We start from the raw sequence: 55,353 nt of genomic DNA on the forward strand, positions 1-55,353 counted from the left end.
ACATTCCGAACCCGGAAGCTAAGCCTTTCAGCGCCGATGGTACTGCAGGGGGGACCCTGTGGGAGAGTAGGACACCGCCGAACAATCTTTATGGAAGAGGCCCGGCCTCGGATCTTAGGATCCGACGCCGGGCCTCTTTTGCGTCTGCGGTAGAGTCTGGCCCGAAACGTCAGGACATACATACAGGAGGGGCCCCGGTGGAGGTCCAGGAGACAAGGGTGCAAACGGATCGGATCTTCACGATCCCCAACATCCTGAGTATGGCCCGCCTGGTGGGCGTACCCGTGTTCCTGTGGCTGATTCTGTGGCCCGAGTTCGGCGGACCGAAGGCTGACGGCTGGGCGCTGCTCGTACTCGCCCTGAGCGGCATCAGTGACTATCTGGACGGCAAGCTGGCCCGGCGGTGGAATCAGGTCAGCAGTCTCGGCCGGGTTCTCGATCCCGCGGCGGACCGGCTGTTTGTACTGTCCACGCTGGTAGGACTCACATGGCGCGACATCCTCCCACTGTGGGTAACGGTCCTGCTGCTGGCCCGTGAGGCCGTGATGGCGGTGATGCTGCTGATTCTGCGGAGGCACGGGTACGGACCTCCCCAGGTGAACTTCATCGGGAAAGCGGCTACCTTCAACCTCATGTACGCCTTTCCGCTGCTCCTCCTGAGCGACGGAAGCGGATGGCTTGCGACACTGGCGTCTATTTTCGGCTGGGCGTTCGCAGGTTGGGGTACAACCCTGTACTGGTGGGCAGGGATCCTCTATGTGGTGCAGGTCCGCCGACTTGTGCGGGCGGACACCACGGCTGACTGAGTCACGAGGAGGACGTTCCGACATGAAGGCGGTTGTCATGGCCGGCGGTGAAGGCACTCGCCTTCGCCCAATGACCTCGAGCATGCCCAAACCTCTGCTGCCAGTGGTGAATCGCCCGATCATGCAGCATGTTCTGACACTGCTCAAGCGGCATGGACTCACTGAGACGGTGGTGACTGTCCAGTTCCTCGCCTCCCTGGTGAAGAATTATTTCGGGGACGGCGAAGAATTTGGAATGGAGCTCACCTACGCCAACGAGGAGAAGCCGCTGGGGACGGCCGGAAGCGTCAAGAACGCCGAAGAGGCGTTGAAGGACGACTCCTTCCTCGTGATCTCCGGTGATGCCCTGACGGACTTCGATCTCACCGAGCTGATCGAATTCCACAAGGAGAAGGGAGCCATGGTCACGGTCTGCCTGACCCGGGTCCCCAATCCCCTCGAATTCGGTATCACCATCGTCGACGACGAAGGCAAGGTGGAACGCTTCCTGGAGAAGCCCACCTGGGGCCAGGTGTTCTCCGACACGGTGAACACCGGCATTTACGTGATGGAGCCCGAGGTCTTCGACTACGTCCAGGCCGACGTGTCCGTCGACTGGTCGGGCGACGTCTTCCCGCAGCTCATGAAGGAGGGCAAGCCCGTCTACGGCTTCATCGCCGAGGGCTACTGGGAGGACGTCGGCACCCACGAGAGCTACGTGAAGGCCCAGGCCGACGTACTCGAGGGCAAAGTCGACGTCGACATCGACGGCTTCGAGATCTCCCCCGGCGTGTGGGTCGCGGAAGGCGCCGAGGTGCACCACGACGCCATCCTGCGCGGCCCGCTCTTCATCGGCGACTACGCCAAGGTCGAGGCGGGCGCCGAGATTCGCGAGCACAGCGTCATCGGCTCCAATGTGGTCGTGAAAACAGGCGCTTTCCTGCACAAGGCCGTCATCCACGACAATGTCTACATCGGCCAGCAGACCAATCTGCGCGGCTGCGTCATCGGCAAGAACACCGATGTCATGCGGGCCGCGCGAATCGACGACGGCGCGGTCATCGGCGACGAGTGCCTGATCGGCGAGGAATCGAACATCGCCGGCAACGTACGCGTCTATCCGTTCAAGACGATCGAGGCCGGCGCCTTCGTCAACACCTCGGTCATCTGGGAGTCGCGCGGGCAGGCGCATCTGTTCGGCGCCCGAGGCGTATCCGGCATTCTGAACGTCGAGATCACCCCCGAGCTGGCCGTACGGCTGGCGGGCGCGTACGCGACCACGTTGAAGAAGGGCGCGACGGTCACCACCGCTCGTGACCACTCACGTGGTGCGCGTGCGCTCAAGCGGGCGGTGATCTCCGCGCTCCAGACCAGCGCGATCGACGTGCGCGACCTGGAGAACGTGCCGATGCCCGTGGCACGGCAGCAGACCGCGCGCGGCAGCGCGGGCGGCATCATGATCCGGACCTCACCGGGGCGGCCGGACTCGCTGGACATCATGTTCTTCGACGAGCGGGGCGCGGACCTGTCCGCGGCCGGACAGCGGAAGCTGGACCGGGTCTTCGCCCGTCAGGAGTACCGCAGGGCGTTCCCCGGCGAGATCGGCGACCTGCGGTTCCCCGCCACGGTCTTCGACTCCTACACCGGCGCGCTGCTGCGGGCCGTGGACATCTCCGGGATCGCCGACGCCGGTCTGAAGGTCGTGGTTGACGCGGCCAACGGCAGTGCCGGGCTCGTACTGCCCAGCCTCCTCGGACGGCTCGGCGTGGACGCGCTCACCGTCAACCCCGGTCTGGACGAGGCTCGTCCGACCGAGACCACCGAGAGCCGGCGGGCCGGACTCGTACGCCTCGGTGAGATCGTCGCTTCGGCGCGGGCCGCCTTCGGCGTGCGCTTCGACCCCGTGGGCGAGCGGCTGTCACTGGTGGACGAGCGGGGCCGGATCATCGAGGACGACCGGGCGCTGCTGGTCATGCTCGACCTCGTCGCGGCCGAGCGCCGCAGCGGCCGGGTGGCACTGCCCGTGACCACGACCCGGATCGGCGAGCAGGTCGCCGCGTACCACGGCACCCAGGTCGAGTGGACGACGACGTCGCCCGACGACCTGACCAGGGTCGGCAGGGCCGAGGGCACCATCTTCGGCGGCGACGGGCGCGGCGGCTTCATCATTCCGGAGTTCAGCAGCGTCTTCGACGGATCGGCCGCCTTCGTGCGGCTGATCGGACTGGTGGCGCGTACGCAGCTCACGCTCAGCCAGATCGACGCCCGTATCCCGCGCGCTCACGTCATCAAGCGGGACGTGCCGACACCGTGGGCCGTCAAGGGTTCCGTGATGCGGCGCGTGGTGGAGTCGGCGGGCGACCGCTCGGTGGACACCACCGACGGCGTGCGCGTGGTCGAGGCGGACGGACGCTGGGTGATGGTGCTGCCCGACCCGGCGGAGGCCGTCACGCATCTGTGGGCGGAAGGGCCCGACGACACCTCCGCGGAGGCACTGCTCGACGAGTGGGCGGAGGTCGTGGAGAGCGCCGGGCGCTGATCCTTCGGCCGAACGGCGCGCCGTGAGGGGGCCATTCGAGTGTGGCGGCCCCGACGTGCGACGATGTGCGGCATGCCGCAGCAGCAACCCGATCGGAGCAGCCCCGTCCCCGGGGCTGCCCGGCGGCGTCCTGACGCCTCGATGTCGTTGCTCACCAACGTCATGGAGCACAGTCTCGACGACGGGTACGCGGAGGCCGCCGCGCGCCGCGGCGAGGTCGGCACCTCCAGGCTGCCGAAGCGGTTGAGCGGAAAGCTGGGCCTGGCCGCGGGTCTCGTACTCGCCGCCATCGTCGTCACGGTGGGCGCGGCCCAGACGCGGGTGGCCGCGCCCACCGAGGCCAAGGAGCGGCAGAAGCTCATCGACCAGGTGAAGACCGAGACCGACAGCGCCGACAAGCTCCAGAGCAGTGTGGACGGCCTGCGCGACACCGTGGCCGCCGAGCAGCGGGCCGCGTTGGAGGACCACGGCGGCGACAGCAGCGCCTTGGTCGAGCTGCTGTCGGGCGCGACCCCGGTGGACGGTCCCGGCGTCAAGCTGGTCGTGGACGACGCCAAGGAGGCGTCAGAAGGCGGCACAGGCGGCCCGCGGGAGAGCAGCGGCTTCTCCGACACCGGCAGGGTCCGCGACCGCGACATGCAGCGCGTGGTGAACGGGCTGTGGTCCTCGGGAGCCGAGGCGATCACCGTCAACGGCCAACGGCTCACCGCCCTGTCCGCCATCCGGGCCGCCGGTGACGCCATACTGGTCGACAACAAGCCGCTGGCGCCGCCGTACACGGTGCTGGCGATCGGGGACGGGGAGCGGTTGAGCGCGGCATTCCAGGACAGTGCGGACGGTCAGTACCTGCACGTCCTGGAGCAGAACTACGGCATCCGCGCGAGCATCTCCGTCCAGGGCACGCTGCACCTGGCCGCCGCGCCCAGCCTGATCGTGCGGTATGCCAAGCCGGTCCCCGGCCAGCAGAAGGCGGACTCCGCCACAACAGGGAAGGGTTCGAAGTGATCGCCGTACTGGGCCTCGTCGTGGGAGTCGTGGTCGGGCTCGTGGTCCGTCCCGTGGTGCCGACCGGGGTCGAGCCGTATCTGCCGATCGCCGTCGTCGCCGCTCTCGACGCGGTCTTCGGCGGCCTGCGGGCGATGCTGGACGGGATCTTCGACGACAAGGTCTTCGTGGTCTCCTTCCTGTCCAACGTGGTGGTGGCGGCGCTGATCGTCTTCCTCGGCGACAAGCTCGGGGTGGGCGCGCAGCTCTCCACCGGCGTCGTGGTCGTCCTCGGCATCCGGATCTTCTCCAACGCGGCGGCCATCCGCCGCCACGTCTTCCGGGCGTGACGACGGTATGAGCGACGAGCACCACGAGTCCGCGGACGACGGGCGGGACCGCCAGCAGCACGGCCCGGCCCACGCCGCGCACGATCACGAACCCGCCCACGCCGCGCACGCCCATGAGCCGGAGCACGCCGCGCCGCCGGTCACCGGGCGGCAGCGGCTGGTCGCCGGGCTGTGGCCGCCGAGGCTGTCACGCGCCCAGCTCACCGTGGCCGTCCTGCTGTTCGTCCTCGGCCTCGGGCTGGCGATCCAGGTCAGCTCCACGAGCGACAGCGGCGGCGCGCTGCGCGGCGCGCGCAAGGAGGACCTGGTCCGCATCCTGACCGAGCTGGACAACCGCACCCAGCGGCTCGAGGACGAGAAGCGGGGTCTGGAGAGCCAGCGGTCGGAGCTGGAGACCAGTTCCAACCAGGCCGCGGAGGCGCTCAAGCAGACCCAGGCCAAGGCGCAGCAGCTCGGCATCCTGGCGGGCACGGTGGCCGCCCAGGGGCCGGGTATCACGCTGACGATCTCCGACCCCAAGGGCGGTGTCCAGGCAGACTCGCTCCTGGACACCCTTCAGGAACTCCGGGCGGCCGGTGCGGAGGCGATCCAGATCAACGATGTACGGGTCGTCGCCGACACGTACTTCACGGAGGGTACGGACGGTGTGCTCATCGACGGCCACAAGGTGTCCCAGCCGTACGAGTTCAAGGTGATCGGAAATCCGCAGGATCTGGAGCCCGCCCTCAACATCCCGGGCGGGGTCGTGCAGACGCTGGAGAAGGAGCAGGCCACGGCCGATGTCGTCAGGTCGCAGAAGATCGTTGTGTCCGCCTTGCGGCCGTCGAAGCAGCCTGACTACGCTCGGTCGTCATCCCAGTGAGGCGGGGGGTCGGGGCATCTGTGGGGTGCTGTGTGGTGGAAACTGTGTGTAGCGAGGGTTCGTCCTGCCCCACGGGCGGGTCTGTTTCTTTCAAGGGGAATCGCCCGTGAAGTTGTTTGGGAAGTTTTTCGGCAAGAGCGCGCGGCAGTCGGGTGACCCGGCGACGGCGCGCCACCGTGCTCCGCGGAACACCGGGGAGGAGAGCCAGTCCGGCGACCGCCCGCTGTTCCGGCACGAGGACCAGCAAGGCGGCGGCGACTTTTCCGGTGGCCCCGGCGTGGCGCCTGTTGACCCTGCCTCGTCCCCCCGCATAGGTTTCGGGGAACCATCAACCTCAACCCCGGGTGGAGGGTTCGGCTTGCCGGTTTGTACGCGGTGCGGGCACACGAACGCGGAGGCGAGCCGCTTCTGCAACAACTGCGGCGCGCCGCTGCGCGGTTCAGGGGCCGGGCAGGAACGCGCGTCCGAGACCACCTCCACGATCTCCATCTCGGGCCTCGAGGCGTACGAGGCGGAGGTCACCGGCCAGCATGTGACGCCGTCGCTCTCCTCCGAGGCGCAGTCGGCCGTGGACGCCCTGCCGATGGGCTCCGCGCTGCTGATCGTGCGACGGGGGCCGAACTCGGGCAGCCGCTTCCTGCTGGACGGTGAGCTGACCACGGCCGGCCGCCACCCGCAGAGCGACATCTTCCTGGACGACGTCACGGTCTCCCGTCGCCATGTGGAGTTCCGCCGCGGCCCGGACGGCGGCTTCACCGTCTCCGACGTCGGCAGCCTCAACGGCACGTACGTCAACCGGGAGCGGATCGACGCGGTGCCGCTGTCCAACGGTGACGAGGTCCAGATCGGCAAGTACAGGTTGGTCTTCTACGCGAGCCAGCGGGGGATCTAGCTCTTTTCCCCCGGACCCGGTCCGGGGGACCCCAGGGAAGGTGTTCATGCCGAGAACGCAGGGCGGTGCCGGAGACGGCACCGCCACCGCCGACAGCGCGCTGTTGAGCATCGGCGCCGTCCTGGGGCAGCTCCAGGACGAGTTCCCCGAGGTCACCATCTCCAAGATCCGTTTCCTGGAGGCCGAGGGTCTGGTCGAGCCGCAGCGCACCCCGTCCGGATACCGCAAGTTCGCGGCCCGTGACGTCGAGCGGCTCGCCTACATCCTGCGCGTGCAGCGCGACCACTACCTGCCGCTGCGGGTGATCAGGGAGCACCTGGACGCGCTCGACCGCGGCGAGCACGTGGCGCTGCCGGGTCCCGCGGAGTCCAGGGAGGCCCAGGAGGCCGCCATCGAGCCCCAGGCGCCCGCGGAGCTGCGGATCGGCCGTACGGAGCTGCTGGCGGCCACCGGGGCCGACGGCGAGGAACTGGACCAGTGGGAGTCCTACGGCCTGGTCGAGGCCGGCCGGGACGGCGGGTACGACGCCGACACGGTGAACATCGGACGACTCATCGTCGACCTCGGCCGTTTCGGGCTCGAACCGCGCCATTTGCGGGCGGTGAAGGCCGCTGCCGACCGGGAGGCGGGTCTGGTAGAGCAGGTCGTGGCGCCGCTGCGGCGGCACCGCAATCCGCAGACGCGCACCCACGCCGAGGTCACCGCGCGCGAGCTGGCCGCGCTCTCCGTTCGGCTGCACGCGGCGATGGTGCAGTCCGCGCTGCGGGTCAAGCTCCTCTGAGCGGTTTTTCGGTTTTTCCCACGCCCTGTAAAGGCGCCGGTACCGGGCGGGTACGGGCTTTTCAGCGGTCTCCCGCGGGGCCCGTGCCGACTTTGTGCCGGGCTTCACGAAGCCGCCGAAGTCCGGCCCAGGGGGTGCCCGACTACCCAAACCCGGCAGGCACGTCCTAGGGTTGCTGTGTGAACGAGCTCGACGTTGTGGGTGTCCGGGTCGAAATGCCCTCCAATCAACCGATCGTGCTCCTGCGTGAAGTGGGAGGCGACCGGTACCTGCCCATCTGGATCGGGCCGGGAGAGGCGACGGCCATCGCTTTCGCGCAGCAGGGCATGACGCCTGCGCGACCGCTCACGCATGACCTCTTCAAGGACGTACTCGAAGCGGTCGGACAGACGCTGACCGAGGTCCGTATCACCGACCTGCGCGAAGGCGTCTTCTACGCCGAGCTGGTGTTCGCCAGCGGCGTGGAGGTCAGCGCCCGTCCGTCCGACGCCATAGCCCTCGCGCTGCGCACCGGTACGCCGATCTACGGCAGTGACGGGGTGCTCGACGACGCCGGGATCGCGATCCCGGACGAGCAGGAGGACGAGGTGGAGAAGTTCCGCGAGTTCCTCGACCAGATCTCGCCCGAGGACTTCGGCACGAGCAACCAGTGAGCCGTTCCCGATACCGGGACACGCCAAACCACTCGTGGGGTGAATATCACTCGGCGTGCCGAGTGTGGCGATCGTTGACGCACCCCTGGCGACTGCCTACCTTCGGAGAGGAAAGTCCCGATGGCACGTGCACGCGGCCCCGGGACGCGAAGGGACGGAGGGCGGCGTGAGAAGCACCGGCGACGGTCTGGCGACCGGCGGCCCGTATCCGACCCAGGGGGCACTGGCGCGCGCCACCGCTGACGCGGGCGGCGGCGGGGCGGCACAGGACGTACCGCCCGAGCAGATCGGCTACCGCGGGCCCACCGCGTGCGCGGCGACCGGCATCACCTACCGCCAGCTCGACTACTGGGCCCGTACCGGCCTGGTCGAGCCCAGCGTCCGCCCTGCCTACGGCTCCGGCACGCAGCGGCTCTACAGCTTCCGGGACGTCGTCGTCCTGAAGATAGTGAAGCGGCTGCTGGACACCGGCGTCTCGCTCCAGAACATCCGGACGGCGGTGCGGCACCTGCGCTCCGTCGGGCCGACGGAGCTGGCCAGGATGACGCTGATGAGCGACGGTGCCACGGTCTACGAGTGCACCTCGCCCGACGAGGTGGTGGATCTGCTCCAGGGGGGCCAGGGGGTCTTCGGCATCGCCGTGGGCGTGGTCTGGCGGGACGTGGAGAGTTCGCTGTCCCAGATGCACGGGGAGCGGGTGGACACCGGCGAGACCCTGGTCGGCGACAATCCGTCCGACGAGCTGGCGAAGCGGCGCAATCGGGCGGTCTGAGCGGCTTACCGACGCCGTGCCGTACACGTGTACGGCGATTGTCGGTGTCGTGCGGCACGATCGGTACTTGTGAGAAGTGCGCCGACGATCCTGCATCTGGACATGGACGCGTTCTTCGCCGCGGTCGAACAGGCGTCGAAGCCGAGCCTGCGGGGCAAGCCGGTGGTGGTCGGCGGCCTCGGCCCCCGCGGCGTCGTATCGACCGCGTCCTATGAGGCGCGCGTCCACGGCGTCCACTCCGCGATGGCGATGGCCCACGCCCGCCGCCTCAGCCCCAACGCCGCCTATCTCGTACCGCGCTTCGGCATCTACCGGCAGATCAGCGAGGCCGTGATGGCGCTGCTGCACGAGGTGTCACCCCTGATAGAGCCGCTGAGCCTGGACGAGGCGTTCGTGGACCTGGAGGCGGGCGGGCACGGCGCGGACCCGCGGGCGGTCGCCCGGCGGCTGCGCGCCGAGATCCGGGCCAGCACCGGGCTCACCGCCTCGGTGGGGCTCGCCGGGTCGAAGCTGCTGGCGAAGATCGCCTCCGAGCAGGCCAAGCCGGACGGCCTGGTCGTCGTCGAGCCCGGCACCGAGCGCGCGCTGCTCGAACCGATGCCGGTACGCACCCTGCCCGGCGTCGGGCCCGCCACCGCCGAGCATCTGCGGCGCGTGGGCATCACCACCGTCGGCGAGATCGTGCACGCGGGGGAGCCGGAGCTGGTCCGGCTGCTCGGCAAGGCGCACGGCACGGGCCTGCACTCGATGGCCGCCGGCCTCGACAACCGCCCCGTGGTCGCCGACCGCGACGTCAAGTCCATCTCCGTCGAGGACACCTTCGACGCCGACCTCACCGACCGCGCCCATGTGCGGTACGAGATCGACCGGCTCGCCGAGCGCTGCGTGCAGCGGCTGCGCGGCGCGGGCCGCTCCGGGCGGACGGTGGTCGTCAAGGTCCGCAGATACGACTTCTCGACCCTGACGCGCTCCGAGACGCTGCGGGCGCCGACCGACGACCCGGGACTCGTACGGGAGACCGCCAGGCGGCTGATGGAGGCTGTCGACACCACCGGCGGTGTGCGGCTGCTCGGGGTGGGCGTCGCTGGGCTCGCCGACTTCACGCAGGAGGATCTGTTCGCGCACGCGGCGGGGGAGGGCGAGGAGGACGAGAACGCGCCCGAGGAGCTGCCCTCGGCGCCGCCGCCCGCGCCGGAGCGGGCCAGGCTCTGGTGGCCGGGCCAGGACGTGGAGCACGAGACGTACGGCTCCGGATGGGTGCAGGGAAGCGGGGTCGGGCGGGTCACCGTGCGCTTCGAGGTGCCCTCGGACACCGTGCCCGGCCGGGTGCGGACCTTCGCCGTGGACGACCCGGCGCTCGCGCACCGCGATCCGCTGCCGCTCGACCCGGGGGAAGCGGCGGGTGCGGGCCGGGGGAAGGAAGAGGGCGTGGGGCAGGGGGAGGAAGAGAGTGCGGGCCAGGGGGAGGAGGACGCTCAGTCCTCGCCCGCGAGCCGCCCGAAGTCCCGGTCGGGGGGCGGCGGCGGCTCCGAGCCGGACGTCGGCACGTCCATCCCGTAGTGGTGGTAGAGCTGCAACTCCTGCTCCGGCGACAGGTGGCGCCCCACACCGAAGTCCGGCGCGTCCCTGATCAGCGACTTCTTGTACGGCACCCGCAATTCGTCGTCCACCACTTCGCTGGGCTCCAGCGGTACGAACGCGTCGCGCGTGAACAGCCCGGTCCTGACGGCCGCCCACTCCGGTATGCCGGTCGCGTCGTCGAGGTACACCTCGTCCACCGTGCCGATCTTCGTACCGTCATGGTCGAAGACGCGGCGGCCGATCAGGCTGCGCGGATCGATGTCGGTCTGCACGGTCCCTCCAACCAATGACGAGCGATGTCTGGGTACAGCCAAAGGCACATCCTGGCCGGTGTCGACTCGGGCGGTGATCACCGCCCCCCGCCCCCGCCGGGTCCCGCCGCCTCGCTGGTAGGCTGGTGATCGGCCGCAGACCCCGTGCGGGAGAGCCTCCGAGACAGTGTCGGAGGCGCCGAAGGAGCAAATCCTCCCCGGAATCTCTCAGGCATCCGTACCGCATGGACGAGGTCACTCTGGAAAGCAGGGCACGCACCGGGAGCGGTTTTCCGGCACGGGCCCTCACCGACGGTGAAAGCCGCTCCCACGGGGGCGGTGAAGCTCTCAGGTTCTGATGACAGAGGGGGAGGCCGTACGGGTGTCCGCGCGTCGCGGCACCCCCCGAAGGTCGTCGCAGACCAGGAGGCCTCCGCAGATGACTTCCCGTCGCATTCCCCTCGCCGAGCTGGAAGCGGGCGTGCCGTTCGCCAGGCGCCACATCGGACCCGACGCAGCGGCGCAGGCGAAGATGCTCGCCCAGGTCGGCTACGGCTCCCTGGACGAACTCACCGAAGCGGCCGTGCCCGACACCATCAGGAGCGCGCAGGCCCTGGCGCTGCCCGAGGCCCGCACCGAGGCCGAGGCGCTGGCCGAGCTGCGGGCGCTGGCGGACCGCAATCAGGTGCTGGCTCCGATGATCGGCCTGGGCTACTACGGCACCTTCACCCCGCCCGTCATCCTGCGCAATGTGATGGAGAACCCGTCCTGGTACACGGCCTACACGCCGTACCAGCCGGAGATCTCGCAGGGCCGCCTGGAGGCGCTGCTCAACTTCCAGACCGTCGTCGCCGACCTCACCGGGCTGCCCACCTCCGGCGCCTCGCTGCTCGACGAGAGCACCGCGGCGGCCGAGGCGATGGCGCTGTCCCGCCGGGTCGGCAAGGTCAAGCAGGGCGTCTTCCTGGTCGACGCCGACACCTTCCCGCAGACCGTCGCGGTGATCCGGACCCGCGCGGAGCCGACCGGCGTCGAGGTCGTCGTCGCCGACCTGTCCGAGGGCATCCCGGCGGAGATCGCCGAGCGTGGCGTCTTCGGCGTCCTGCTCCAGTACCCGGGCGCCTCGGGCGCCGTACGGGACCCGCGCCCGGTCATCGAGCGCGCGCACGAGCTGGGCGCGGTCGTGACCGTCGCCGCCGACCTGCTGGCGCTGACGCTGCTCACCTCGCCCGGCGAGCTGGGCGCGGACATCGCGGTGGGCACCACCCAGCGCTTCGGCGTCCCCATGGGCTTCGGCGGACCGCACGCCGGATACATGGCCGTACGCGACTCCTACGCCCGCAACCTGCCCGGCCGCCTCGTCGGCGTCTCCGTGGACGCCGACGGCAACCGCGCCTACCGGCTGGCCCTCCAGACCCGCGAGCAGCACATCCGCCGCGAGAAGGCCACCAGCAACATCTGTACGGCGCAGGTCCTGCTCGCCGTGATGGCCGCGATGTACGCGGTCTACCACGGCCCCGACGGGCTCGCGCAGATCGCCGGCCGCACCCACCGCTACGCCGCGGTGCTCGCCGCGGGTCTGCGCGCGGGCGGCGTCGAGATCGTGCACGACGGCTACTTCGACACGCTCACCGCGCGGGTGCCGGGACGCGCGGCCGAGGTCGTGGCCGCCGCCCGTCAGGCCGGGGTCAATCTGCGGCTGACCGACGCCGACCTGGTCGGTATCGCCTGCGACGAGACCACCGACCGGGCCCGCGTCGCGGCCGTCCTCGACGCCTTCGGCGTCCAGGGAAGCGCCGCGGACCTCGACGCGCTGGACGCGGCCACCGAGGACGCGCTGCCCGCCGGACTGCTGCGCACCGACGCGTATCTGACCCACCCCGTCTTCCACCAGCACCGCAGCGAGACCGCGATGCTGCGCTACCTGCGGCGGCTGGCCGACCGCGACTACGCGCTGGACCGCGGGATGATCCCGCTGGGCTCCTGCACGATGAAGCTCAACGCGACCACCGAGATGGAGCCGGTCACCTGGCCCGAATTCGGCGCGCTGCACCCCTTCGCGCCGGTCGAGCAGGCCGAGGGCTACCTGGCGCTGATCCACGGCCTGGAGGACCAGCTCGCCGAGGTCACCGGCTACGACAAGGTCAGCCTCCAGCCCAACGCGGGCTCCCAGGGCGAACTGGCCGGGCTGCTCGCGGTCCGCGCCTACCACCGCGCCAACGGCGACACCGGCCGTACCGTCTGCCTGATCCCGTCCTCCGCGCACGGCACCAACGCCGCGAGCGCGGTGATGGCGGGCATGAAGGTCGTCGTGGTCAAGACCGGCGAGAACGGCGACGTGGACGTCACCGACCTGCACGCCAAGATCGAGCAGCACCGTGACCAGCTCGCCGTGCTGATGGTCACCTACCCGTCCACGCACGGCGTGTTCGAGGACAACATCACCGACGTCTGCGCGGCCGTGCACGACGCGGGCGGCCAGGTGTACGTGGACGGCGCGAATCTCAACGCGCTGGTCGGTCTGGCCAGGCCCGGCCGGTTCGGGGCGGACGTCTCGCACCTGAACCTGCACAAGACCTTCTGCATCCCGCACGGCGGCGGCGGCCCCGGCGTCGGCCCGGTCGCGGTCCGCGCGCACCTGGCGCCGTACCTGCCGAACCACCCGCTCCAGCCCACCGCGGGACCTGCCACCGGCGTCGGCCCCGTCTCGGGCGCGCCGTGGGGCTCGGCGGGCATCCTGCCGATCTCCTGGACGTATGTACGGCTGATGGGCGCGGAAGGGCTCAAGCAGGCCACCCAGATGGCGGTACTGGGCGCGAATTACGTCGCCAAGCGGCTGGAGCCGCACTTCCCCGTGCTCTACACCGGCCCCGGCGGGCTGGTCGCGCACGAGTGCATCATCGACCTGCGGCCGTTGGCCAAGGAGACCGGCGTCAGCGTCGACGACATCGCCAAGCGGCTGATCGACTACGGCTTCCACGCGCCGACGATGTCCTTCCCGGTGGCGGGCACGCTGATGATCGAGCCGACCGAGAGCGAGGACCTGGCGGAGCTGGACCGTTTCTGCGACGCCATGGTCGCGATCCGCGGCGAGATCGACCGGGTCGGCGCGGGCGACTGGCCGGCCGACGACAACCCGCTGCGCAACGCCCCGCACACCGCGGCGGCGCTCGGCGGCGACTGGGCGCACCCGTACAGCCGCGAGGAGGCGGTCTTCCCCGCCGGGGTCGTCGCGGCCGACAAGTACTGGCCGCCGGTACGGCGGATCGACGGCGCTTTCGGCGACCGCAATCTGGTCTGCTCCTGCCCGCCGCTGGACGCGTACGAGAGCTGAGCGTGTACGAGAGCTGAGCGCGTTGGGCCGACCGGGTCCGGTGGTACGGGCCCGGCGGTCTCGCGCGAGGCTGCCCGCACATGACGAAGCCGGTTCCGCTGTCAGCAGTGGAACCGGCTCTGTGTGTGGGGCGGTGCGCGGTGCGGCGCGGTCTCGTGTGCGGGCGGCCCCGTACCGGTCAGGCCGCGGCGGTGATCTGCTCGGTGCCCAGGGGGCGGTGCGGCGCGATGATCTGCCCGTCGGGCAGCAGCTCGCCGGTGTCCTCGAAGAGGAGCACGCCGTTGCACAGCAGGCTCCAGCCCTGCTCCGGGTGGTGGGCCAGGGTGTGCGCGGCCTCACGGTCGGGGCACTCTGCGGTGGGGCACTGGGGCTTGTGCTGGCACATGGATGGTGTCTTTCGCTGCGAGAGGTGGCTGGTGCGGATGATTGCGCTGCCTGACTGGTTCATTTCCGTTCCCCCGTTGGTACGGCCGTTCCCAGTGTTGCTCTACTGACGTCGATCCGCAGGGATTTCACGCAGGCAATCCCTTGGAGGACAGGACGCGTCACTCCGCCGGACGGTTGCGAGGGCGGGACGCGACGGTGCCCCCGCGGCCCAGTGGCTCGCGGGGGCACCGTGGAGAGGCGGCGACAGGCCGTCAGGCGGGCGACCCCAGCAGCGGCGGCGGCGCCATCCGTACCGAGAGCAGCGGCATCAGCTCCGCCAGCCGGTGCAGGCGGTGCGGGGCGATGCCGGGCGGCGCGGGGGCCAGCGGCACCAGCACGTCCGCCGGGGTGGGCTGGGCCGTCGAGGCGTCGGCACGCGGGTCGCAGTGCAGCCACAGCGCCAGCATGTACAGGCTGGGCACGGAGAGCAGATGCGGTTGGTAAGTGGCGGGCAGCGTGTCCCCCTGGCGCAGCGCCCGCTCGGTGGAGGCCAGGAACGGCCCCTCGGAGAAGCGCGAGAAGACCCAGCCGTCAGCCGTCGCCACGGTCTCGCCCGCGGCGACGGTGCCTTGCGGCCAGCCCCCGGCGAGGATGTGGAACCGCCAGCCGGTCAATCGTGCGCGAGGCAGGCCGCCGGGGACGTCCGCCGGTTCGAACACATGGACAGGGAGCGGGTGTTCGGCGGTGAGGGGCCCTTGGGCGTTCCGCAGCGCGGGCGTCCGGGCCTCCTGGACCGCGGTGGGAGAGCTGAGCGCGGCCAGGATGCTCCGCAGGGCGGGAGCAGGTGCTGGGGGGACAAGCAGCGGCATGGTGTCGCCTCTCACTGGGAGACAAACAGTGGTGCGGGGGCAGGGGTGCGGACGGCGCATGAGGGCGGAAAGGGGATCGGCTCAGGCGCGTCCGGCGAGGGCGGATGCTTTGCCTTGTTCACGGAGTTTATACGACGTGTGTTCGCTCCGTGTTTCGTCTAGTCGCAGCCAGTATTACGCGCAAGGCGAGAAATCGCCTTCTTCTGTGATGGCCCACGAAGCATTCGTGCAGGGTGCGCGGTGTGCGCCGCATATTTCTGCCCGCTGCGGACGGCTGGATCCCGCCGGTCGTATTCACGAAGTTTTTACGCCGCGCCGTGACCGTGGTATGTGCCACAGGAACCCACTGTGTTAGCCGTTGTGCACAGCCTAGTGGCAGACGCGGGGCCGCCGTGGCGTTATCGATCATTTGGGTGGGCATCCTCCCGTGAGTATCCGTACGAGGAAGGACGCGTCGATGGGCGAGAAGGTCGTTGCCAACGGGTTCGACCTGGCCGACCGGAGGCTGTACCGGCGCAAGCTGCGGCAGTGTCTCGTGGGGCTGGAGCGGCTGTTGGACGAGAAGCGATTCGACCGGCCGCGCAATCTGATGGGTCTGGAGATCGAATTGAATCTCGCGGATTCCGACGGGCTGCCGCGCATGATGAACGAAGAGGTGCTCGAGCGCATCGCGAGCCGGGATTTCCAGACCGAGCTCGCGCAGTTCAATATTGAAGTAAACATCGCGCCGCACCGGCTTTCCGGCCGGGTCATGGACCGCCTCGCCGAGGAACTGCGGATCGGTCTCGGGTATGCCGACCGGATGGCCCGCGAGGTGGGCGCGCACATCGTGATGGTAGGAATTCTGCCCACCCTGGAGGCCCAGGACCTGGTCTCCGCCAACCTCTCCCGCGCCGACCGGTACACGCTGCTCAACGAGCGGATACTGGCGATGCGCGGTGAGGACATCACCCTCGACATCGAGGGCGCCGAACGCCTGCTCTACACGTCCGCGTCCATCGCGCCCGAGGCCGCCTGCACCTCCACCCAGATGCACCTCCAGGTCACCCCCGGCCGCTTCGCCGACGTGTGGAACGCGGCGCAGGTCGTGTCGGGACCGCAGGTGGCCGTCGGCGCCAACTCGCCGTTCCTCTTCGGCCGTGAGCTGTGGCGCGAGACCCGCGCACCGCTGTTCCTCCAGGCCACCGACGTCCGCCCGGAGGAGCTGGTGGCCCAAGGGGTGCGGCCCATCACGTGGTTCGGCGAGCGCTGGATCGACTCCGCTGCCGACCTCTTCGCGGAGAACGTACGGTACTTCCCCTCGCTGCTGCCGATCTGCGACGAGGAGGACCCGCTGCGGGTGCTGGACGACGGGGGAGTGCCGCAGTTGCGCGAACTCACCCTGCACAACGGCACGATCTACCGCTGGAACCGTCCCGTCTACCAGGTGGTCGACGGCGTCCCGCACCTGCGCGTGGAGAACCGGGTGATGCCCGCCGGTCCCACGGTGGCCGACGTCGTCGCCAACACCGCCTTCTACTACGGTCTGGTCCGCGCCCTGGCCGAGGCGTCACGCCCGGTCTGGCACAAGCTGCCTTTCGCCGCCGCCGCGGCCAACTTCGAGGCGTCCTGCCGCGACGGCATCGGCGCGGTCCTCCAGTGGCCGCGCGGCCGCAACGGCGGCCTCGCGGAGATCCCCGCCACCGACCTGATCCTCGACGAACTGCTGCCGCTGGCCGCGGCGGGGCTCGACGCGTGGGGCATCGAGGCCGTCGACCGCGACCACTACCTCGGCATCATCGAACAGCGCTGCCGCCGCCGTACCAACGGCGCCGAATGGCAGTCGGCGGTCTTCCACCGGATGCTGGAACGCGGCCTCGACCGGCGGCCCGCGCTCGCCGCGATGACCCAGCGGTACCGCGAACTCATGCTGGACGGCGAGCCGGTGCACTCCTGGCCGGTGGCGTGAGCCGTGGCGCACGGGGGCCTCGTGCGGCGCGGGCCCGTACAGCGGCCTCAGGGCGCCTTCGCGGCGGCGCTGGTGGCCGCCGCCACGACGGCCTTCAGCAGGACCGCCTGGATCTCCGAGGGGTCGTTGACCTGATACGCGGCCCCGCCGGTGGCCTTCGCGATGCGGTCGCAGGCCGCCTTGTCGGCGTTCGCGCCGACCGCGATGGCGATCAGCGGCACCGGCCGCGCCGGGTCGTCGAGCGTCTTCAGCCTGGACGTCAGGGCGTTGAGCGAGATGCTGCCCGGGTCCTCGTTGGCGCCGTCGGTGAGGATCACCACCGCGTTGAACTTGCCGGTCCCGTACGAGGAGACGGCGCTTTGGTAGACCGCGAGCGCCGTGTCGTACAGGCCGGTCGAGCCGCCCGGCACCGGCTGGAGGTCATGGAACGCGCTGTCGAGCTGCTGGCGGCGCGTGACGCCCTTGGCGACGGTGCCGCCGAGCGGGCCGGTGCGGACGATCTCCTGGTAGTCGCGCGAGCCGCTGAGCCGGGTGGAGAAGCGCCACAGCCCGATCTCGTCCTTCGGGGTGAACTGCGACAGCGCCTGCCGCAGCGACTCCTTGGTGATGTCGAGCCGCGACCTGCCGCCCGAACCGGGGACGACGTCGGCCATCGAGCCGGACACGTCCACGACCGTGGTGATCCGCGCGCTCTGCACGGTGATCTGCCACATCAGCCGGAGCTTTTGGAGCTCGGGCGCGGAGGGTGAGGGCGCGGGCGTGGCCGACAGGGGCTGCGGCGACTGGCCGCCCGCGCGCCGCACGGTCTCCGTGCCCGGATCGCCGCCGGGCGTACGGAAACCCGCGTCCGCGATCGTCCGCACGCCCTCGTCGTTGCCCAGCAGGGTCAGGAAGCGGTTGGCGGCCCGGCCCTGATCGGTGCTCAGATGCAGGTCGTCGACCATCGTGTACGGGTAGTCCAGGGTCGCCGCGCCGTCCGAGGGGTAGAACAGCCGCAGCGGCGGCGCGGAACCGCCGTTGTGCGCGAACGCGGCCTGTTCGGACAGGATCAGCGCCTGGCTCCGCTTGGGGTCGGCCAGCTCCGCAGGCGTCGTGTCGCGCGGCAGCGTCGCGACCGCCTGCTCGTCGCTGGGCTCGGTCCGCTGCGCGAGGGCCTTCGCGGCAGCCGCCGACTCCGTGTCGGAGTCGGTGCCCTCGCTCCCGCCGGCCCGCGCGATCGACGCGTTGATCATCGCCAGCGCCAGCATGCCGGTGGAGTTGAGCGCCGGATCGGCCGTACCGAACCGCAGGTCCGGTCTGCTGCCCGCCACCCCGGCCAACTCCGCCCAGGTGTACGTCTTGGACGGCCAGCCCAGCGTCTTGGCCTGCGACTGGAGCGCGCCGACCACCACCGGGGACTCGGCGACCGACCGCAGCTTCGTCAGCGCCCTGGCGCTGCCGGTGGCGGACGTCTGGGCCACCCACAGACTGTCGTCCGGCACCCACACCGCGAAATCCGGCTTCTTGGTGTTGTCGACCAGTTCCGCGGCGACGTCGGCGGAGTTCCGCGCGGTCACCCGGACGTCCAGACAGCGGCCGTCGGTCGTGTCGTGCTCGCGGCGCGCCCGGTCGGCGACGGCGGTCAGCGCGGGCGCGATGTCGGGCGAGGCGACCGCGCCGATCCGTACCGTGCCGCCGCGGCACGCGCCGCTCAGCGGCAGCAGTCCGCCGCGCAGCACCGCGAAGGTGCCCGCGCCCGCCGTGATCACCAGCGCGGTGGCCGCCGCGGTGGCACGGCGCCGGGTCCTGGCGGGCGGCGCTCCACCCGTCGATTCCCGGCCATCGGATATGCGGTGACGACCCATCGCTCCGTGCCTCTCCTGGGGTGGCTACGAACAGTAGACCCCGGCCTTCGTATCTTTGCCGGAGACCATAGCCATGCGCGGACGGCGCTGAAGCGGGATGACGTAAATGGAGGTCCGCGTGCACGCAGAGTCATACGAGGTGGAGGCAGGGTTGCAGCGGCGGACGCTGCGCAGCGAGACCCTGATCGTCTTGGCGCTGTCGCTGGGAGCGAGCGGCGTTGCCGCGCTGATCGACTTCATCGGTTCCGTGACGAGGCCGGGCGCGCTCAAGGACCAGGCGGCCACCCTCGTCGGCTCCCAGGCGCCGGGCCGGCCGTGGCTGGATCTGGCCTGGCAGGTCTTCTCCATCGCCACCGCGCTCGCCCCGGTGGCGCTGGTCGCCCACCTGCTGGCCAGGGAGCGGGTCGGCATGCCCGTGATCGGCTTCGACCGCACCCGGCCGCGGCTCGACCTGGCCCGGGGCGCGGCCGTCGCGGCCGTCATCGGCGGCACCGGGCTCGCCTTCTACCTCGGGGTCAGGGCGGCCGGCTTCAACCTCACCGTCGTGCCCGAGTCGCTGCCCGACGTGTGGTGGAAGATCCCGGTCCTGATCGCCTCCGCCGTGCAGAACGCGGTACTCGAAGAGGTGATCGTGGTCGGCTATCTGCTGCGCAGGCTCGGCCAGTTGGGCTGGAGCCCGGCCGCCGCGCTGGCCGCGAGCGCGCTGCTGCGCGGCTCGTACCACCTCTACCAGGGCGTCGGCGGCTTCGTCGGCAACATGGTGATGGGCGTCGTCTTCGTGCTGCTGTACCGGCGGTGGGGCCGGGTGGGGCCGCTGGTGGCGGCCCACTCCCTCATCGACACGGTGGCCTTCGTCGGCTACGCGCTGCTGGCCGGGAAGGTGGGGTGGCTGCCCACGGGGTGACGCGCGAGCGGAGCCCTTGCGACAGCGTTTACGGCGTTACGGCGCTTACGGCCTTACGGCGCTTACGGCACCGCGCCGTGACGCACCGCGGCCTTACGGCACCGCGTGCAGCTCGCCGTCCACCACGGTGACCGCGGCACCGGTCAGCAGCACCCGCTCGCCGCGCACCCGGGTACGGACCAGCCCGCCGCGCGGGGACGCCTGGAAGCCGGTGAGCGTCGTGCGGCCGAGCCGCTGCGACCAGAACGGCGCCAGCGCGGTGTGCGCGCTGCCGGTCACCGGGTCCTCGTCGATGCCGACGGCGGGGAAGAAGCCGCGCGAGACGAAGTCGTATCCGCGCGAGTCGTCCTCGGCCGCCGCGGTGGCGATCACCCCGCGCCGCGAGTGCCGGGCGAGCGCCGCGAAGTCGGGCGCCAGTGCCCGTACGGTCTTCTCGTCGGTGACCTCGATCAGCAGGTCACCGCAGTCGGGGCCGGTGTCCAGCACGGTCAGCGGCTTGGCGCCGAGCGCCGCCGCGACACCCGTCGGCGCGGCCACCGGCGTGAGCGGGGCCGCCGGGAAGTCCAAGGTGATCGAGCCGTCCCCGGCCGCCTCCGCCGACAGCACACCCGCGCTGGTACGGAACCAGACCGTGCCCTTGTGCGCGCCGCTGGTGCGCAGCACATGGGCGGTGGCCAGCGTGGCGTGCCCGCACAGCCCCACCTCCGTGACCGGGGTGAACCAGCGCAGCGCCCAGTCCGCTTCCGGCGCGTCGGCCAGCCGGTGCGCGAACGCGGTCTCTGACAGATTCAGCTCCGCCGCGACCTGCTGAAGCCACCGGTCCGGCGGAAACTCCTCCGAGTCGAGCAGCAGCACCCCCGCCGGATTGCCGGTGAACGGGCGGTCGGTGAAGGCGTCGACTATTCGGATGCGCATGGCGAGAGCGTAGCGGCGCGCCCCACGCCCGGCGGGCGGTGTTCGGCGGATTCCGCTTCCGGTGACCGCGCCCGCTGGTGACCCGTGCCGCCCCGGCCCCGTGGCCCCCTGTCGCCCTCCCGTCGCCGCCGTCGACCTGGGGCCTTGCCATCCGAACAGTTCCGATATATCGTTGAGCCATCGCGAACGATCAACGATGAAAGGAGCGTCATCATGCGTTCCCAAGGACACGAACATGGACACCGCGGCCCCGGACATCACGGTTGGGGCGAGCGGGACGAGCGACGGTCGGCCTTCGGGCCGTTCGGACCGCCCTTCGGCGGAGGCCCCTTCGGGCCCGGCGGCCGGGGGCGCGGCGGACCGCGCGGCAGGGCACGGCGGGGCGATGTACGCGCCTCGATCCTGGCGCTGCTGAAGGACCGCCCGATGCACGGCTACGAGATGATCCAGGAGATCGCCGAACGCAGCGGCGGCGCGTGGAAGCCGAGCCCCGGCTCGGTCTACCCGACGCTGCAACTGCTGGAGGACGAGGGCCTGATCAGCAGCGCGAGCGAGGGCGGCAAGAAGCTCTTCACGCTCACCGACAACGGCAGGACAGAAGCCGACGCGGGCCCCGAGGCCCCGTGGGAGGACGCCGGCCGCGGCGTCGACTGGGATGCCATGAACGAGATAAGGAAGGCGGGCGGCGGTCTCATCGAGGCCTTCCGCCAGGTGTGGGCCACCGGCACCCCCGAGCAGCGCGCGAAGGCGCTGACCGTGGTGAACGACGCCCGCAAGAAGCTCTACCTGATCCTGGCCGACGAGGACGTCACCGACCTCACCAAGGAGTGACGTCGGCGGTCACCGGGCGCCCGGTCCCGTACCGGCGCCGCCCGCGAATCATCGAGTCGGCCCGGGGCGTCACGCTCCGGGCCGACTCGATCCGCGTATCAGCAGGCGGGTCGGGATGATCCGCGGCTCCGCCGTGTCGACCGGCGCCGCGTCGATCAGCTCGCGCAGCGCCTCCACGGCCGCCTCGCCGAGCCCGCGCTGGTCCTGCGCCACCGTGGACAGCGCCGGGCGCACCAGCGCGGCGGCGTCGATGTCGTCGAAGCCGACCACCGCCAGATCGCGCGGCACCGAGAGGCCGGCGTCGGCCGCCGCGTGCATCGCGCCGACCGCCATCTGGTCGCCCGCCGCGAAGATCGCCGTCGGCGGCTCGGCCACCGCGAGCAGCCTGCGGGCCGCCTCTTCGCCGCTGTCGAGGAAGAAGTCGCCCTCGGTCACGTACTGCGGCGGCACCGGGAGCCCCAGCCGGGCGCAGGCCCGCTCGTAGCCCGCCAGCCGCTCGGCGGCCGGGGGAAGGTGCAGCGGACCGGTGATGGTGGCGATCCTGCGGTGCCCCAGCGCGTACAGATGCTCCACCGCCGCTTCCGCGCCCGCCGCGTTGTCGGAGCTGACCCGTACCGTACGCGGCCCGGTGAACGCGGTGTCGATGCCCGCGCAGGGCACGGCGGACGCGGCCAGGACGCGCAGGCAGCGGTCGTCGGCGGGGGTGGTCAGCACGATGACGCCTTCGAGATTGTGCCGCCGCACCGCTTGCAGATGCGCGGCGTCCGGGTCCTCGGGGCCCGGCGTCGTCAGCAGCATCAGGTGGTAGTCCGCCTCGGACAGCGCGGTGCGCACCGCGCTCAACAGGCCGAGCAGAAAAGGGTTGTGGAGTCCCTGTGCCTCCTGTCCGCTGTCCCAGATCAGGCCGATGGTGTCCGAGCGGCGCCTGACCAGGGTGCGGGCCGGTTCATTGGGCGCGTAACCCAACTCGATCGCCAGTTGCCGGATTCGCGCGCGGGTGGCCTCGCTCACCTCGGCGCGGTCGTTGAGAGCCCGGGACACGGTGGCGGTCGACACACCACTGCGGCGGGCGAGTTCACGAATGTTCACGGCGTACCTGATTCTGCGCGAGGGGAACAACGTGGAAACTTGGGACAGGTGAAAGGTGACTCCTGCGTACAGTCTTGACGATCAGTCAAGGCGAGGACAGACTTCCGGCCGATCGGAAACGTTTACGGCACTAGGTCCCGACAACCGGCCGGGACCCCGACAGGAACGGGACGCCTGCGATGCCTACGAACGCACGACGACGACCACGCCTCAGAGTCATTCTGACACTCGCCACCGCCGCGGCGTGTGTGGCCGCGGTCGCTTCCGTACCGGCGGAGGCCGGGGACAATCCGACGTACACCAACGCGAAAGCACCGGTCGACGTCCGGGTGAAGGATCTGCTGAAGCGGATGACACTGGCCGAGAAGATCGGTCAGATGGACCAGATCTCCGTGGTCAGAATGCAAGGCGACTGCGAGTGGAGCGGTGGCGAATTCACCGAATCCTGCATGAAGAGCGTGCTTCTCGACAACGCGGCCGGATCCGTACTGTCCGGCGGCGGCGCGGGACCTGCGGTCAACACGCCCGAGAACTGGGCGAAGATGGTCAACACGGTGCAGAAATACGCCGTCGAGAAATCCCGGCTGCACATCCCGATCATCTACGGCGTCGACGCCGTGCACGGCCACAACAACGTGCTGGGCGCCACGATCTTCCCGCAGGAGATCGGCCTCGGTTCCGCCTGGGACCCGACGCTGGCCAAGAACTCCGCCGCCTCCACCGCCAAGGCGGTCGCGGCCACCGGCATCGACTGGAACTTCGCGCCGGTCACCGACATCGCGCGCGACCAGCGCTGGGGCCGCTACTACGAGACCTTCGGCGAGGACCCGCTGCTCGCGGGCACGCTCGCCGCCGCGGCGGTCGACGGCATCGAGGGCGCCAACGGCGCCAAGAACGTGGCCGCCACCGTCAAGCACTTCCCCGGCTACGGCGAGCCCGGCAACGGCCACGACCGCGTGCCCGGGGACGTCTCGATGCGCTACCTCCAGGACACGCTGCTGCCGTCGTACAAGCAGGCCATCGACGCGGGCGCGCAGTCGGTGATGATCAACTCCGGCGCGGTCAACGGCATTCCGGCGACCGCCTCGCACTACCTGCTCACCGATGTGCTGCGCAAGCAGTGGGGCTTCGACGGCGTCGAGGTCAGCGACTGGGCGGACGTCGCCGCGTTGCAGACCGCGTACCACGTCGCCGCCGACTACCCCGAGGCCATCGCCAAGGCCGTCAACGCGGGCCTGGACATGGCGATGGAGCCGTACGACGCGCAGGGCTGGAGCACCGGCCTGAAGACCGCCGTGCAGCGCGGCCTGGTCACCGAGAAGCGCATCGACCAGTCCGTGTCCCGCATCCTGAAGATGAAGTTCGAACTCGGCCTGTTCGAACACCCCTACGTGGACGCCTCGAAGGCCAACGGCCGGGTGCTCGGCGCCGACACCGCGCTGGCGCGGCAGGCGGCCGACGCGTCGCAGGTGCTGCTGCGCAACGACGGCAATGTGCTGCCGATCTCGTCCTCCGCCAAGAAGATCGTGGTCGCCGGTTCCTACGCCGACGACATCAACGACCAGGTCGGCGGCTGGACGGTGGGCTGGCAGGGCGTGCCCGACGGGGTGACGCTGCCCGGCACCACCGTGCTCCAGGGCATCAAGAAGGCGGCGCCCTCCGGTACGGAGGTCGTCCAGGCCAAGACCGCGGACGACGCGGTGGCGCAGGCCAAGAACGCCGATCTGACCGTGGTGGTCGTCGGCGAGAAGGCGGCGGCCGAGGGCGCGGCGGACAGCCCGCGGCCCGCACTGACCGCCGACCAGGTGGCGTTGGTGAAGTCCCTCAAGGCGACCGGCAAGCCGGTGGTCACCGTGGTCCTCGCCGGACGCCCGCTGGTGCTCGGCGAGGCGGACGGCACCCAGGGCCTGCTGATGTCCTGGCTGCCCGGCAGCGAGGGCGGCAACGCCGTCGCCGACGTGCTGTTCGGCAAGGTCAACCCGAGCGGCCGGCTCAACGCGACCTGGCCCAAGGACATCGGCAACGAGCCGATGTACTACCAGCAGTTGCCCGGCACCAACGGCGGCCCCGAGTCCTTCGTCGACGCCGCCTACCCCTTCGGGGCGGGCCTGTCGTACACCACCTACGGCTTCGACTCGGTCAAGGCCGACTCGTCCACCGTGCGGGCCCGGGACACCGTCCACCTGAAGGTGAAGGTCTCCAACTCCGGTGGCCGTGACGGCGATCTGGTGGTGCCGGTGTTCGTGTCGCAGCCGTCGAGCGACGTGCTCGCCCCGTCCCGGAAGCTGGTCGCCTTCACCAAGGTGCACCTGAAGGCCGGGCAGTCCCGTACCGTCGCGCTCGACGTGCCGCCGAGCCGTCTCGCCGTCACCCCCGGTGACGTCAACGGCGCGGGCAAGCAGGAGGTGGCACGCGGCGCCTACGTCTTCACGGCGGGGACGCAGACCGCCACGGTGACGGTCCGCTGATCCACGCACGCCGCCGGGCCGCGTGAGGGACGATCCCCTCGCGCGGCCCGGCGCTTCGCGCACGGTCGGACCGTCACGCGCCCGGCGCGGGGGGCTCGGCCGGTTCGACGAGCCCGGCGATGGCGCGCAGCGAGTCGTTGAGCGCGGTCGTCGCCGAGTCCTTCAGCTTGCCCGCCATGAGGGAGACGGCGGCCCCGGTGAAGGTGCCGTCGATCCGTACCTCGGTGGCGTCGCCGTCGGGCGTGAGCGCGTACCGCATCCCGAGGCTCACCCCCATCGGCCCCTTGCCGCTGCTGCCCAGCACCCGCTCGGGCTCGAACTCGTCGACCGTCCAGGTCACGTCCGCGGGGAAGCCCATCATCCGCAGGCTCTCCTGGTACGTGGCCCCGGCCGTCAGCGGCCGCGGGCCGCCGTCGGGGAAGGCGGTGTGGGTGGCGTTCCACTCGCCGTAGGAGGAGAAGTCGGTCAGCAGGTCCCAGATCTTCCCTGCGGGGGCCGCGATACGCGCCTGTGCGGAGACTTCGGCCATGCGATCACTCCCTGAGTACCGGTCCACTCCCTGAGTACAGGTCGTGCCGCGCACCGTAACCGCGGGCGCCGCAACACTCAATACTGATGGACCGTCAGATACGGGGAGTGCGGCCTGCCGACGCTGCGCGACAGCGTCGGGGGAGCGGCCAGCAGCCGGTTCACGTGCGCCCGCGGCAGACCGTGCGCCGGATTGACCGGCAGCAGCAGCCGGTCAGGACGGAACCTGGCCCTGCGGACCAGGCGGCGCGGGATCACGTCGTCGGTCCAGGCGAAGGGCCGCCCCGCCGCGTACCGCAGGATCGGCGCCCACTTGCGCGCCGAGTACCGCTCCGCCTCGCGCAGCGGCGGATCGCCGGGCCGCGGCCGGTAGCCGCTGAATTCCACCACCGGCAGCGGCGGCAGACCCAGGCGCGGGGCGATGTGCGTGTTCGCCTCGTGCTCCCAGGTGCTCGCCCAGACGAGGTCGTACATGTCCGCCAGTTCGCGCAACCACACGCCGTGCCGGGCGGACAGCAGCACGGTGTGGGTCAGGATGTCGTGCACGGTGAAGTCCGGCGAGGGCAGCACCGGATTGAGCACACCGTCGACATCCAGGAAGAGCAGCGGTCGGACCATGGAACTCCTTCCCCGGTGGCGGGGCAGGTCGGTGTGTGTCGCCAGAGAGGGACGAGGCGACGGCCGGTACGGTTGCGGGTCGGACGGGAGGACATATGCGCGAAGACGACGGTCCGGCTACCCCCGACGGCGGAAGCGACGCGTCACCCGGGGGCGCGTCACCCGATGATGCGGCACCCGACGGGGCGGCAGTCGGTAACGCGCCGCCGGACGAGGCGGCACCCGGCGGACCGGGACGCGGGCGAACGTCGCCCGGCGACCCCACGCCGGGCGACGCGGCACTGCTCGCCAGGCTGCGGGCCGCCCCCGTACTGGCCGGGCCGCTGCCGGAATTCGACCCGGGCGACGCCCCCGACACCCCCGGCCCGCTCTTCGCGACCTGGCTGGAACTGGCGCTTTCCGACGCACTGCCGGAACCGCACGTCATGACGCTCGCCACGGTCGGCGCCGACGGCACGCCCAGCGCCCGCGTCCTGATGCTGCGCGGAGTCGACACCGCCGACTGCGCCGTCGACTTCGCGTCCGACGCGGTCAGCCGCAAGGGCCGCGACCTGGCCGCGCACCCCGTCGCCGCGCTGACCTGGTACTGGCCCGCGCACGGACGGCAGATCCGGATGACGGGACCGGTCGACGCACTTGACGAGGAGACCGCCCGGCGGGACTTCCTCGGCCGCTCCCCGGCCTCCCGCGCCGCCGGCTTCACCGGGCGGATGAGCGGCCCGCTGACCGGAGCGATGGAGTACGAGCGGGCGCGCGCCGCGGCGGACGCCCTGGTGGCCGCGGAACCGGAACGGATTCCCGAGGGCCACACCGTGTACCGGCTGCGTGCCCAGGAGGCGGAGTTCTTCCAGGCCGACCCCGGTCGCTTCCACGTACGGCTGCGCTACACCCGCTCCGGTCAGGCGGGGGAGGGCCGGGACGGGCGCGGCGACGGGGACACGGACGGCGGCTGGACCCGGACCCTGCTGTGGCCATGACTCATCCCTGGGGATGACGCGGGAACCGGCCAACCCCCTCCATGGGCGGAGGCACGGATGGCCCCCGGTGCGGATGCGCCACACCGGGGCCGCCTGATGAAGTGGATGGCGTGTACAGCAACCACGGGCCGCCGCTCGACCTGAGCCACCTGGCGGACGACCTCCGCCTCACGGTCGAACTGCGTTCCGTGGCGGCCAGCGCGCGCCGCCGGGCCACGCGCGACGGCGACCAGCAGATCGACACCGCCCACCTGCTGCACTCCCTTTTGGAGATCGACCCCCTGGCGCGGGCCGCCTGCGACGCCGGGACCGGCCAGGTCGTCCGCGTGCTCGGCTACCTGGTGCAGCGCAGCATCGGCTACGGGCTGCGCTGGCGCGGCACCGTCGAGGACTCCGGCGCGCTGCCCACCGTCCAGGCCGTCGCCGGCACCGGCTGGAGCCCGTCCGCCGCCGCCGCGATCCGCAACGCCGTCGCCCTCGCCCGCCGCCGTGGCCGCACCCAGGCCGACGGCATCGACCTGCTCGACGCGCTCGCCTCCGACCCCGAATGCCGCGCCGTGGACGTGCTGCGCGCCGCCGGACTCGACGTCAGCGGCTACCGGGATGACGGTCCTGTCGCGAGCTGACATCATGACCCGATGCACGTAACTCAGCGGCGAAACGGGGGCCTCGGGCTCGCTCTGGTGTCCGCCTTCGCCTTCGGCGGCTCGGGCGTGGCCGCCAAACCGCTGATCGAATCAGGGCTCGACCCGCTGCACGTGGTCTGGATGCGCGTCGCGGGCGCCGCGCTCATCCTGCTCCCCATCGCCCTGCGCCACCGCGAACTGCCCCGCCGCAGGCCGGGACTGATCCTCGGGTTCGGCCTCCTCGGCATCACCGGCTGCCAGGCCTTGTACTTCGTGGCCATCTCCCGCATCCCGGTCGGCGTCGCCATCCTCGTCGAATTCCTCGGCCCCGCCCTGCTGTTGGGCTGGGTCCGCTTCGTCCAGCGCCGCCCCGTCAGCCGGTCCGCCGCCCTGGGTGTCGTCCTCGCCATCGCCGGCATGGCCGCCGTCGTCGAGATCTGGTCCGGCCTGGCCTTTGACCCGCTCGGCCTGCTCCTCGCCTTCGGCGCCGCCTGTTGCCAAGTCGCCTACTTCGTCCTCGCCGACGACGGCGCGGAGAGCGCGGACGCGCCGGAACCCATCGCCGTCATCGCCTACGGCCTCCTCGTCGGCACCGCCGTCCTCTCGGTCGTCGCCCGCCCCTGGAACATCGACTGGGCGATCGTCTGGCAGCAGTCCGCGCTCGGTGAGCGCGAGGTCCCGGCCGTTCTCCTCGTCGCCTGGATCGTCCTCGTCTCCACCGTCGTCGCCTACCTCGCCGGCGTCCTCGCCGTCCGCCGCCTCACCCCTCAGATCGCCGGGGTCGTCGCCACCCTCGAAGCCATCGTCGGCACGGTCCTCGCCTGGGTCCTCCTCGACGAGCACCTGGGCGCCGCCCAGGTCGTCGGCGGCGCCCTCGTCCTGGCGGGCGCCTTCACGGCCCAAACGGCCAGCCGCGCCAAGCCGGCGGCGACGCCGGACCCCCTCCCAGAACCCGACTTGGCCGACGCCTAGCGCCTCCCTGCCGCGGTTCGCCGCACGGGTGCCCCTGCACAAGGGGCTGCGCCCCTACGGGACCGCTGCGCGGTGGGGTTCGCCGGTAGCCAGCGAGCCGAAGGCGGCGCCGGTGTTGAAAGGGAGAACGCGCACAGCGACCGAGGAACGAGGGAGCGAGCACGATCGACCGTCGACACCGGATCTAAGCCGCCGGAGGCGAGAGGGCGGCAAAAAGGGGAAGGACGGTGCGCCTGCGCAAGAGGGCTCCCACGCACGGTTCGCCGTACCGATGACCTGACGCGAGTGGGCGACCCGCACCCCTGCCCCCCCCCGCAAGAGAGCCACCCGCACCCCCGCCCCCCCGCAAGAGCCCCCGCCCCCAACCCGCCTCCCTCCACCGCCCTGCCCTCACCCTTCCCCCCCGAGCCCACCCCCCCGACCCCACCCCCCTCACGTAAGCTTCCCCCATGCATCTCACCGTTCTCCCGCCTCCTGCCGTCTGACGCGGGCGGCGACATTTCGGAAGACCTGGGGCCGGACCCGGCGCGGTGACTCGCGTTCGAGGTGAACGGCCGGGTCGCCGCTGTCCGCATATGGCGACCGGCGACCTCACCCCACCTCTTCCGCGGGAGAATTCTCGTGTCACTCACGCATGTCCACACCCCGGTCGACGCTGCCCTGTCGACGAACCGGGGCCTGATCTATGTCGTTTTCGCGGCCACCGCCTGGGGCACGGCGGGCGCCGCGGCGGCGCTGTTGTACGACGGGAGCGGGCTCGGCCCGCTGTCGCTGACCTTCTGGCGGGCGGCCGGCGGCTTTCTGCTGCTTGCGGCGGTGCGCGCGGTGCGTCCGGCCGCCGCGGTGCGGGTGGTGCGGGCGGAGCCGCGGCGGCGCAAGGCGGTGCGGATCCTGGTCACCGGCGCGGGCCTGACGCTCTTTCAGACCGCGTACTTCTGCGCGGTGAAGTCCACCGGGCTTGCGGTGGCCACGGTGGTGACGCTCGGGTCGGGCCCGGTGCTGATCGCGGTCGTGGCGCGGCTGGCGATGGGGGAGCGGCTCGGGCGCGGCGGTACGGCGGCCGTGGCGGGCGCGCTCGGCGGTCTCGCGGTGCTGGTGCTGGGCGACGGCGGTACGGGCGTACGGCCGCTCGGTGTGCTGCTCGCGGTGCTGTCCGCCACGGGGTACGCGGCGATCACGCTGCTCACCCGGTGGCTGGGGCGCACGGGCTCCGCGGGCGACCCGCTGGACACCTCGCTGTGGTCGTTCGGCATCTGCGCGGTGGCGCTGCTGCCCGCGGCCTGGGCCGAGGGGCTGTTGCCGCAGGCGGCGGGGCTCGGCCGTACGGTGCTGCTGCTCTGCTACCTGGCGTCGGTGCCGACGGCCGCCGCGTACGGACTGTACTTCGCGGGCGCCGCGGTCCTGCGGGCCGCGACCGTCTCGGTGATCGCCCTGATCGAGCCGGTCTCGGCGGCCGTCATCGCCGTGGCACTGCTCGGTGAACATCTCACGGCCGCGACGGTGACGGGCACTGTGATCCTGCTGGCGGCCGTGACCGGTCTCGGTCTCGAGGAGGCCAGGTCCGCGTCGGCGCAGCGGAGGGCGGCGCCCGTGGGGTGAGCCCTCAGACGCCGGTCCCGGCGTCGGCCGCCGCGGACAGGCGGCGGATCTGATGGGTACGGGCCGCCGCGTCGTGCGGCCCGTCCCGGTCCGCGAGCAGGTCCATGACGCGCCGCCGCATCCGCTCCGGCTTGTTGCCGCCGTACTTGAACTTCGCCCGTACATCGGTGACGTCGAGGCGGACACCGCGGATGCCGGGCAGCATGCGGCCGAACGGCTCCTGGCCCGGTTCCACGGGCGCGGTGCCGCCTCGGGGCTGGAAGTGGCCGACCTGGCGCCGCAGGAGGTCGGCCTTGAGCTGCGGGTCGTCCACGATGTGGGCGGTGCAGTACAGCAGGACGGCGGCGTAGAAGCTGGTCGGTGTGCCGTGTTCCGTGGGGGCGCCCTCGGGCGTGTGCCAGGGGCCGGGGATGAACGTGTAGTCGTCCACGACGCTGAGCGTGACCCGCGGGCTCGCCTCCAGGGCCCGCCAGATCGGGTTCGGGCGGGCGAGGTGCGTGACGGCCTCGCCCAGCCCGGCCGGTCCGGGGCCGTCGGCGCCGGCCCGCGGGTCGTAGGCGAAGTGCAGCGGCTGGACGAACGGCGGCTCTCCGTCGAGGCCGTTGACGGTGAGCTGGCCGAAGTCGTGGACGGCCAGCCACTCCTGCCACTCGCTGTCGGAGGTGGGCGCGTCCCAGGGGTGGATCAGCATGCCGCGGCCCTCACTTTCCCGGTCGGCCGGGCAGGTAGCCGGGCAGCGGTATCGACGGGTCGAGGTCGTCCGCCGGGATCGGGGCGCCGTAGGTCCTGGCGACCGGGACCACGCCGGTCCAGTAGGGGAGCGAGATGTCCTCCGGCTCGTCGTTGGGGCCGCCGGTGCGGAGCTTCGCCGAGACCTCCAGCAGGTCGAGCCGGATGACGGCGGTGGCGGCCAGTTCCTTCGCGTCCGCCCGGCGGGAGTCGGCGGCGCGTCCGGGCACGGCCTGCTCGACGATCGCGTCCAGCGCGAGCGACCGCTCGGCCGGGTCGGTCACCTGGTGGGCGATGCCGTGCACCACCACCGAGCGGTAGTTGATCGAGTGGTGGAAGGCGGACCGGGCCAGCACCAGGCCGTCGACGTGGGTGACGGTGAGGCAGACCGCGAGCCCGTCGTCGGCCCCCGCCCCGCGCAGCGGCCGGGACCCGGTCGAACCGTGCACGTACAGCCGCTCGCCCGACCTGGCGTAGAGCGTCGGCAGCACGACCGGCGCGCCGTCGCGGATGAAGCCGAGGTGACACACATAGCCCTCGTCCAGGATGCCGTGCACCATCTCCCGGTCGTACGCGGCGCGTTCGCGGCTGCGGGTCGGGACGGTGCGGTCGGTGGGCGGATATCCGACGGGAGGTGCGGAGGCCATGGCGAGATCCTTTGCACTAGTGCATAATAAGGTTTGTGCTAGGAGATTACCGGATCACAGGTCGGGGCGCATCGGATATCGCCGCCAGCGTCGAGAGCGCGGTCGGCACGGGCGCGCTGCGTCCCGGTGAGACGCTGCCGCCGCTGCGGGAACTGGCCCAGGAGTTGGACGTCAACCCGAACACCGTGGCCGCCGCCTACCGGCTGCTGCGCGACCGCGGGGTGATCGAGACGGCGGGGCGGCGCGGCAGCCGGGTACGGTCACGGCCCGCCACCGCGCCCCGTGACGAGATCCGGATCGACGTCCCGGCGGGCGTCCGCGACATCGCCTCCGGCAACCCCGACCTCGCGCTGCTGCCGCCGCTCGACGGGGCGCTCGCCGCCGCCGCAGCCCGCCACGCGGAGGCACCCGCGCTCTACGGCGCCGTCCCGGTCGATCCCGAACTGGCGGCGGCGGCCCGCGCCGCGTTCGACGCGGACGGCGTTCCCGGCGGGCCGATCGGCATCACCTCCGGCTCGCTGGACGCCATCGAGCGCGTCCTGGCCGCCCATCTGCGGCCCGGCGACGCCGTGGCCGTCGAGGACCCCGGCTGGGGCAGCACCCTCGACCTCGTACCGGCGATGGGGCTGCGCGCCGTCCCCGTCGGCGTGGACGACGAGGGACCGCTCACCGAGGACGTGGCGCGGGCCGTCCGGGCGGGCGCCCGGGCGCTCGTCGTCACCGACCGGGGACAGAATCCGACCGGCGCGGCCGTCTCGGCCGCCCGCGCCCGCGAGTTGCGCGCCCTGCTCGCCGACCACCGGGAGGTGCTGGTCATCGACGACGACCACGTACACGGTCTGGTCGACCTGCCGCTGCACTGCCTGTCCGGGGTCACCGACCACTGGGCGCTGGTCCGCTCCACCGCCAAGGCGTACGGCCCCGACCTGCGGCTCGCGCTCTACACCGGCGACGCCGTGACCGTCGACCGCGTGCGCGGGCGGCACCGCCTCGGCGCCGGATGGGTCAGCCACCTGCTGCAACGGGCCGTCGTCCACCTCTGGGAGTCCGGCGCCGTCGATCCGGCCCGCACCGCGCGGTCCTACGGGGAGCGGCGCGACGGTCTGGTGCGGGCGCTGGCCGAGCGCGGGATCACGGCGCACGGCCGAAGCGGCATGAACGTATGGGTGCCGGTCAGTGACGAGACCGGCGCGGTGGCCGGGCTGCTCCAGCGCGGCTGGGCGGTGGCGCCGGGCGCCCGCTTCCGGCTGGCCTCACCGCCGGGCATCCGGCTGACCGTCTCCGCGCTCGCCCCCGCCGACGTCGTCCCGCTGGCCGACGCCGTCGCCGCCGTACTGCGCCCGGCGGGGCCGGGCGCGGCGTCAGGCGCGGGCCGCTACGGCTGAGCCCTGACGGCCGAAGCGGGTGCGTTCGCCGCGGGCTCGGCCGCGGACCGGGGCTCCGCGGCGGGCAGCGCGCCCTCCGTCCGTATCAGCGTCTGGAGCCGGACCTCGGCCTCCACGGGCACGGCGGCCGGGCCCGGTTCCGGTGCGGGCGCGGCCTTGGGGCGGCGCTGGGTGAGGGCCGCGCCGATCAGGATGACGGCGGCGCCGACCGGCTCGTTCCAGCTCAGTGCCTCGCCGAGCAGCAGGACACCGGCGGCGGTGGCCACGATCGGGATGAGGTAGGTGACCATCGAGCCGATCGTCGGCCCCTTCTCCGCGACCAGGCCGTACTGGATGAGGAAGGCGACCCCGGTGCCGAGCGCGCCCAGCGCCAGCACCGACAGCACCGACTTGAGCGGGTACGCGTCGGGCATCGAGGTGAAGAACGGCGTGACCAGCAGCAGTTGCGCGGTGCCGAGGCTCAACTGGCTCGCGGACATGGCCAGGTGGGAGCTGCCCGTGCCGGACAGGGTGCGGCGCACGTACGCCCAGCCGACCGCGTAGCTGAAGGCCGCGGTGAGCGCCATGATCGTGCCCTTGGGGTCCTGTCCCGAGAAGCCCTGCCAGGCGCCGAGCACGGTCAGCACGCCGATGAAGCCGAGGCCGACTCCCGCGAAGCGCTGCCGCGAGGGCCGGTCCTCCGACAGCGCGACCACGGACACCAGCATCGAGAACAGCGGTGTCGCCGCGTTGCATATCCCCGCCAGCATCGACGGGATGGTCTGCTCGGAGTAGGCGAAGAGCGAGAACGGCAGCGCGTTGAGCAGCACCGCGGCGACCGCCAGGTGCAGCCAGACGCGCGGTCCGCGCGGCAGCCGCTCCCGCTTGACCGCGACGGCCACGGCCAGCACCGCCGTGCCGAAGACCATCCGGCCGAGCGTGACCTGGAGGGGCGCGAACGCCTCGTTGCCCACCTTCATGAACAGGAAGCTGAAGCCCCAGACCAGGCCGAGCGCGGCGAAGCGGATCCGCCAGTCGACGGTCCTGCGCGGTATGCGGCGCGAGGTCCGGCCGGAGCGGGGCGAAGAGGAGGCGGGTGTCGGGGAGACGGGAGCGGAAGCGGCTGTCCTGGGCTCGGCGGGTGCGGTCATGCGACTACGATGGCGCGTTCGACCTCGTAGAACAAGCGAGAATTTGTACACGGACGACGTAGGATTACTAACATGTTGAGTCTGGAGCGCCTGCGCGTCCTGCACGCCATCGACACCTACGGCTCGGTGTCCGCCGCGGCGGACGTGCTGAGTGTGACGACCTCGGCCGTGTCGCAGCAGATGGCGAAGCTGGAGCGGGAGACCGGCCAGTCCCTGCTCACGAAGAACGGCCGCGGGGTACGGCTGACCGACGCGGGACGGCTGCTGTCCGGGCACGCCGACCGGATACTGTCCCTGGTCGAGCTGGCGCACGCCGACCTGGAGGCGCACCGGGGCGCCGCCGTCGGCGAACTGCGGGCCGGCGCCTTCCCCACCGCCGTCCGGGGCCTGTTCCCCGACGCCCTCAACGCGCTGCGGCGCGAGCACCCGCAGCTCAGGACCGTCGTGCACGAGCTGGAGCCGCAGGAGTCGCTGGCCCGGCTGGCCCGCGGCGACATCGACCTCGCGGTCGTCCTCGACTGGTACAACAAGCCGCTGTCGCTGCCCGGCGGCCTCGCCAAGGCGCCCCTCGTCGACGACATCGCCGACATCGCGCTGCCCGTGGGGCACCGGCTGGAGGGCTGCGACCAGATCGAGCTGGACGAACTGATCGACGAGGACTGGATCGCCTGGCCCGACGGCGGTTTCTGCAACGAATGGCTGCTGTTCACCCTGCGCGGCAAGGGCATCGAACCGCGGATCGCGCACCACGCCGAGGAGCACGCCACCGTGCTCGCCCTCGTCGCCGCCGGTCTCGGCGTCGCTGTCATGCCCCGCCTCGGCCGCGACCCGATGCCCGGGGGCGTCCGCATCGCCCCCGTCCAGCACACCATGCGCCGCCATGTCTACGCCGTCTGGCGCGAGGACGCGGACCGCCGCCCCGCGATTCGCGTGGCGGTCGAGGCCCTGCGCCGCTCGGCGGGACGCGTGGGCGACTGACCCCCGGCGAAGCGGTACGGAGCCCGGCCCGCAGCGGCCTCCGGAATCCGGTCCGACGGCGAGGCTCGCGCCGACCGGCGGATTCAGGGGCGCCCCGGCTCCGGCCTGGCCGCCGCGGCGGCCATCTTCGTGAAGTCCCACGAGACGACCCGCTCCGGTGTCAGCCGCAGCCACGCGTGCCGTCCGTCGTGCGGCATCGCGGGCAGGCCGAAATTCCGCTCGGAGAAAAGGCGTTCCGGTGTGTCGAGTTCGGGGTGCGGCACGCCGGTACGGGGGGCCTCGCCGACGAAGTCGACCGAGCCGGACAGCTCGACGCCGCGCAGCTCGCCGTAGTCCTCGCCGTCGTCCACGACCACGGCGATCCGCGGGTCGCGCCGCAGGTCGGCCCAACGGCGGCTGCGGACCAGGGAGTAGAGCCAGAGCGAGGTGCCGTCCCAGGCGAACCACAGGGCGCCCGCGTGCGGACGGCCGTCCGGCGAGACGGTCGCGACCCGGCAGGTGCGGTGTCCGGCGAGGAAGACGTCGATCTCCGCCGCGCTCATCATGATCCTGCGGCCCCGACGCTGGGTGGCGGTCATGGCACCTCCGTGCGCATCGCCCATGGCTGACGAGGAGCTGATCCCATGTCAGGTCCTCCCGGAATCATCCGGCACCGGACCGCGAGGGTCCAGCCCCTGATCCCTTCCGATCTGACGGACCGTCAATTATGGTGCGCGCCATGACCTCCGCCGACCGCCTCGCCGCACTGCTGCGGCCCGCGACCACCGCGCTGCTCACCGTCGAGTGCCAGCGCGGTGTGGTCGGGAGCGACAGCGCGTTGCCCGAACTGGCCGCCGCGGCACGCGACTCGGGCGTGCTGGACCGCGTCGGCCGCCTGGTCGCGGGCGCGCACGCCGCGGGCGCCGCCGTCCTGCACGCCGTCGCGATCCGCCGCCCGGACGGACGCGGCGCCAACCGCAACGCCCGGCTGTTCCGCGCCGCCGACCGGCTGCCGGTCAAGCAGCTCGACGGCACCGACGCCGTACGGCTCACCGAGGAGATCCCGGTCGCCGACACCGACCTGACGGTCACCCGGCTGCACGGCCTCTCGCCGATCGCGGGCACCGACGTCGACGCGCTGCTGCGCAACCTCGGCTGCCGGACCCTGATCGTCACCGGGGTCTCGCTCAACATCGCGGTCCCCAACGCGGTCTTCGACGCCGTCAACCTCGGCTACGACGTGGTGCTGCCCGCCGACGCCGTCGCCGGAGTCCCCGCCGACTACGCGGCGGCCGTCGTCCGGCACAGCCTGTCGCTGGTCGCCACGGTGACGACGACCGACGACATCCTGGCCGCCTGGAAGCGGTGACGCGAGCGCCACAACACCGCTGCCCCGAAGCGCTGTTGGCCGCCTCGGATTCCGGTCGCCGCCCGGTGCCGGACGCGGCACCCACCCGCCGCGCCCGGCACCGCAGCCGACGACGTAAGCCCGTAGAGCCGTAAGCCCGTGAGCCCGCAGGTCGTACGTCCGGACCGATCAGCTACCGAGCATCACCTGGTCACCCGACACCGTCACGTTCTCCGAAGGCAGCGGCCTCGTCGCCGGGCCGCTGGCGACGCTGCCGTCGGCCACGTGGAACTTGCTGCCGTGGCAAGGGCAGTTGATCGTGCCGTCGGACACGCTGCCGACCTGGCAGCCCGAGTGGGTGCAGGTCGAGGAGAACGCCTTGTACTGCCCGGCGGTCGGCTGGGTGACGACCACCTTCTGGTCGGCGTAGATCTTCCCGCCGCCGACCGGGACGTCCGAGGTCTTGCCGAGCGCGGTGCCGCCGCCACCGGAGGCCGCGGACGAGGTGGGCGCCGTGCCCGCGTCCGACGTGGTGGGGTCCGCGCCGGCCGAGGTCGTCGGCGCCCCGGCGTCCGACGGCGACGCGGAGTCGGAGGCGGCGTTCGACGAGTCGTCCGAGCTGCCGCAGGCGGCCAAGGCCGCGGCGAGTCCCACGCCGCCCGCCGCCGCTACGAAGCCGCGACGCGTCGGAGGCACGGAGAATCGGGGGGTCTCTGCCATGAGGTGCGTCCTGTCCGTTCGTGGGGCCGGGCGGCGGAGGGACACCGCCCGGCAGCGTGGTGTCACGCGTGCTGTCTCATACGGGCGTCCGCTCCGGAACGTTCAACGCCGCACGCAAGAAGTTCACCTGGTGCCTCAGGAGTCCCTCCACCACCGTCTCGTCCGTCGGCGAGTGCGTGACGTTCGACAGCGGCAGCACCTGGTGCGGGCGGTGCGCCGCGAGCAGGGCCGCCGACATCCGCAGCGTGTGCGCCACCACCACGTTGTCGTCCGCCATGCCGTGCACCAGCAGCAGCGGGCGCCGCAGGTCCGCGGCCTCGCCGATCGGCGACGAGCGGTCGTACGCGGCGGGCTCCTCGTCCGGGTGGCCGAGGAAGCGCTCCCGCCAGTGCGTGTCGTACAGCCGCTGGTCGCTCGGCGCCGCGCCGCTGACCGCCGCGTGGAAGACCTCGGGCCGGCGGATCACCGCCGCGGTGGCCAGGGTGCCGCCGTACGACCAGCCGCGGATCCCGACCCGCCCGAGGTCGAGGTCGGGGCAGTGCTCGGCCGCCGCGCGCAGCGCCGTGACCTGGTCCTCGATCGGCGCGCTGAGCGAGTCGCCGCGCACGGTCTTCTCCCAGGCCGGGCCGCGCGCGGGTGTGCCGCGCCCGTCCGCGACGACCACCGCGAAGCCCTCCTCGGCGAACCACTGCGCCTCGTACATCGACCAGCCCCCGCCGCGCGTCACCAGCCGCATCGCGGGCCCGCCGTAGGAGGCGACCAGCACCGGCAGCGGCCTGCCGCCCGGCTCGTACCAGGACGGCAGCAGCAGCGCCGTACGGATCTCCCGCTCGCCGGCCCGCAGCCAGGTCACGCGCGGGGTCAGGACGGGCTCCGCTGCCAGGCAGCCGACCGCGGTCTCCTGACCGCCGTCGCGCAGCAGCGTCGTGCGGTGGCCGCGCTCGGTGCGGGAGTCGAGCAGCAGCGTGCCGCCCGCGCACAGGCCGGTGTGCACGCCGGGAGCGGAGCTGAGCCGTACGGGGCCGCGCTCGCGGTCGTACGACCACAGGTGCTCCTCGGTCGGCTCGTCGCAGGCGGTGAAGAGCACCGACTCGCCCGCCGCGCCGAGGACTTCGCGGACGTGCAGACCGTCCGGCGTCACCGGCTCGCCGCCGACCGTCAGCCGCCGGGACCCGCCGGTGTCCGCGGTGTGCACCAGCGCGCCGGACGCGGTCCTGGCGGGCGTGCCGGGGATCAGTTGCACCCACGCCGGGTCGCGCTGTTCGTGCAGCGGCCGTGTCCCGCCGCTGCCGGGGTCGGCGGCGAGCACCCGTACCGTCCGCTGGTCCCGGCTCTGGACCGCCAGCAGCGGGCCGTGCGCGTCCCAGTCCGCGCTCGTCAGATATTCGTACGCCGCGCGGTCCCAGCGGACCTCGGTGCGCCTCCCGTCCAGGCCCAGCACGTGCAGCGAGACGTCGGCGTTGGCCGTGCCCGCCGTCGGGTAGGGCACCGCGCGCGGCGGCTTGGCGGGATCGGCCGGGTCGGAGATCCACCAGCGTCGGACGCGGGCGGTGTCGACGCGGGCGGTCAGGACCGCGGCGCCGTCGGGCGACCACCAGTGGCCGCGGTACCGGTGCATCTCCTCCGCCGCCACGTGCTCGGCGAGCCCGTACGTCACGTCCGCGGTCTCCGGCGCGGCGAGCAGCAGATCGGCGCCGCCGTCGAGGGCTGCCACCCGCAGCGCGCCCTCCGTCACATACGCCACGCGCCGCCCGGCCGGGTCCGGCCGAGGGTCGACCACGGGCCCGGCGGTGGCGACCGGGCGCGCCGCGCCGCCGTCGGTCCGCACCGTCCACAAGGCGCCGTCCAGCGCGAAGACGACGGTGCGCGCGGCGGCGTCGGTGGCGTACGCGACGATGCCGCCGCTGCGTTCCCTCGTCCGCTCGCGCCTGACCAGCTCCGCCTCCGGCACCTCGCCCGGCGCGGCGCCGAGCGCGTCCGGATCGGCCAGCAGCCGCTCCTCGCCGTCCGCGAGCAGCCACAGACAGCTCGTACGGTCCTCGCCGCCGCGGGTGCGCAGGAAGAGCAGCCTCCCGCCGTCGGGGGAGAGGGTGAAGGAGCGGGGCACGCCGAGCGAGAAGCGCTGGGTGCGGGCGAGTTGGCGGGGCAGGCCGCCGGAAGGGGTACGGAGCGGGGGGCGCGCCGGGTCACGCGCGAGGTCAGGTGCCGGGTTATCGGTGTCCATGAGGGGACTCTGGCCCATTAGCCTGGAGCGATGTTGAGAGAAGTGACGGGCATCCGCTATGTGACGCCGCTGCGCGAGGGCGGCTCGGTGCCCGGTGTCGTCGAGGCCGACGATCTCGGTACGTACGTCGTGAAGTTCACCGGCGCGGCCCAGGGCCGCAAGGCGCTGATCGCCGAGGTGATCGCGGGCGAGCTGGCCAGGCGGCTGGGGCTGCGGGTGCCGGAGCTGGTGCGCTTCCACTTCGATCCGGCCATCGCGCCCGGCGAGCCCGACCAGGAGATCCAGGATCTGCTGAAGGCGAGCGGCGGGCTCAATCTCGGAATGGACTTCCTGCCCGGATCTCTCGGCTTCGATCCACTGGTCTTCCCCGTGGACACCGCGGAGGCGAGCCGCATCGTCTGGTTCGACGCGCTCATCGGCAACGTCGACAGATCGTGGCGGAATCCTAACATGCTGGTCTGGCACCGGGACTTGTGGCTCATCGACCACGGCGCCTCACTGATCTGGCACCACAACTGGCGTACGGCGCGCGCCGCTTCCGACAAGCCGTACAACGCCGCCGACCACGCGCTGTCCCGCTTCTCGCCCGATCCGGCCGCCGCGGCGGCCGAGTTGGGGCCACTCGTCACCGACGCGCTGCTCGCCGAGGTGACCGCGCTGGTCCCCGACGAGTGGCTGACCGACGAGCCGGCGTTCGACTCGCCCGACGACGTACGCCGCGCCTACCGCGAGCTGCTGCTGGCCCGCGCCGGGGACGTACACCTGCGGACCACGCTCGCGCCCCGGCAGGAGGAGAAACAGCCGCCGCCGGAGTGGCTGCGGACCTGGGTCGAGGGGAAGAACGCCCAGTGACCGGCCGGGACGTCTTCGAGTACGCGCTGGTGCGCGTGGTGCCGCGGATCGAGCGCGGCGAGATGATCAACGCGGGCGTGCTGGTGTACTGCCGCGCGCAGGGCTTCGTCGGGGCCCGTGTGCACCTGGACGAGGCCAGGCTGCGCTGCCTGGACGCGGAGGTGGACGTGCTCGGCGTGCGGGTGGCGCTGCGCGGCTACGAGGACATCTGCGAGGGCGGCGAGCGGGCGGGACAGGCGGCTGGGGACGACCCCGGACGCCGTTTCCGCTGGCTCACCGCGCCGCGCAGCACCATCGTGCAGCCGGGCCCGATCCACACCGGTCTCACCGCGGACGCGGGCTGGGAGGCGGACCGGCTGCTGGAGCTGTTGGTGCGCTGAGCCATCTCGTCAAAGCCGTGCCCTGAGCCACATCGGCCGTGGTGGCGTTGACACAGGGTCACGGCGCTCCTACGGTTTCGGCAACGGGACCTACTAAGCGGTCGCTCATGTGCCAGGCGTGGGCCGGGCACGGACGGCGCCGCACCACAGGGCTGAGGAGATCAGATGTCCACCACCGAGCAGCGCGTCGCGATCGTCACCGGTGCCGCGCGCGGAATCGGCGCCGCCACCGCGGTGCGCCTGGCCGCCGAGGGCCGCGCCGTCGCCGTACTCGACCTCGACGAGAGCGCCTGCAAGGACACCGTCGAGACGATCACCGCGGCGGGCGGCAGGGCCATCGCGGTCGGCGCCGACGTGTCCGACGAGGCGCAGGTCGAGGCGGCCGTCGCCAAGGTGGTCCAGGAGCTGGGCGCGCCGACGATCCTGGTGAACAACGCGGGCGTGCTCCGCGACAATCTGCTGTTCAAGATGAGCGCGTCCGACTGGGACACGGTCATGAACGTGCACCTGCGCGGCGCCTTCCTGATGACCCGCGCCGTCCAGAAGCACATGGTGGACGCCGCGTTCGGCCGCGTCGTCAACCTCTCCTCGTCCTCCGCGCTCGGCAACCGCGGCCAGGTCAACTACTCGGCCGCCAAGGCCGGTCTCCAGGGCTTCACCAAGACCCTCGCCTTCGAACTCGGCAAGTTCGGCGTCACCGCCAACGCCGTCGCGCCCGGCTTCATCGCCACCGACATGACCGCCGCCACCGCCGCGCGCGTCGGCATGGGCTTCGACGACTTCAAGGCCGCCGCCGCCACCCAGATCCCGGTCCAGCGGGTCGGCGTCCCCGACGACGTCGCGAACGCCATCGCCTTCTTCACCGGCGAGCAGGCCGGCTTCGTCTCCGGCCAGGTCCTGTACGTGGCCGGTGGCCCGCTCGACTGACGCGCGCCGCGCCGACCGAGTGACACCCCACAACCGACAGGCCGGAGGCCCCAGACCATGACCCAGCCCCCCGACAGCGGGCGCGTCGCCCTCGTCACCGGCGCCAGCCGGGGCATCGGCTACGGCATCGCCGAAGCCCTCGTCGCCCGCGGCGACCGGGTGTGCATCACCGGGCGCAACGAGGACGCGCTCAAGGAAGCCGTCGAGAAGCTCGGCGCCGACCGCGCCATCGGCGTCGCGGGCAAGGCCCACGACGAGGCGCACCAGGCCGTCGCCGTGGAACGCACCATGGAAGCGTTCGGCCGCGTCGACTACCTCGCCAACAACGCGGGCACCAACCCGGTCTACGGGCTGCTCGCCGACCTCGACCTCGGCGTCGCCCGCAAGGTGTACGAGACCAACGTCATCTCCGCGCTCGGCTTCGCCCAGCAGACGTGGAAGGCGTGGCAGAAGGAGAACGGCGGCGCGATCGTCAACGTCGCCTCCGTCGCGGGCCTCGCCCCCTCACCGCTCATCGGCGCCTACGGCATCAGCAAGGCCGCGATGATCAACCTCACGGTGCAGCTCGCCGCGGAGATGGCGCCCGGCGTCCGGGTCAACTCCGTCGCGCCCGCCGTGGTGAAGACGAAATTCGCCGCCGCGCTGTACGAGGGCCGGGAGGCGGAGGCCGCGGCCGCGTACCCGCTCAAACGGCTCGGTCTGCCCGAGGACATCGGCGGCGCCGCCGCCTTCCTGCTCTCCGACCAGGCGAGCTGGATCACCGGGCAGAATCTCGTCCTCGACGGCGGGCTCTTCCTCCAGGCGGGGGTCGCGTAGCGGCGGCCGTCCGAGGGGTCCGCGAGCCGGCCCGTACGAACGCGGCCCGGACGCGCGGGCTTGCCTTCGTCCGTACTCCAACGTGCACAGTCCTCGTGTGGGTGACCGCGACGGTCGCCCGCCGAGGACTTCCCACGTTACGGATTACGGAGACCGCACATGCGTTACCGCACACTCGCAGGAGGCGCGGGGCCCGAGGTCAGCGCCCTGTGCCTGGGCATCCTGCCGTTCGGCACGACCGTGGACGAAACCACGTCCTTCGCGATCCTGGACCGCTTCGCCGAGGCGGGCGGCACCTACGTCGACACCGCCAACAACTACTCGGTCTGGGCCCCCGGCGGCACCGGCGACGAGAGCGAACTGCTGCTCGGCCGCTGGCTGCACAGCCGCGGCGCCCGGGACCGTACCGTCGTCGCCACCAAGGTCGGGGCCCGGCCGCCCGTCGGATCGACCGCCGTGTGGCCCGACGCCTGGGAAGGGCTGTCGGCCAAGGTGATTGAGGCCGGGATCGAGGGCAGCCTGCGGCGGCTGGGCACCGACCACGTCGACGTGTACTACGCGCACGTCGAGGACCGCGACGTGCCGATGGCCGAGACCGTCCAGGCATTCGCGGACGTCGTGCGCGGCGGCAGCACCCGCGTCCTGGGATGCAGCAACCACGCCGCCTGGCGCGTCGGCGCGGCCCGGCAGTACGCCGCCGACCACGGGCTGCCCGGCTACACGTGCGTGCAGCAGCGCTACACCTACCTGTGGCCCGTGCCGGGCGGCGAGTGGGGCGCGCAGTGGTACGCCCGCGACGACATGCAGGACCTGGTCGCCTCGAACGACGACATGACGCTGATGGCGTACGGGCCGTTGATGAGCGGCGCGTACACCCGCGCCGACAAGGAACTGCTCGCGCAGTACGACCACCCCCTGTCGCACCGCAGGCTCGAAGTGCTGCGGGAGGTCGCGGCCGAGGCGGGCGCGACGCCCAACCAGGTCGTCCTGGCCTGGCAGATGGGCGGCGCGCTGCCGGTGGTTCCCGTGGTCGGGGTGAGCAGCCTCGCGCAGCTCGAAGAGGCCCTGGGCGCCGTGGAGTTGGACCTGGACCCGGAGCTGCGGGCCCGGCTGGACGCCGTCTGAGCGCGGCGGGCGGGTGAGGCCGCCGACGCCGATCGGCGAGCTGATCGGCGAGCCGGCCGGTGAGTTGGCCGGGAGGTGCGGGGATGTCAGTGGGTGGCGGTACGTTCTGGGGCAGTAGCAAACGGATCGATTGCCGGAGGTTCCTGACGTGCCCAGCATGCTGCCCGACTCCTGGGAGACCGTTCTCGGCGAGGAGTTGGACAAGCCGTACTTCCAGCAGCTCACCGAATTCGTCGAGGCCGAGCGGGAGGAGCACCGGATCTTCCCGCCGCGCGACGAGGTCTTCGCGGCGCTGGAGGCGACGCCGTTCGACCGCGTCAAGGTGCTGATCCTCGGTCAGGACCCGTACCACGGCGCGGGACAGGGGCACGGGCTGTGCTTCTCGGTGCGGCCCGGCGTGAAGACGCCGCCCTCGCTGCGGAACATCTTCAAGGAGATGAAGGAGGAGCTGGGCCACCCCATTCCGGACAACGGCTATCTGATGCCGTGGGCCGATCAAGGTGTCCTGCTGCTCAACGCGGTGCTCACGGTCCGCGAGGGCGAGGCCAACTCGCACAAGGGCAAGGGCTGGGAGAAGTTCACCGACGCGGTCATCAAGGCCGTGGCGGCCCGCCCCGACCCGGCCGTCTTCGTCCTGTGGGGGAACTACGCGAAGAAGAAGCTGCCGCTGATCGACACCGAGCGGCACGCCGTCGTCCAGGGCGCGCACCCCTCGCCGCTGTCGGCGAAGCTCTTCATGGGCAGCCGCCCCTTCACCCAGATCGACAAGGCCGTCGCCGACCAGGGGCACACCCCGATCGACTGGCGCATCCCCGATCTCGGGGCGTCCGCGAGTTAGCTTCGTGGGTGAGGCGAGGAGGCTCGGGTGGAGCGACGGGACGAGCCGGGTGGACCGGACGCGATCATGACCAGGATCGGACAGGTCGTGATGCTGCTGCACGCCGGGGACCGGGAGGAGGCCAGAACCCGGTTCGGCGCGCTGTGGGACGAGATCGGGGAGCGGGGCGACCCCCTGCACCGCTGCACGCTGGCGCACTACATGGCCGACACGCAGGACGACCCCGAGGACGAACTGGCCTGGGACCTGCGGGCGTTGCGGGCCGCCGACGCCGTCACGGCGCGCGGCGGCACCGAGCCCCGCGGGGGCCCCGACAGCCCCGGCGGCCCTGACAGCCCCGGCGGCCCTGACAGCCCCGGCCGCTCCACCGGCGCCGCGCAGATCCGCGGCTTCTACCCCTCGCTCCACCTCAATCTCGCCGCCTCCTACGCGAAGGTGGAAGAGGACCGGCTGGCCCGCAGCCACCTCGGCCTGGCCCGCAAGGCGTGCGACGCGCTCGCCGACGACGCGTACGGGGACGGGGTGCGGGCCGCCGTGGCCCGGATGGAGTTGCGGCTGCTGGGCTCCGACCAGCTTCCGTAGCCGTGAGCCGTGAGCCGTGAGCCGTGAGCCGTGAGCCGTGAGCCGTGAGCCGTGAGCCGTCAGGGGGCAGGGGGCAGGGGTCAGCGGTCCCCCGTCAGCCGTCAGCTGTCAGCCGTCACCCTTCGGCCGTCAGCCGACGCGAGCCGTGCCGCCCGTCCGGCCCGGCTCACCGGCCGTAGGACTGACGGCAGATCCGGGCCGCGTCCCCGTCCTTCGCCCAGCCGCCGTAGGTCTCGCCCAGCGCGCAGACGTCGGCGGCGCCGGGCAGCGCCGCTGCCGGTCCGCGCGGGAGGGACCTCGGCGGCGGCACCGAGCGGGAGCGCGGCACCGGCCGGTGCCGCGGCTCAGAGCCAGGCCGCGGCCCTTGACCCGCGGAGTACGGGGCCGCGCCCGGTCGGCCGCCCGGCCCACCGGCACCGCGCTCCGGCTCGGGCGAGGGCGTCCTGGAAGGGGCCGGATCCGGCTCGGCCGTCTCCAGCAGCACATGGTCGGGCCGCCGCACCAGCGGCCCGCCGTCCGGCGCCGCCACCCGCGGCGCGGCCCTGCCGGGCACGGGAGCGGGGACGGGGACGGGGGCCGGGGGAGCGGAGACGGTGGTGCACCCGGCCGCGGCGGAGGCCGCCACCAGGAACACGACCACGGGTAGGCGGCGCATTCCGACAACTGTGCCGAAACATGGCGGAGCCGGGTATGCCCCGCAGGGGTGAGCGGCCGGGCGGGGCGTACCGCGCGCTCACCCGTCCGGGGCTGGTCCGCCGCGGGGCCGCGCCGTACGCCCGCTCCCCGAAGGCCCCGGAAGCTTCCCCGAACCGTCCCCGTATGCTGCGGGGACACCGTGAGAAGGAACGACAGGAGCAGCGCATGGCATCCGGCAGCGCCCCACGGAAGATCGGCGTGATCGGGCTCGGTGACATCGCGCAGAAGGCGTATCTGCCGGTCCTCGCCTCGCAGCCGGACCTCGAACTGCACCTCCAGACCCGCACCCCGGCGACCCTCGACCGGATCGGCGACGCCTACCGGCTGCCGCACCGCCACACCTCACTGGACACGCTGCTCGACCAGGGCCTCGACGCCGCCTTCGTGCACGCGCCCACCGACCTCCACGTCGAGATCGCCGGACGGCTGATCGAAGCGGGCGTCCCCGTCTACGTCGACAAGCCGCTCGCCCGCGATCTGGACGGCGCACGGCAACTGGTGGCCCTCGCCGAGGAGCGCGGCGTCCCGCTCATGGCGGGCTTCAACCGCCGTTACGCGCCCGCCTACGCGCAGTGTCTCGACCACCCGCGCGACCTGATCCTCATGCAGAAGAACCGCGTCGGCCTCCCCGAAGAGGCTCGCGGGATGATCTTCGACGACTTCATCCACGTCGTCGACACCTTGCGCTTCCTGGCCCCCGGCACCGTCCGGGACGTCCACGTCTCCGCCAAGGTCCGTGCCGGCCTCGTCCACCACATCGTGCTGCACCTGTCGGGTGACGGCTTCACCGCGATCGGCTCCATGAACCGGATGAGCGGGTCCACCGAGGAGAGCCTGGACGTCAGCGGTGACGACACCCGCCGCCAGGTGCTGAATCTCGCCGAGGTCATCGACCACAAGGGCCAGCCGACGGTACGCCGCCGGGGCGACTGGGTGCCGGTGGCCCGGCAGCGCGGCATCGAGCAGATCACCCTGGCCTTCCTCGACGCCGTCCGCGCGGGCAAGCACCTCGACGCCCAGGACGCGCTGCGCACCCACGAGCTGTGCGAGCGGGTCGTCACCGAGGTCCGGGAGATGACCGCCTGACCAGCACCACGCGCCGGATCTCGTAGGCGGCGGCCAGCACGACCAGCAGCAGCGCCAGACGCGGCACCCAGTCGCCGAACCGGTCGTACGGGCTGCGGCCGGTGGCCAGCGGCACCGCGTAGACCCGCGCCGTGCTGCTGCTCTCGCTGATCCGCTGCCCGACCGGGTGGCCGTTGGCGTCGTAGACGGCGCTGATCCCGGTCAGGGTCGCGTGCACCATCGGCCGCCAGCTCTCCGCTGCCCGCAGTGCCGCGAGCGAGGCGTGCTGCGCGGGCGCCCACGACCCCTGGAACGACGACGTGGACGACTGCGCCACCAGCACCTGGGCGCCCTTGTCCGCGAGATTGCGGCTCATGTCGGCGAAGGCGGACTCGAAGCAGATCAGCGGCCCGATCCGTACCGTCCCGGTGTCCATCACGACCTGGTGGTCGCCGCGCTGCCGGTCCTCACCCGCGGCCTTGCCGACCGAGGTGGCCCAGCCGAGCAGCGACCGGAAGGGGATGTACTCGCCGAACGGCACCAGCCGCATCTTGTCGTACGTGGGTCCGGTGACGCCGTCCGGGCCGATCAGCACCGACGTCTTGGAGATGCCGGTGCCGTCCGCGCGCTCCGCGTCCACATTGACCAGGATGTCGGCGCCGACCTGCTGGGAGAGGGCCGCCAGCTCCTCCGCCAGCTGGGGCCGGGAGGTGAGGTCGAAGCCGACGCTGCTCTCGCCCCAGACCACGAGATCCGGGTGGCTGCCCACCAGGCCGCGGGTGAGCGCCACCTGCCGGTCGATCCGGGCCTCGGGCCCCACGACGACGCCCGGCTGGACGACCGCGACCCGCACGGCGCCGGACCGCTGCGGGTGCGGCGCCCACAGCCACACCATGCCGGTCAGCACGGCGGCCGTTGCCAGCGCGGTCGCCGCGGGCCTGCGGACGGCGGGCACCGCGACGAGCGCGGTCAGCGCGGTGTTGACGAGCACCACCAGGAGGCTGACCAGCCACACCCCGCCGACGGAGGCCAGCCGCAGCGCGGGCCGCACCTGCCACTGGCTGGCGCCCAGCAGTCCCCAGGGGCCGCCGAGATACTGCCAGGAGCGCACCAGCTCCACCATCAGCCAGCCGCACGGCACCAGCACCATCGCCGCCGCGGCCCGCCGCGACCCGGTGCCCTCACCGAGCAGCCTGTGCACCAGCCAGCCCCACGGCGCCCACAGCGCGCCCAGCAGCAGGGCGAGCACGACGATGAACACGTTCAGACTCGCGAAGAGCCAGTGGTGCACCGCCAGCATGAAGCCCGCGCCGCCCAGCCAGCCGTCCAGCGCCGCCCGCCGCGCACTGCCCGCGGAGCGCACCAGCAGCATCCACGGCACCAGCGCCACGTACGCCAGCCACCACAGCGACGGCGCGGGGAAGGCGAGCGCCGGGAGCGCCCCGGCGGCGGCGGCGCCCAGCCCGCGCGCCCACGGCGAGGACAGCCGTGACCGCTGCTCCTGCGCCGTCACCGTCATGCGTGCTCCCTCGCCGCCGTTCACTGTCGCTCTGTTCCGCCCTGTTCCGTCCGCACGCCGCCATCCGCGCCGAATCCGCTCCGGCGTTCCTGGCTCCGGCCTACCCTGCGCGGATGGCGGCATGCGGACGACGGCGTGTCGTCCGCATGCCGCCATCCCCATGCCGCCGTGTCCCTGCCGCCGCCCGCGCGTCGCCGCGCACCCCGCCGGTGGCCGCCGCGCGTGCCGCTGCCCCGGTCGGTACGGCGTTCCCCGCACCGGTCCGCGGGCGGCTCAGCCGTCCTGGTCCTCCAGCACGGCGAGATCCTCGGGCGCGGGACCGTTGCCGACGGCGCGGCGGCGTACGACCGCGAAAGCGGCGGCTGCCGAGCCGGTGAAGGCGGCGGCCACCACCCACGGGCGGTTCAGGACATGGCCGGTCAGATGGTCCAGAGAGTAGCGGCCGGGTCCCGTGACACCCAAAGCGGCGGCGCAGAAGCCGAGGAAGGCGGGGTACTCGTAGCCGCCGGACGTGTTGAAGAAACCGGCGGGGGCGTGGACGGAGACCGCGCCCGCCATGGCGCCGGCCGCCGCCGCGCCCGCGGCCGGGGTGGCGATCCCCAGGGCCAGCAGCAGCCCGCCGCCCGCCTCGCCGAGCCCGGCCGCGACGGCGCTCGCCCGCTCCGGCTTGAAGCCCATCTGCTCCATGGCCGCCGAGGTGCCGTCGATCCCGCCGCCGCCGAACCAGCCGAAGAGCTTCTGCGCGCCGTGCGCGAAGAGCACCCCGCCGGTCCCCGCGCGCAACGCCAGCAGTCCGATGTCCTTGCGGTGCGCGAGTGCCATGACCGGGTCCTCTCCTGGTGCCGGGCCCCGGTCCCGGTCCGACTCCGGACCGCCGGGCTGCTCCCAGTCTTCGCGGACCCCACCGGATGCCGCCGCTCCTGGCGGTCCGTCCGGGCTACACGGCTGACACGGGCTACACGGCTGACACCGGCCTCGCGGCTCGTCCGGAGGCCACCGCCGTCGCAGACGTCACCGCGCGCTCAGGGCAGCCGGTTCCACGCGGTCAGCACATGGCGGCCGTGTTCCAGGCCGAGTCGGCTGACGGTGCCGGTGGCGAGCTGGAACAGGGCGCCGTCGGCCGGGGGCAGCCCCAGCCTGCGGGCGGTCAGCACCCGAAGGAAGTGGGCGTGCGCGACCAGCACCACATCGCCGCCGTCGCTGTTGGTGAACGCCGCGTCGGCGAGGGCCAGCACCCGGTCGGCCCGCTCGCCGACCTGTTCCGCCGTTTCCCCCGGATGGCCCTCGGGGCCCTCGGGGACCCCGTCGGTCCACAGATCCCAGGAGGGACGGGTGCGGTGGATGTCACGGGTGGTGACGCCCTCGTAGCCGCCGTAGTCCCACTCGCACAGGTGGGCGTCGACCCGTGTGCGCTCGAGCCCGGCCAGCTTCGCGGTGTCCCGCGCGCGCCGCATCGGGCTGGTGATCACGGTGGAGATGTGCCTGCTGGCCAGCATCGGAGCCAGCGTCCTGGCCTGCTCCTCGCCGTTCGGGGTGAGGGGCAGATCGGTGTAGCTGGTGTGCTGGCCGGTCAGCGTCCACTCGGTCTCGCCGTGACGGATCAGTACCAGTTCGCCCATCGGTACACCTCCCGCGGCGCCCCTCGGCGCCCCGAAGTGATCATACGTCCGCCCGGTCCCGTCAGTAGGATGACGGCCTGGCCACCCCTCTCCGCGCGCGACCCGGATGTGTGAACACCGACATGTGAGTACAGATGTGTGTGCACAGACGTGTGCACACCACCGCGTGATTCAGACAGCAGCCCAGGAGCCGGTATGAACGACGCTGCCCGTACCTACGACGTGATCGTCATCGGAGCCGGACCGGTCGGTGAGAATCTCGCCGACCGCACGCAGGCCGCAGGGCTCAGCACGGTCGTCGTGGAGAGCGAGCTGGTCGGCGGCGAGTGCTCCTACTGGGCGTGCATGCCGAGCAAGGCACTGCTGCGCCCGGTGGTCGCCCGCGCCGACGCGAGCCGGCTGCCGGGGCTGGCCCGCGCGGTCGCGGGACCGCTGGACGCCGCTGACGTCCTCGCCCGCCGCGACGAGTTCACCTCGCACTGGAAGGACGACGGCCAGGTGGGCTGGCTGGAGTCGGTCGGCGTCGATCTCGTACGCGGCCAGGGCCGCCTGGACGGTCCCAAGCAGGTCGCGGTGCTGACGCCGGAGGGCGAGACCGTACGGCTGACCGCGCGGCACGCCGTCGCCGTCTGCACCGGCACCTCCGCCGCGCTGCCCAAGCTGCCGGGCATCGCCGACATCAACCCGTGGACCAGCCGTGAGGCGACCAGCGCCAAGGAGGTCCCCGCCCGCCTGGTCGTGGTCGGCGGCGGTGTGGTGGCCGTCGAGATGGCCACCGCCTGGCAGGCGCTCGGCTCGCGGGTGACCATGCTCGTGCGCGGCGACCGCCTGCTGGAGCGCATGGAGCCCTTCGTCGGCGAATTGGTCACCGAGGGCCTGCGCGAGGCGGGCGTGGAGGTGCACTTCGGTACGAACGTGCCGATCGTCGAGCGCGACGGCGCGGACGGCGAGGTACGGGTCGGCCTGGAGGGCGGCCAGCGGGTCGTCGCCGACGAGATCCTCTTCGCCACCGGCCGCTCGCCGCGCACCGGCGACCTCGGGCTGGAGACGGTCGGCCTGCGCCCCGGGGACTGGCTGGGCGTGGACGTCACCTGCCGGGTCACCGGTGTGCCGGACGGCTGGCTCTACGCGGCGGGCGACGTCAACCACCGCGCGCTCCTCACCCACCAGGGCAAGTACCAGGCCAGGATCGTCGGGGCCGTGATCGCCGCCCGCGCCAAGGGCGAGCCGGTCGACGACGCGCCCTGGGGCCCGCACGCCGCGACCGCCGACGACGCCGCCGTGCCGCAGGTGGTCTTCACCGACCCCGAGGCGGCCTCCGTGGGCCTCACGGCGAGCGAGGCGGAGCGCGCCGGACACCGGACCAAGGTCGTGGACTACGACCTCGGCCAGGTCGCGGGCGCCTCCCTCTACGCCGACGGCTACCGCGGCAGGGCCCGCATGGTCGTGGACCTCGACCGAGGCATCCTGCTCGGCGTCACCTTCGTCGGCCCCGGCGTCGGCGAACTCCTGCACTCCGCGACGGTCGCCGTCGCGGGCGAGGTGCCCATCGAGCGGCTGTGGCACGCGGTCCCGGCGTACCCGACGATCAGTGAGGTGTGGCTGCGCCTGCTGGAGGAGTACCGGGGCTGACCGCGGTCATGGCCGCGGCGGATGTGCCCTGACGTTTGTCAGGAGCGGCGCGGACGGGGGCCTTCCTAATGGTGTGCCACCGTGACGGCCGTCGACCCCGGCTCGTATCTGGCCTCGCACCACGGGCCGAGCTACGGCTCCGGTCAGACCGGGCGGCGCTACTACAACGGCGAGGAGAGGGAACTCGCCTGCTGGACGACCGGCGAGGGCGACGCCGACGGGCACGGCGGCCACTACTGGTTCACGCTCGACTTCGACGGCGACAGCGGCTACGTCAACGACTGGTATCTGACGACCGGTTCCGCCGCCCAGTGGCAGCCGCACGTCCCGCACTGCTGACTGACGCATCCTCAGAAGCGTTCAGCGTTCAGCGTTCAGCGTTCAGCGTTCAGCGCGCGGCGAGTTCGGCGTAGAGAGCCGAAGGGTCGGCGGCGAGGCCGGCCTTGACCTGACGGCTGGTGTCGTCGGCCAGCACCTCGTACAGCCCGGCCTCGACGCCGTCGAGCGCGATGCGGGCGATCTTGGCGGGGTCCGACTTGGGGGCGTCGACGCGCGCGGCCATGTCGGTGTCCATGTAGCCGACGTGCAGGCCGGTGACGAGGGTGCCCTGGCCGTGCAGCGCCAGGCGGGTGGCGTTGGTCAGGGACCACTCGGCGGACTTGGCGGCCGAGTAGACGGCGCTGCCCGGCGTGGTGAACCAGGACAGGGCCGACAGCACGTTGAGCACCGCGCCGCCGCCGTTGCGGGCCAGGATCGGCGCGAAGGCGCGGCTGACGGCGAGCGTGCCGAAGACGTGGGTCTCGAACTCGTTCCGGACGACGTCCATCTCGCTGGTGAGCAGGTCCACCCCGTTCGACGCGCCCGCGTTGTTGATCAGCAGGGTGACGTCACCGGCCGCCTCGGCCGCCGCCCGTACCGACTCGGGGTCGGTGATGTCCAGCGCGAGCGGTACGGCGCCCGGGACGGTGACCGAGGCCGGGTTGCGGGCGGCGGCGTAGACCTTGGCCGCGCCCCCGTCGAGCAGGGCCTGGACGAACTTCTCGCCGAGGCCGCGGTTGCCTCCGGTGACGAGGGCGACGGCGCCGTTGATCTGCATGGGAGTGCCTTTCGGGAGGAGAGCGGTCCGTGGCCGGTACGCGCGCGGCCCGGGGGGTCGCGTGCGGTCCGCACGGATGCGGCCGGCCATGGAAACCGATCGGTTTCCACCACCGTATACCGATCGGTTTCCGATGCCAAGCGGGAGCGGTAACCTCGGGGTATGACCACGACACAGAAGTCCGGCGCTACGGAGAAGTCCGGCACGCGCGACCGCCTGCTCGACGCCGCGGCCGGGCTCTTCTACCGGGAAGGCGTCGGCACCGGCATCGACGCGCTGTGCAAGGCCGCCGGGGTGTCCAAGCGCTCGATGTACCAGCTCTTCGCGAGCAAGGACGAGGTGCTGGCCGCCGCGCTCGACCGGCAGGGGCCGCCCGTCGAGGCCCGGCTGCTGCCGCCGCCCGGCGCGCCCGCGGCGCCGCGCGACCGCGTCCTGTACGTCTTCGAGCGGCTGGAGGAGACCGCCGCCTCGGCCGACTACCGCGGCTGCCCCTTCCTCGCCACGCAGGTCGAGCTGAAGGACCCGGAGCACCCGGCGAGCGTCGTGGCCCGCCGCAACAAGCAGGTGCTCACCGACTTCTTCCGCGCGGAGGCCGCGCGCGGCGGGGCCGCCGACCCCGCACTGCTGGCCCGCCAGCTCACCCTGGTCTTCGACGGCGCCAGCGCCCGCGCCGGGATCAAGGCGGAGGTCCTGGACGGCCTGGCGCTGAGCACGGCCGTCGCCGTCCTGGACGCGGCGGGCCTGACGGCTCCTCGGGCCTGACGGCTCCTCGGGCCTGACGGTGCGGAGGGTCTGACAGCGCGGCGGATCACGAACGGCCCCTTCGGCAGCTGGCACGCACGGCCGCCGCGTTGCCGGGATGCCCGAGTAGCTCTGCTACTAGGGCATCCCGGTGCGTTGCGCTCAGCGGGTCCCCCCGGACGGAGTCCGGGGGAGGACCGGGCACCGCCTGGACCGCCCATGATCCGCCGGACAGGCGCTAGTCGGGCAGTGCCACCTCCGCGAGCCTGCCGCTCGCCACGTCGAACACGAAGCCGCGCACCGCGTCGGTGTGCGGGATGAACGGGCTGTTCCTGATCCGGGCCGCGGACTGGCGGACGTCGGTCTCCAGATCGGTGAACGCCTCGGCCGCCCACGGCGGTTTGATGCCCGTCTCCTCGCGGATCGACTCGCGGAAGGCGTCGTCGCCGAAGGTGAGCATGCCGCAGTCGGTGTGGTGGATGAGCACGATCTCCCGTGTGCCCAGCAGCCGCTGACTGATCGCCAGCGAACGGATCGCGTCGTCGGTGGCCACCCCGCCCGCGTTGCGGATCACATGCGAGTCGCCCTCGGCGAGACCGAGCGCCCCGTACACATTGAGCCGGGCGTCCATGCACGCCAGAACCGCCGTGTGCCGGGCGGGCGGCAGCGGCAGCGGACCCTCGAAGGCCGCCGCGTACGCCGTGTTGTTCTCCAGATAGCCGTCGGTGGCACTGGGGTGGTCGGTCATGGGAGCCTCCTGGTCGCGCTGAGCGGTGACGTCATGCGTGACGTCATACGGGTGAGGTCATGCGGTCCGCCGCCAGGCGTCCGCCAGCAACTCGTGGGAACGGACCCGGTCCCGGTGGTCGTGGGTGATGGTGGTGACCAGCAACTCATCGGCGCCCGTGGCCTGTTGGAGCACCCGCAGCCGGTCCGCGACACTTTCGGGTGTGCCGGTGAACTGGGTGCGCACCCGGTCCTCGACCAGCGCCCGCTCGTCCGCCGTCCACGAGTGGACCGCGGCCTCCTCCGGACTCGGGAAGGGGATCGCGCCCTGACCCGAGCGGATGCTGTGCACCCACAGCGCGTACGGCGACGCCAAGTGCCGCGCGGTGGCGTCGTCCTCGGCGACCACGACATCGGCCGAGACCAGCACATGCGGCTCGTCGAGCGTGGCGGAGGGCACGAACGCCTTGCGGTACGCGTCCACCGCTTCGAGGACGGCGGCCGGACTCACGTGGTAATTCGCTGCGAAGGGCAGGCCGAGCGCGCCCGCCGCCTGCGCGCTCGCCCCGCCGCTGCTGCCCAGCACCCACACCTGGAGATCGGCGCCCTCGCCGGGCACCGCGTGCGCGTCGAGTCCCTCCGGGGTCCGGTAGTCCCCGCGCAGCAGCCCGAGGATCTGGTCGAGCTGGTCGCGGTACTCGGGCAGTTCGGCCCCCGGGTACTGCACGAGCTGCGTGTAGCGGGTCAGCAGCGGAGAGCCGATCAGCCGGCTGAAGTCGTACGGCGCGGGGATCAGCAGCCCCTCCGGTGTGTACCGGGCCTCGGTGCGGCGCGGCGCCGGGGGAGCGGCGGGCGCGCCGCCGGACGCGGACGGCTTACGGAATCCGGTACGGCCGAGGCCCAGGTCGATCCGGCCCGGGTACAGCGCGTCGAGCAGCCCGAACTCCTCGACCACAGACAGCGGTGTGCGGTGCCCGAGCTGCACCGCGCCCGCGCCCACCCGGATTCGTGCGGTCGCCGCCGCCACGAGCTGGATCACCAGCGCGGGCGACACCCCGGCGACCCCGGTCGTCAGATGGTGCTCGGCCAGCCAGTAGCGCGCGTATCCGGCGGCCTCCGCGCGCTGTGCCAGGTCCACGGTGTTGCGCAGCGCCTGCGCGGCGGTGGAGCCCGAACTGATCGGCGACAGGTCGAGAATCGACAGCGGCACCGACGCCGAGTTCGAAGAAGCCGAGGCGGAAGGGTCCGGGGAACTCGAAGG

General features: G+C 72.2%; 54 protein-coding genes, 1 rRNA gene and 2 riboswitches. Of the genes, 34 read left to right on the forward strand and 21 right to left on the reverse strand.

The genetic code is table 11. The annotated features are described in order from the left end of the window. The 11 genes from rrf to ACZ4EF_RS22850 all read left to right on the forward strand — a co-directional run. Positions 1-83, forward strand: a 5S ribosomal RNA gene (rrf, locus tag ACZ4EF_RS22800); the annotation flags it as partial. A 114-nt stretch (positions 84-197) separates the two neighbouring features. After that, on the forward strand, positions 198-806 hold the full coding sequence (locus tag ACZ4EF_RS22805) for a CDP-alcohol phosphatidyltransferase family protein (protein WP_355335745.1): 609 nt from the start codon (positions 198-200) through the stop codon (positions 804-806). A gap of 22 nt (positions 807-828) precedes the next feature. Continuing rightward, positions 829-3,324 (forward strand): mannose-1-phosphate guanyltransferase, encoded by a 2,496-nt coding sequence (locus ACZ4EF_RS22810; RefSeq protein ID WP_355335743.1) that lies wholly within the window; start codon positions 829-831, stop codon positions 3,322-3,324. A gap of 63 nt (positions 3,325-3,387) precedes the next feature. Beyond that, the gene (locus ACZ4EF_RS22815; protein ID WP_391051111.1) at positions 3,388-4,329 is read left to right on the forward strand and encodes a DUF881 domain-containing protein; all 942 of its coding nucleotides are present in this window, start codon (positions 3,388-3,390) and stop codon (positions 4,327-4,329) included. Beyond that, positions 4,326-4,658, forward strand: a complete 333-nt coding sequence (locus tag ACZ4EF_RS22820) for a small basic family protein (RefSeq protein ID WP_033175851.1) — start codon at positions 4,326-4,328, stop codon at positions 4,656-4,658. The genes ACZ4EF_RS22815 and ACZ4EF_RS22820 overlap by 4 nt, the downstream gene beginning before the upstream one ends. A 7-nt stretch (positions 4,659-4,665) precedes the next feature. Beyond that, positions 4,666-5,520, forward strand: coding sequence for a DUF881 domain-containing protein (locus tag ACZ4EF_RS22825; RefSeq protein ID WP_391051113.1), 855 nt, complete (start codon positions 4,666-4,668; stop codon positions 5,518-5,520). A 358-nt stretch (positions 5,521-5,878) separates the two neighbouring features. Further along, a complete protein-coding gene (locus tag ACZ4EF_RS22830; protein WP_355335734.1) occupies positions 5,879-6,412 on the forward strand; it encodes an FHA domain-containing protein in 534 nt (177 codons plus the stop codon). A 46-nt stretch (positions 6,413-6,458) separates the two neighbouring features. Then, a complete protein-coding gene (ftsR, locus tag ACZ4EF_RS22835; RefSeq protein WP_355335731.1) occupies positions 6,459-7,193 on the forward strand; it encodes a transcriptional regulator FtsR in 735 nt (244 codons plus the stop codon). Positions 7,194-7,372: 179 nt separating this feature from the next. Continuing rightward, positions 7,373-7,846 carry a bifunctional nuclease family protein gene (locus ACZ4EF_RS22840; RefSeq protein ID WP_031518684.1) on the forward strand — a complete coding sequence of 158 codons (474 nt, stop codon included), beginning with the start codon at positions 7,373-7,375 and terminating at the stop codon, positions 7,844-7,846. A 166-nt stretch (positions 7,847-8,012) separates the two neighbouring features. Further along, on the forward strand, positions 8,013-8,618 hold the full coding sequence (locus tag ACZ4EF_RS22845) for a MerR family transcriptional regulator (RefSeq protein WP_355335727.1): 606 nt from the start codon (positions 8,013-8,015) through the stop codon (positions 8,616-8,618). A gap of 69 nt (positions 8,619-8,687) precedes the next feature. Beyond that, a complete protein-coding gene (locus ACZ4EF_RS22850) occupies positions 8,688-10,178 on the forward strand; it encodes a DNA polymerase IV (protein ID WP_401719786.1) in 1,491 nt (496 codons plus the stop codon). Here the strand turns inward: ACZ4EF_RS22850 and ACZ4EF_RS22855 are convergent. Further along, positions 10,094-10,471, reverse strand: a complete 378-nt coding sequence (locus ACZ4EF_RS22855; RefSeq protein WP_401719789.1) for a PRC-barrel domain-containing protein — start codon at positions 10,469-10,471, stop codon at positions 10,094-10,096. The two genes, ACZ4EF_RS22850 and ACZ4EF_RS22855, sit on opposite strands and share 85 nt — an antisense overlap. Before the next feature lie 137 nt (positions 10,472-10,608). Next, positions 10,609-10,704, forward strand: a riboswitch (glycine riboswitch). After that, positions 10,705-10,825, forward strand: a riboswitch (glycine riboswitch). It abuts the riboswitch before it with no gap. 64 nt (positions 10,826-10,889) lie between these two features. Here ACZ4EF_RS22855 and gcvP point away from each other — a divergent pair. Continuing rightward, positions 10,890-13,784 (forward strand): aminomethyl-transferring glycine dehydrogenase, encoded by a 2,895-nt coding sequence (gene gcvP / locus ACZ4EF_RS22860; protein WP_467506273.1) that lies wholly within the window; start codon positions 10,890-10,892, stop codon positions 13,782-13,784. A gap of 178 nt (positions 13,785-13,962) precedes the next feature. On the opposite strand, the gene ACZ4EF_RS22865 is transcribed toward gcvP, so the two are convergent. Continuing rightward, positions 13,963-14,169, reverse strand: coding sequence for a DUF5999 family protein (locus ACZ4EF_RS22865; protein ID WP_355335718.1), 207 nt, complete (start codon positions 14,167-14,169; stop codon positions 13,963-13,965). Positions 14,170-14,422: 253 nt separating this feature from the next. Next, entirely contained in the window at positions 14,423-15,019 is a 597-nt protein-coding gene (locus ACZ4EF_RS22870) for a hypothetical protein (protein ID WP_355335715.1), read from the reverse strand. Positions 15,020-15,476: 457 nt separating this feature from the next. Here ACZ4EF_RS22870 and ACZ4EF_RS22875 point away from each other — a divergent pair, with 457 nt between their 5' ends. Next, positions 15,477-16,967 carry a glutamate-cysteine ligase family protein gene (locus ACZ4EF_RS22875; protein ID WP_355335712.1) on the forward strand — a complete coding sequence of 497 codons (1,491 nt, stop codon included), beginning with the start codon at positions 15,477-15,479 and terminating at the stop codon, positions 16,965-16,967. Between the two features lie 47 nt (positions 16,968-17,014). On the opposite strand, the gene ACZ4EF_RS22880 is transcribed toward ACZ4EF_RS22875, so the two are convergent. Beyond that, positions 17,015-18,811: a substrate-binding and VWA domain-containing protein gene (locus ACZ4EF_RS22880; RefSeq protein WP_467506274.1), complete on the reverse strand. Its 1,797-nt coding sequence runs from the start codon at positions 18,809-18,811 to the stop codon at positions 17,015-17,017. A 106-nt stretch (positions 18,812-18,917) separates the two neighbouring features. On the opposite strand from ACZ4EF_RS22880, the gene ACZ4EF_RS22885 reads away from it, so the two are divergent. Continuing rightward, on the forward strand, positions 18,918-19,715 hold the full coding sequence (locus tag ACZ4EF_RS22885) for a CPBP family intramembrane glutamic endopeptidase (protein WP_391051129.1): 798 nt from the start codon (positions 18,918-18,920) through the stop codon (positions 19,713-19,715). Between the two features lie 93 nt (positions 19,716-19,808). Here the strand turns inward: ACZ4EF_RS22885 and ACZ4EF_RS22890 are convergent, their stop codons facing one another. Continuing rightward, the gene (locus ACZ4EF_RS22890; RefSeq protein ID WP_355335705.1) at positions 19,809-20,630 is read right to left on the reverse strand and encodes a PhzF family phenazine biosynthesis protein; all 822 of its coding nucleotides are present in this window, start codon (positions 20,628-20,630) and stop codon (positions 19,809-19,811) included. A gap of 213 nt (positions 20,631-20,843) precedes the next feature. Here ACZ4EF_RS22890 and ACZ4EF_RS22895 point away from each other — a divergent pair, with 213 nt between their 5' ends. After that, the gene (locus ACZ4EF_RS22895) at positions 20,844-21,461 is read left to right on the forward strand and encodes a PadR family transcriptional regulator (protein WP_188283150.1); all 618 of its coding nucleotides are present in this window, start codon (positions 20,844-20,846) and stop codon (positions 21,459-21,461) included. A gap of 69 nt (positions 21,462-21,530) precedes the next feature. Here ACZ4EF_RS22895 and ACZ4EF_RS22900 read toward each other — a convergent pair whose 3' ends face one another. Then, positions 21,531-22,550, reverse strand: a complete 1,020-nt coding sequence (locus ACZ4EF_RS22900; RefSeq protein WP_391051132.1) for a LacI family DNA-binding transcriptional regulator — start codon at positions 22,548-22,550, stop codon at positions 21,531-21,533. Between the two features lie 248 nt (positions 22,551-22,798). Between ACZ4EF_RS22900 and ACZ4EF_RS22905 the strand changes: the two genes are divergently transcribed. After that, the gene (locus ACZ4EF_RS22905) at positions 22,799-25,018 is read left to right on the forward strand and encodes a glycoside hydrolase family 3 N-terminal domain-containing protein (protein WP_391051133.1); all 2,220 of its coding nucleotides are present in this window, start codon (positions 22,799-22,801) and stop codon (positions 25,016-25,018) included. Between the two features lie 73 nt (positions 25,019-25,091). Here the strand turns inward: ACZ4EF_RS22905 and ACZ4EF_RS22910 are convergent, their stop codons facing one another. Together ACZ4EF_RS22910 and ACZ4EF_RS22915 are read right to left on the reverse strand one after the other, a co-directional pair. After that, positions 25,092-25,547: a type II toxin-antitoxin system Rv0910 family toxin gene (locus ACZ4EF_RS22910; protein ID WP_355335695.1), complete on the reverse strand. Its 456-nt coding sequence runs from the start codon at positions 25,545-25,547 to the stop codon at positions 25,092-25,094. 77 nt (positions 25,548-25,624) lie between these two features. Next, a complete protein-coding gene (locus tag ACZ4EF_RS22915) occupies positions 25,625-26,164 on the reverse strand; it encodes an HAD domain-containing protein (RefSeq protein WP_467350553.1) in 540 nt (179 codons plus the stop codon). A 95-nt stretch (positions 26,165-26,259) separates the two neighbouring features. Here ACZ4EF_RS22915 and ACZ4EF_RS22920 point away from each other — a divergent pair, with 95 nt between their 5' ends. The 4 genes from ACZ4EF_RS22920 (at position 26,260) to ACZ4EF_RS22935 (ending at position 30,338) form a co-directional block, all read left to right on the forward strand. Further along, on the forward strand, positions 26,260-27,141 hold the full coding sequence (locus ACZ4EF_RS22920; RefSeq protein WP_467506275.1) for a pyridoxine/pyridoxamine 5'-phosphate oxidase: 882 nt from the start codon (positions 26,260-26,262) through the stop codon (positions 27,139-27,141). A gap of 110 nt (positions 27,142-27,251) precedes the next feature. Next, the gene (locus ACZ4EF_RS22925) at positions 27,252-27,767 is read left to right on the forward strand and encodes a Clp protease N-terminal domain-containing protein (protein WP_355335688.1); all 516 of its coding nucleotides are present in this window, start codon (positions 27,252-27,254) and stop codon (positions 27,765-27,767) included. 12 nt (positions 27,768-27,779) lie between these two features. Next, positions 27,780-28,739, forward strand: coding sequence for an EamA family transporter (locus ACZ4EF_RS22930; RefSeq protein WP_355335685.1), 960 nt, complete (start codon positions 27,780-27,782; stop codon positions 28,737-28,739). A gap of 621 nt (positions 28,740-29,360) precedes the next feature. Continuing rightward, positions 29,361-30,338, forward strand: coding sequence for a DMT family transporter (locus ACZ4EF_RS22935; protein ID WP_467506276.1), 978 nt, complete (start codon positions 29,361-29,363; stop codon positions 30,336-30,338). 4 nt (positions 30,339-30,342) lie between these two features. Here ACZ4EF_RS22935 and ACZ4EF_RS22940 read toward each other — a convergent pair whose 3' ends face one another. Next, positions 30,343-31,029 (reverse strand): FMN-binding negative transcriptional regulator, encoded by a 687-nt coding sequence (locus ACZ4EF_RS22940; protein WP_467506277.1) that lies wholly within the window; start codon positions 31,027-31,029, stop codon positions 30,343-30,345. A gap of 10 nt (positions 31,030-31,039) precedes the next feature. After that, positions 31,040-31,714 (reverse strand): pyridoxamine 5'-phosphate oxidase family protein, encoded by a 675-nt coding sequence (locus ACZ4EF_RS22945; protein WP_467506278.1) that lies wholly within the window; start codon positions 31,712-31,714, stop codon positions 31,040-31,042. A gap of 35 nt (positions 31,715-31,749) precedes the next feature. On the opposite strand from ACZ4EF_RS22945, the gene ACZ4EF_RS22950 reads away from it, so the two are divergent. Continuing rightward, positions 31,750-33,099 carry an aminotransferase class I/II-fold pyridoxal phosphate-dependent enzyme gene (locus tag ACZ4EF_RS22950; protein WP_467506279.1) on the forward strand — a complete coding sequence of 450 codons (1,350 nt, stop codon included), beginning with the start codon at positions 31,750-31,752 and terminating at the stop codon, positions 33,097-33,099. Here ACZ4EF_RS22950 and ACZ4EF_RS22955 read toward each other — a convergent pair. Further along, positions 33,090-34,229: a DMT family transporter gene (locus ACZ4EF_RS22955; protein WP_467506280.1), complete on the reverse strand. Its 1,140-nt coding sequence runs from the start codon at positions 34,227-34,229 to the stop codon at positions 33,090-33,092. The genes ACZ4EF_RS22950 and ACZ4EF_RS22955 overlap by 10 nt on opposite strands. A gap of 72 nt (positions 34,230-34,301) precedes the next feature. On the opposite strand from ACZ4EF_RS22955, the gene ACZ4EF_RS22960 reads away from it, so the two are divergent. Continuing rightward, entirely contained in the window at positions 34,302-35,207 is a 906-nt protein-coding gene (locus ACZ4EF_RS22960; RefSeq protein ID WP_355335669.1) for a LysR family transcriptional regulator, read from the forward strand. Positions 35,208-35,290: 83 nt separating this feature from the next. Here the strand turns inward: ACZ4EF_RS22960 and ACZ4EF_RS22965 are convergent, their stop codons facing one another. Beyond that, positions 35,291-35,785 carry a pyridoxamine 5'-phosphate oxidase family protein gene (locus tag ACZ4EF_RS22965; RefSeq protein ID WP_355335666.1) on the reverse strand — a complete coding sequence of 165 codons (495 nt, stop codon included), beginning with the start codon at positions 35,783-35,785 and terminating at the stop codon, positions 35,291-35,293. Between the two features lie 140 nt (positions 35,786-35,925). Here ACZ4EF_RS22965 and ACZ4EF_RS22970 point away from each other — a divergent pair, with 140 nt between their 5' ends. After that, entirely contained in the window at positions 35,926-36,555 is a 630-nt protein-coding gene (locus ACZ4EF_RS22970; protein ID WP_355335663.1) for an isochorismatase family protein, read from the forward strand. 168 nt (positions 36,556-36,723) lie between these two features. On the opposite strand, the gene ACZ4EF_RS22975 is transcribed toward ACZ4EF_RS22970, so the two are convergent. Both ACZ4EF_RS22975 and ACZ4EF_RS22980 read right to left on the reverse strand, forming a co-directional pair. Further along, the gene (locus ACZ4EF_RS22975) at positions 36,724-37,254 is read right to left on the reverse strand and encodes a Rieske (2Fe-2S) protein (RefSeq protein WP_355335660.1); all 531 of its coding nucleotides are present in this window, start codon (positions 37,252-37,254) and stop codon (positions 36,724-36,726) included. A gap of 76 nt (positions 37,255-37,330) precedes the next feature. Further along, positions 37,331-39,478 carry a S9 family peptidase gene (locus ACZ4EF_RS22980; RefSeq protein ID WP_467506281.1) on the reverse strand — a complete coding sequence of 716 codons (2,148 nt, stop codon included), beginning with the start codon at positions 39,476-39,478 and terminating at the stop codon, positions 37,331-37,333. 30 nt (positions 39,479-39,508) lie between these two features. Here ACZ4EF_RS22980 and ACZ4EF_RS22985 point away from each other — a divergent pair, with 30 nt between their 5' ends. From ACZ4EF_RS22985 to ACZ4EF_RS23015, 7 genes are all read left to right on the forward strand, one after another. Then, a complete protein-coding gene (locus ACZ4EF_RS22985; RefSeq protein ID WP_467506282.1) occupies positions 39,509-40,330 on the forward strand; it encodes a HipA family kinase in 822 nt (273 codons plus the stop codon). Next, entirely contained in the window at positions 40,327-40,710 is a 384-nt protein-coding gene (locus tag ACZ4EF_RS22990) for a DUF3037 domain-containing protein (RefSeq protein WP_467506283.1), read from the forward strand. The genes ACZ4EF_RS22985 and ACZ4EF_RS22990 overlap by 4 nt, the downstream gene beginning before the upstream one ends. Before the next feature lie 165 nt (positions 40,711-40,875). After that, positions 40,876-41,637, forward strand: coding sequence for a 3-oxoacyl-ACP reductase FabG (gene fabG, locus ACZ4EF_RS22995; protein WP_391051157.1), 762 nt, complete (start codon positions 40,876-40,878; stop codon positions 41,635-41,637). A 57-nt stretch (positions 41,638-41,694) separates the two neighbouring features. Continuing rightward, positions 41,695-42,453 carry an SDR family oxidoreductase gene (locus tag ACZ4EF_RS23000; protein WP_391125567.1) on the forward strand — a complete coding sequence of 253 codons (759 nt, stop codon included), beginning with the start codon at positions 41,695-41,697 and terminating at the stop codon, positions 42,451-42,453. Between the two features lie 159 nt (positions 42,454-42,612). Further along, entirely contained in the window at positions 42,613-43,578 is a 966-nt protein-coding gene (locus tag ACZ4EF_RS23005; RefSeq protein WP_467506284.1) for an aldo/keto reductase, read from the forward strand. A 157-nt stretch (positions 43,579-43,735) separates the two neighbouring features. After that, positions 43,736-44,416, forward strand: a complete 681-nt coding sequence (gene ung / locus ACZ4EF_RS23010) for a uracil-DNA glycosylase (protein ID WP_355335794.1) — start codon at positions 43,736-43,738, stop codon at positions 44,414-44,416. 27 nt (positions 44,417-44,443) lie between these two features. After that, positions 44,444-44,998, forward strand: coding sequence for a hypothetical protein (locus ACZ4EF_RS23015; RefSeq protein WP_467506285.1), 555 nt, complete (start codon positions 44,444-44,446; stop codon positions 44,996-44,998). A 166-nt stretch (positions 44,999-45,164) separates the two neighbouring features. On the opposite strand, the gene ACZ4EF_RS23020 is transcribed toward ACZ4EF_RS23015, so the two are convergent. Next, complete coding sequence (locus tag ACZ4EF_RS23020; protein ID WP_401719838.1) at positions 45,165-45,653, reverse strand: hypothetical protein; 489 nt, start codon at positions 45,651-45,653, stop codon at positions 45,165-45,167. A 206-nt stretch (positions 45,654-45,859) separates the two neighbouring features. Here ACZ4EF_RS23020 and ACZ4EF_RS23025 point away from each other — a divergent pair, with 206 nt between their 5' ends. Further along, positions 45,860-46,780 carry a Gfo/Idh/MocA family protein gene (locus ACZ4EF_RS23025; protein WP_467506286.1) on the forward strand — a complete coding sequence of 307 codons (921 nt, stop codon included), beginning with the start codon at positions 45,860-45,862 and terminating at the stop codon, positions 46,778-46,780. Here the strand turns inward: ACZ4EF_RS23025 and lnt are convergent. From lnt to ACZ4EF_RS23040, 3 genes are all read right to left on the reverse strand, one after another. Beyond that, complete coding sequence (lnt, locus tag ACZ4EF_RS23030; protein WP_467506287.1) at positions 46,752-48,278, reverse strand: apolipoprotein N-acyltransferase; 1,527 nt, start codon at positions 48,276-48,278, stop codon at positions 46,752-46,754. The genes ACZ4EF_RS23025 and lnt overlap by 29 nt on opposite strands. A gap of 273 nt (positions 48,279-48,551) precedes the next feature. Beyond that, entirely contained in the window at positions 48,552-49,100 is a 549-nt protein-coding gene (locus tag ACZ4EF_RS23035; RefSeq protein WP_467506288.1) for a DoxX family protein, read from the reverse strand. A 200-nt stretch (positions 49,101-49,300) separates the two neighbouring features. Then, positions 49,301-49,897 (reverse strand): histidine phosphatase family protein, encoded by a 597-nt coding sequence (locus tag ACZ4EF_RS23040; protein ID WP_391051170.1) that lies wholly within the window; start codon positions 49,895-49,897, stop codon positions 49,301-49,303. Positions 49,898-50,092: 195 nt separating this feature from the next. On the opposite strand from ACZ4EF_RS23040, the gene ACZ4EF_RS23045 reads away from it, so the two are divergent. Both ACZ4EF_RS23045 and ACZ4EF_RS23050 read left to right on the forward strand, forming a co-directional pair. Next, on the forward strand, positions 50,093-51,529 hold the full coding sequence (locus tag ACZ4EF_RS23045) for a dihydrolipoyl dehydrogenase family protein (protein ID WP_467506289.1): 1,437 nt from the start codon (positions 50,093-50,095) through the stop codon (positions 51,527-51,529). Between the two features lie 81 nt (positions 51,530-51,610). Continuing rightward, entirely contained in the window at positions 51,611-51,868 is a 258-nt protein-coding gene (locus tag ACZ4EF_RS23050; RefSeq protein WP_467506290.1) for a hypothetical protein, read from the forward strand. A 49-nt stretch (positions 51,869-51,917) separates the two neighbouring features. On the opposite strand, the gene ACZ4EF_RS23055 is transcribed toward ACZ4EF_RS23050, so the two are convergent. Next, positions 51,918-52,625: an SDR family oxidoreductase gene (locus tag ACZ4EF_RS23055; protein ID WP_391162907.1), complete on the reverse strand. Its 708-nt coding sequence runs from the start codon at positions 52,623-52,625 to the stop codon at positions 51,918-51,920. A 162-nt stretch (positions 52,626-52,787) separates the two neighbouring features. On the opposite strand from ACZ4EF_RS23055, the gene ACZ4EF_RS23060 reads away from it, so the two are divergent. Then, positions 52,788-53,387, forward strand: a complete 600-nt coding sequence (locus ACZ4EF_RS23060; protein WP_391051178.1) for a TetR/AcrR family transcriptional regulator — start codon at positions 52,788-52,790, stop codon at positions 53,385-53,387. A gap of 217 nt (positions 53,388-53,604) precedes the next feature. Here the strand turns inward: ACZ4EF_RS23060 and ACZ4EF_RS23065 are convergent, their stop codons facing one another. Together ACZ4EF_RS23065 and ACZ4EF_RS23070 are read right to left on the reverse strand one after the other, a co-directional pair. Beyond that, positions 53,605-54,114: a beta-class carbonic anhydrase gene (locus ACZ4EF_RS23065; RefSeq protein WP_467506291.1), complete on the reverse strand. Its 510-nt coding sequence runs from the start codon at positions 54,112-54,114 to the stop codon at positions 53,605-53,607. Positions 54,115-54,171: 57 nt separating this feature from the next. Continuing rightward, positions 54,172-55,302, reverse strand: coding sequence for an LLM class flavin-dependent oxidoreductase (locus ACZ4EF_RS23070; protein WP_391051181.1), 1,131 nt, complete (start codon positions 55,300-55,302; stop codon positions 54,172-54,174). Between the last annotated feature and the right edge of the window lie 51 nt (positions 55,303-55,353).

This window comes from Streptomyces sp. NPDC025721 (assembly GCF_055558595.1).

Excerpts from the sequence above, each read along its gene's own strand:
- ACZ4EF_RS22890 (WP_355335705.1), bottom strand. The coding sequence starts at position 20,630 with ATGCGCATCCGAATAGTCGACGCCTTCACCGACCGCCCGTTCACCGGC.
- ftsR (WP_355335731.1), top strand. The coding sequence starts at position 6,459 with ATGCCGAGAACGCAGGGCGGTGCCGGAGACGGCACCGCCACCGCCGAC.
- ACZ4EF_RS23005 (WP_467506284.1), top strand. The coding sequence starts at position 42,613 with ATGCGTTACCGCACACTCGCAGGAGGCGCGGGGCCCGAGGTCAGCGCC.
- ACZ4EF_RS22885 (WP_391051129.1), top strand. The coding sequence starts at position 18,918 with ATGGAGGTCCGCGTGCACGCAGAGTCATACGAGGTGGAGGCAGGGTTG.
- ACZ4EF_RS22875 (WP_355335712.1), top strand. The coding sequence starts at position 15,477 with ATGGGCGAGAAGGTCGTTGCCAACGGGTTCGACCTGGCCGACCGGAGG.
- ACZ4EF_RS22955 (WP_467506280.1), bottom strand. The coding sequence starts at position 34,229 with ATGACCGCACCCGCCGAGCCCAGGACAGCCGCTTCCGCTCCCGTCTCC.
- ACZ4EF_RS22870 (WP_355335715.1), bottom strand. The coding sequence starts at position 15,019 with ATGCCGCTGCTTGTCCCCCCAGCACCTGCTCCCGCCCTGCGGAGCATC.
- gcvP (WP_467506273.1), top strand. The coding sequence starts at position 10,890 with ATGACTTCCCGTCGCATTCCCCTCGCCGAGCTGGAAGCGGGCGTGCCG.
- ung (WP_355335794.1), top strand. The coding sequence starts at position 43,736 with ATGCTGCCCGACTCCTGGGAGACCGTTCTCGGCGAGGAGTTGGACAAG.
- ACZ4EF_RS22815 (WP_391051111.1), top strand. The coding sequence starts at position 3,388 with ATGTGCGGCATGCCGCAGCAGCAACCCGATCGGAGCAGCCCCGTCCCC.
- lnt (WP_467506287.1), bottom strand. The coding sequence starts at position 48,278 with ATGACGGTGACGGCGCAGGAGCAGCGGTCACGGCTGTCCTCGCCGTGG.
- ACZ4EF_RS22930 (WP_355335685.1), top strand. The coding sequence starts at position 27,780 with ATGCACGTAACTCAGCGGCGAAACGGGGGCCTCGGGCTCGCTCTGGTG.
- ACZ4EF_RS22970 (WP_355335663.1), top strand. The coding sequence starts at position 35,926 with ATGACCTCCGCCGACCGCCTCGCCGCACTGCTGCGGCCCGCGACCACC.
- ACZ4EF_RS22940 (WP_467506277.1), bottom strand. The coding sequence starts at position 31,029 with ATGCTGATCCACCCCTGGGACGCGCCCACCTCCGACAGCGAGTGGCAG.
- ACZ4EF_RS23025 (WP_467506286.1), top strand. The coding sequence starts at position 45,860 with ATGGCATCCGGCAGCGCCCCACGGAAGATCGGCGTGATCGGGCTCGGT.
- ACZ4EF_RS22975 (WP_355335660.1), bottom strand. The coding sequence starts at position 37,254 with ATGGCAGAGACCCCCCGATTCTCCGTGCCTCCGACGCGTCGCGGCTTC.
- ACZ4EF_RS23060 (WP_391051178.1), top strand. The coding sequence starts at position 52,788 with ATGACCACGACACAGAAGTCCGGCGCTACGGAGAAGTCCGGCACGCGC.
- ACZ4EF_RS22965 (WP_355335666.1), bottom strand. The coding sequence starts at position 35,785 with ATGACCGCCACCCAGCGTCGGGGCCGCAGGATCATGATGAGCGCGGCG.
- ACZ4EF_RS23020 (WP_401719838.1), bottom strand. The coding sequence starts at position 45,653 with ATGCGCCGCCTACCCGTGGTCGTGTTCCTGGTGGCGGCCTCCGCCGCG.
- ACZ4EF_RS22920 (WP_467506275.1), top strand. The coding sequence starts at position 26,260 with ATGCGCGAAGACGACGGTCCGGCTACCCCCGACGGCGGAAGCGACGCG.
- ACZ4EF_RS23045 (WP_467506289.1), top strand. The coding sequence starts at position 50,093 with ATGAACGACGCTGCCCGTACCTACGACGTGATCGTCATCGGAGCCGGA.
- ACZ4EF_RS22810 (WP_355335743.1), top strand. The coding sequence starts at position 829 with ATGAAGGCGGTTGTCATGGCCGGCGGTGAAGGCACTCGCCTTCGCCCA.
- ACZ4EF_RS22825 (WP_391051113.1), top strand. The coding sequence starts at position 4,666 with ATGAGCGACGAGCACCACGAGTCCGCGGACGACGGGCGGGACCGCCAG.
- ACZ4EF_RS23040 (WP_391051170.1), bottom strand. The coding sequence starts at position 49,897 with ATGGGCGAACTGGTACTGATCCGTCACGGCGAGACCGAGTGGACGCTG.
- ACZ4EF_RS23000 (WP_391125567.1), top strand. The coding sequence starts at position 41,695 with ATGACCCAGCCCCCCGACAGCGGGCGCGTCGCCCTCGTCACCGGCGCC.
- ACZ4EF_RS22915 (WP_467350553.1), bottom strand. The coding sequence starts at position 26,164 with ATGGTCCGACCGCTGCTCTTCCTGGATGTCGACGGTGTGCTCAATCCG.
- ACZ4EF_RS22985 (WP_467506282.1), top strand. The coding sequence starts at position 39,509 with ATGTTGAGAGAAGTGACGGGCATCCGCTATGTGACGCCGCTGCGCGAG.
- ACZ4EF_RS22895 (WP_188283150.1), top strand. The coding sequence starts at position 20,844 with ATGCGTTCCCAAGGACACGAACATGGACACCGCGGCCCCGGACATCAC.
- ACZ4EF_RS22960 (WP_355335669.1), top strand. The coding sequence starts at position 34,302 with ATGTTGAGTCTGGAGCGCCTGCGCGTCCTGCACGCCATCGACACCTAC.
- ACZ4EF_RS23035 (WP_467506288.1), bottom strand. The coding sequence starts at position 49,100 with ATGGCACTCGCGCACCGCAAGGACATCGGACTGCTGGCGTTGCGCGCG.
- ACZ4EF_RS23065 (WP_467506291.1), bottom strand. The coding sequence starts at position 54,114 with ATGACCGACCACCCCAGTGCCACCGACGGCTATCTGGAGAACAACACG.
- ACZ4EF_RS22880 (WP_467506274.1), bottom strand. The coding sequence starts at position 18,811 with ATGGGTCGTCACCGCATATCCGATGGCCGGGAATCGACGGGTGGAGCG.
- fabG (WP_391051157.1), top strand. The coding sequence starts at position 40,876 with ATGTCCACCACCGAGCAGCGCGTCGCGATCGTCACCGGTGCCGCGCGC.
- ACZ4EF_RS22910 (WP_355335695.1), bottom strand. The coding sequence starts at position 25,547 with ATGGCCGAAGTCTCCGCACAGGCGCGTATCGCGGCCCCCGCAGGGAAG.
- ACZ4EF_RS23055 (WP_391162907.1), bottom strand. The coding sequence starts at position 52,625 with ATGCAGATCAACGGCGCCGTCGCCCTCGTCACCGGAGGCAACCGCGGC.
- ACZ4EF_RS22865 (WP_355335718.1), bottom strand. The coding sequence starts at position 14,169 with ATGTGCCAGCACAAGCCCCAGTGCCCCACCGCAGAGTGCCCCGACCGT.
- ACZ4EF_RS22980 (WP_467506281.1), bottom strand. The coding sequence starts at position 39,478 with ATGGACACCGATAACCCGGCACCTGACCTCGCGCGTGACCCGGCGCGC.
- ACZ4EF_RS22945 (WP_467506278.1), bottom strand. The coding sequence starts at position 31,714 with ATGGCCTCCGCACCTCCCGTCGGATATCCGCCCACCGACCGCACCGTC.